This is a genomic window from Burkholderia sp. AU6039 (genome assembly GCF_002223365.1).
Lineage (GTDB): Bacteria > Pseudomonadota > Gammaproteobacteria > Burkholderiales > Burkholderiaceae > Burkholderia.
This window is the reverse complement of record NZ_NKFK01000005.1, coordinates 1,886,873-1,944,543: the sequence shown is the minus strand read 5'-3', so window position 1 is coordinate 1,944,543 and position 57,671 is coordinate 1,886,873. Positions and strand designations below refer to the sequence as shown.

Below are 57,671 nucleotides of genomic sequence, written 5' to 3'. Positions count from 1 at the left end.
AAGTAGGTGAGCGCCGTGATGCAGTACTGGCCGACGTAGATCGCCCACAGGTTCCGGTGGCGGAACAGTTGCGACACGTCGTGCCACGACACGCGTGGCTGTTGGCGCACGCGGTTCGCTTCGAGATCGACGAGCGCGCCGTGCGCGCGCAGGTAGTCGCGTTCCGCGTCGCTCACGCGCGGGTGGCCATGTGGCTCGCGATACCACGCGAACCACAGCGCGGCGAGCGCGATGCCGAGCAGCCCCATCCACAGGAACACGTGCTCCCAGCCGAGCGCATGCGTGAGCCACGCCATCGCGGGCGTGAACAGCACGACGGCCATGTACTGCGCGGAATTGAACAGGGCCGACGCGGTGCCGCGTTCGGCGGTCGGGAACCAGCACGCGACGATTCTCGAATTGGCCGGGAACGCCGGCGATTCGACGAGGCCGAGCATGAAGCGCATGACGAACAGCGCGAGCGTGGCGGATGCGCCTTGCACCGCGAGCCAGCCGACCGTGCCTTGCAGCATCGTGAAGACCGACCACAGCAGCAGGCTCAGGCCGTACACGCGCCGTGCGCCGAAGCGGTCGAGCAGCCAGCCGCCCGGAATCTGCCCGATCGCATAGGCCCACGCGAACGCGGAAAAGACGATGCCGAGCTGCACGGGCGTCAGCCCGAGGTCGTGCGCGACGCCGGTGCCGGCGATCGACATCGTCGCGCGATCCGCATAGTTGATGACGGTGACCGCGAAAATCAGCGCGAGGACCGCATAACGGACGCGGCCGACCGTGCGCGAGGCGGCGGGTGACGCGGCGAGGGCGGCGCCGCTGGATCGATTGGGCATGCGTGTCTCCTTCTCCTGGCCTCCGTCATGCGGAGGCATCCGGTGTTGTAACGAGGGGCAGCCGTGCTGTGGGCTGCGATCAGCGTGTGACGCTGGTCGGCGGGCGCTGGCCCGCGAAGCACGCGGCGAGGTTGGCCAGCACGATCCGGCCCATCTCTTCGCGGGTTTCGCGGGTCGCGCTCGCCCGGTGCGGTTGCACGACGACACGGTCGAGCTCGAGCAATTCGGCCGGCACGTGCGGCTCGTTCGCGAACACGTCGAGGCCGGCGCCGGCGATCGTGCCGTCGGCGAGTGCGCGAATCAGCGCGGCTTCGTCGACCAGCTTGCCGCGTGCGACATTGATCAGGAATCCTTGGGGGCCGAGCGCGGCGAGCACGTCGGCGGTCACGAGCACGTTGCCGTGATCGGCCGATGCCGCGATCGCGAGCACGTCGCTGTCGCGCGCGAGCGCGGCGAGGTCGGGCACGAAGCGATAGCCGCTGTCGCGATGCTCGCGCGGGCCGAAGTAGCTCACGGGCATCCGGAACGCCTGCGCGCGCTGCGCGATCGCGCGGCCGACGCGGCCGAGCCCGACGATGCCGAGCCGCTTGCCGGTCACCTGCGTCGCGAGCGGCTGGGCCGTCTTGCCCCAGCGGCCGGCGCGCACGATGCGCTCGCCGGCGCCGAGGTCGCGCAGCGTCATCAGGATCAGCCCCATCGCCATGTCGGCGACGTCGTCGGTCAGCACGTCGGGCGTCGTTGTCACGTGGATGCCGCGGGCCCGCGCGCGCTCGAGATCGACGGCGTCGGTGCCGATGCCGCTGATCGCGACGATCTCGAGCGCGGGCAGCCGGTCCATCAGCGCGGCGGCGAGGCCGTTCGCGCCGCCGGTCACGACACCGCGAATGCGTGCGGCCACGCGATCGAGCAGTGCGTCCGGCTGCTCGGCCGCATACAGCCGGTGCACGGCGTAACGGGTGGACAGTTCGGCGTCGATGGTGTCGGGGAGCGGCTGGGTGAGGAGGATGTCGATGGTCATGAAGGTCTCGGTCGTCGTGCGCGGCGCGGGCCGTGCCGTGCATCAGGTGCAACCGAGTATAGAAATCGCATCGATATGCGTCTAACATCAAAAGACTATCGATTGATTCAAGAATTGGATGATTGAACTGCACCAGCTTCGCTGTTTCGTCGCGGTCGCCGAGGAGCTGCATTTCGGTCGCGCGGCGCGGCGGCTCTTCATGACCCAGCCGCCGCTCAGCCGGCAGATCCAGCTGCTCGAGCATGCGCTCGGCATCGCGCTGCTCGAACGCAGCAGCCGGCAGGTCAGCCTGACCGCAGCCGGCGAGCGGTTTTTGCGCGACGCGCGGCACATCCTCGAATTCTCCGCGCGGGCCGAGCAGGCCGCGCAGCGCGTCGCACATGGCGGAGCGGGCCGCATCACGCTCGGCTTCACGGCGGTCAGCGCATACCGGATGATCCCGATGCTGCTGGCGCACGCCGCGCATGCGCTGCCGGACGTCGACATCGAATTGCGCGAGATGGTGTCGACCGTGCAGATCGATGCGCTGGCATCGCGGATGCTCGACGCGGGCTTCGTGCGCCAGCGCGCCGCGCGGCAGCCGCTCGAATACCGGCTCGTGCAGCGCGAGTCGATGCTGGTTGCGGTCGCGGAGGGCGCGGCGCTCGCCGCGTGCGAGCGCATCGGCCCCGACGATCTCGACCGGCAGCCGTTCATCGCGTATTCGCCGAACGAGGGGAAATACTTCCACGACCTGATCTCGGGCCTGTTCGCGAACGCGGGGCGGCTGCCGAACTACCTGCATTACGTCGGGCAGACGCATACGATCCTCGGCCTCGTGCGCGCGGGGCTCGGCGCCGCGCTCGTGCCGGCGTCGGCGCGCGAACTGCATGTGGACGGCGTGGTGTTCCGGCCGCTGGCGGGCGCCGACGTGGCGGCCGAGCTGTATCTCGCATGGCGCGCGGACAACGACAATCCGGCGCTGCCGGTGTTCAACGCGATGGTCGAGCGGTTTTTGACCGAGAGCGCCGACGAAGCGGGCGCCTAGACGAGCGGGGCGACGCGCGCGAGCGTGCTGCCCGTATGCCGGATTAAAAGTCTGTCGTCTGATGATTCGGGATGCCCGCTCCAATCATTTCCGGGGGCGTCCGGAATCAGCGGGAATCTCGTTTATTTGTAAAGAAATCGGCTGGAAATCAACGCCGCAGATCCCCCATTTTCACCTTTGTCACGGGAAAACCCCCATTCTTATCTCATCGGTCGTCGTATTACTGTATCGATACACTAAATCGATACAGTGCGTCGTGAGACGCCCTCGCAAAGGAGACGGCCCATGAATACCTACACCCGGCGGCGCTTTCTGCAGACGGTGTCCGCCGCCACGCTCGCGGCCGCGGGCGGCTTGCCGGCCGCCGTGCGCGCGCAGCCGGTCGTGACGCTGCGTTGCTCGTCGTCGATGCCGGCCGACCAGAACGCCGCGCACTACGTGTGGTACGAGCGTCTTGCCGCGAACCTGAAGGCGAGTGTCGGCGACGCGATCCGGGTCGACTACTTTCCGAACAGCCAGCTCGGCAAGGAAAGCGATGTCGTGCAGCAGGTCAAGATCGGCGCGATCGACATGATGATCGCGGGTTCGTCGATCTGGGCGACGGTGGCGCCGGAGCTCGGCATGCTCGATCTCGGCTATCTGTTCGACAGCTATGCGCATGTCGCGAAAGTGCTCGACGGCCCGGTCGGTGCCAGCCTGAACGCGCTGCTGCAAAAGCGCGCGGGCTGCTCGGTGCTGACCTGGGGCTCGCATTTCGGCGGGCGCTGCGTGTTCACGAAGCAGCCCGTGCTGGCGCTGCAGGGGCTGAAGGGCACGAAGCTGCGCGTGCTGCCGACGCCGGCGTTCATGGACACCTTCAAGGCGATGGGGGCGGTGCCGACACCGATTCCGTTCGGCGAGCTGTACATGGCCGTGCAGACGGGCGTCGTCGACGGGCTCGAGCACGATCCGGCCACGGTGCTCGCGAGCAAGTTCGACGAAGTGGTGAAGTCGTGCTGGCAATCGCAGCACGTGTTTGCCGCGATGACCGTCGTGATGGGGCGGCGTGCGCTCGACCGGATTCCGGCGAACCTGCGTCCCGCGTTCGATCGCGCGGTGGCCGACGCCACCGCGCAGCAGCGCGCGATTGCCGCGCAGAAGGCCGACCAGGCCGAGCAGGCGCTGAAGCAGCACGGCATGCGCTTCCATCCGATGGCGCCGGCCGAGCGCGCGGCGTTGCGGCAGACGATGCACGACCGGCTCTATACGGCGTTCGCCACGCAGTATCCGGCGACCGCGCCGCTGTTTCCGGCGATCGCCGCCGGGCGGGGCTGAACGATGGAGACCTGTTCCGTTTCGGGCGCCGCGGCGGCGCCTGGCGCCGGCCGCCCGGCACGCCGCGTCGCGCGCGTGCTGGACGCGATGCTGCGCGCGATCGAATACGTGTCCGCGGCGGTGCTGGCCGTCGATGTACTCGTCGTGTTCGTGTCGGTCGTGTGCCGTTATTTCCTGCACGACCCGCTCGACTGGACCGAGGAGGTCGCGAGTGCGCTGATGATCGTGCTGGTGTTTTTCGGTGCGGCGACGGTGCTCGGGCGCAGCCAGCACGTCGGCATCGACCTGTTTCGCGGCGCGTTCCCCGCGCGCTGGCAGGGCGCGCTCGTGCAGATCGGCCACTGGATCGTCGCGGCCGTCTCGCTGAACCTGCTGGTGTCGTCGTGCCAGTTGCTGGCCGATTCGTACGACCAGTTGACGCCGGGTGGGCTGCCGGGCTGGATCAACGTGTATCCGATGATGTTCGGCGCGCTGTTCATGACCGTGTTCGCGCTGGCGAACGCGCTCGACGCGCCGCGCCGCCGGGTAGTCGGCACGCTCGCGTGCTGCGTGGGGTTCGCGGCCGCGCTGTACGGATGGAATGTGCTGGCGCCGGCGCATGCGATCGCGCCGGGCCTGCTGCTGGCGGCCGGTTTCGTCGGCGGGCTCGTACTGGGCGTGCCGATCGGCTTCGTGCTCGCGTTCTCGGCGCTGCTGTATTTCCTCGCCGACCCGACGCTGCCGCTGCTCGTCTATTCGCAGCAGGTCATGGCCGGCGCCGATCACTTCGTGCTGCTCGCCGTGCCGTTCTTCGTGCTGGCCGGGCTGCTGATGGAATCGAACGGCATGTCCGCCCGGCTCGTCGAGCTGCTGCTGCGGATTTTCGGGCGCGTGCGCGGCGGGCTCGGCCTGATCGTGATTCTCGCGACGGCCTGCTTTTCCGGCGTGTCGGGCTCCAAGCTCGCCGACATCGCGGCAGTCGGCGGCGTCGTGATGCCGGCGGTGCGCCGTGCGCGCCAGGATCCCGACGAAACGGCCGCGCTGCTTGCGTGCAGCGCGGTGATGGCGGAGACCATCCCGCCCTGCGTGAACATGATCATCATGGGCTTCGTCGCGAACATCTCGATTGCCGGGCTGTTCGTCGCGGGCATCGTGCCGGCCGCGGTGCTGGCCGCGTCGCTCGCGGTGGTCACGGTGATCACCGGGCGCAGGATCGATGTCTCGGCGGTGTTCACGGAACGCCGCGCGTGGCTGCCGCTCGCGGGCGGCGCGCTGGTTGCGCTGGTGATGGTCGCGATGATCGGCAAGGGCGTGACGTCGGGGATCGCGACGTCGACCGAGGTGTCGGCGTTCGCGGTGGTCTATGCGCTCGTGGCCGGCTGGCTCGCGTTTCGCGAGCTGACCTGGCGGTCGGTCGGGCGCGTGTTCGTGCGTGCCGCGTCGATGGCCGGCGGCATCCTGTTCATCGTCGCCGCGGCGTCGAGCGTGTCGTTCGCGCTGTCGATCGAGCAAATTCCGGCGCTGGTCTCGGGCACAATGACCGCGTTCGCCCACCAGTACGGTGCGACGATGTTCCTGCTGCTCGCGGCGCTGGTCATGATCGTGTTCGGCGCGGTGCTCGAGGGGGCGCCGGCGCTGATCATCTTCGGGCCGCTGCTTGCGCCGATCGCGCTGCAGCTGGGCATCAACCCGCTGCATTTCGGCACGGTCGTGGTGGTGGCGATGGGGCTCGGCCTGTTCGCGCCGCCGGTCGGACTCGGTCTGTTCACGACCTGCGCGATCACGGGCACCGAAGTCCGGCACGTTGCGCGGCCGATGGTGAAATATCTGCTGGTGCTGGTCGCCGCCCTCGTGGCGCTGATTCTCGTGCCGGCGTTTTCGTTGTGGCTGCCGGCCCATTTCGGCCTGTAGCCGCCTTTTACAGCAAGACGACATGAGTACGATTCAGGACGTGGCCCGTCATGCGGCCGTTTCGGTCAGCACGGTTTCGAACGTGCTCAACGGCCGCACCGACCAGATGAAGCAGGAAACGCTCGAACGCGTGAAGGCCGCGATGGAAGTGCTGCAGTACCGGCCCAGCACGCTCGCGCGCCAGCTCAAGACGGGGCAGACGCCGCTCGTCGGGCTGCTGGTGCCGTCGATGGCGAACCCGATGTACGGCTACATCGCGCGCGAGGTCGAGGCCTGCGCGCAGGAACGGTACGGCCATCGCGTGCTGATCGGTAATACGTATCGTGATGCGAAGAAGGAAGCATCGTTCTTCGACGACCTGTTCGCGCATGGCGTGCGGCGCGTGATCGTGATCTCGTCGCTGGCCGACGAAAGCCACCTCGAGCGCGCGGCCGAGCGCGGGATGACGGTGGTGAGCTATGACCGGCGCGCGACGCCCGGCGAACGGTCGAAGGTCGAACACGTCACGGCCGACAACGAGGCCGCCGCGCGGCTCGCGACGCGTTGCCTGGTCGATGCGGGACACCGGCGGCTCGCGTTCGCGACGGTCGCCGGCATGACGGTGAGCCGCAGCGACAAGATCCGGGGCTTTCTCGAGACGGCGCGCGAGGCGGGCGTCGACGCACATGCGCGGGTGCTCGACGGCGGTCCGGCGAACGAGTACGGCGACGCCGTGATCGTCGACGTGGGGCGCGCGCTGGGCGTCGCGCTTGCGGCCGATCCGGCGCGGCCGACCGGCATCGTCGCGGTCAACGACCTGTTCGCGCTCGGCCTGATGGCCGGGTTGCGCGATGGCGGCCTGCGCGTGCCGGACGACGTGTCGGTCGTCGGGATGGACGGTCATTTCCTGTCGGCGATTTCCAATCCGGCGCTGACCACGGTGCAACTGCCGGTCACCGAGATGGCCGAGGACATGGTGCGGCGTGTGATGCGGCCGGACGGCGACAGGCCGCTGGCGCCCGAGCCGCACGTATTCTCCGGCGTGACGCTCATCGAGCGAGCCTCGGTCGCGCCGCCGCCGCCAGCGGACCACTCGCACGGAGGGGCCGCATGACGCGCGTCTTCGTCACGCATCCGTCGGGGATGCTCGACCGTTATTTCGGCGCGAAGGCCATGCGCGCGCTGCAGGCGATCGCGGACGTCACGTGCAATCCGCTCGATCGCGAGCTGGGCACGGACGAACTGATCGCGGCCGCGCAGGGTTGCGATGCGATGATCGCGTACCGGCAGACGCCCGCGCCGCGTGCGCTGTTCGCCGGGCTGCCCGCACTGGCGGCGTTCCTGCGGTGCGCGGTCGATATCCGCACCGTCGATGTCGACGCGGCGAGCGCGTTCGGCGTGCTTGTCACGCAGGCGAGCCCCGGCTTCGCGCCGGCGGTCGCTGAGTGGGTGATCGGCGCGATGATCGATCTCGCGCGCGGTATCGGCCGTTATGCGTCGGCCTACCACCAAGGGATGCCGCCCGTGCCGCAGATGGGACGCGAATTGCGCGGCAGCACGCTCGGCCTGATCGGTTACGGGCAGATCGCGCGCCACCTCGCGCCGGTCGCGACGGCGCTCGGGATGCGCGTGCTCGTCAGCGATCCGTACGTGCGCGTCGACGCGCCGAGGCTCGAACAGGTCGAATTCGCGGCGCTGTTGCAGGCGGCCGATTTCGTCGTGTGCCTCGCGCCGGCGACGCCGGCCACCGCGAACCTGATCGATGCGGGCGCGTTCGCGGCCATGAAGCCGGGCGCGTATTTCATCAATGCGTCGCGCGGCGAACTGGTCGACGAGCAGGCGCTGTCCGAGGCGCTCGACACCGGCCGGCTCGCGGGCTGTGCACTCGACGTCGGGCGCGCGCCAGACCAGATGCCGACGCCCGCGCTCGCGGCCCATCCACGCGTGATCGCGACGCCGCACGTCGGCGGCCTGACGCTGCCCGCGGTCGAGCACCAGGCGCTCGAGACGGTCGATCAGCTCGCCGCGCTGCTCGCCGGAGGCGTGCCGCGCGGTGCCGTCAACGCGGCGCACGCCTCGCGGCTGGCGCGCTGGCGCACGGCAGGGGCCGATACCGGGGCGGGCGCGCGATGAGACCCGACACACCCACCGGGCGGCCGGCCGACGCGTGCGATTGCCACATCCACATCTATGACGACGCGTATCCGCTCGCGCCGACGGCGACGTTCCGTCCGCCGCACGCGCCGGTGGATGCGTATCGCCGGGTGCAGCAGACGCTCGGCCTGGCCCGCGTAGTGATCGTGCAGCCGACCGGCTATGGTGTCGACAACCGTTGCCTGCTCGACGCGCTGGCTGCATTCGGCCACCAGGCGCGCGGCGTCGCGACGTTGCCGGTCGACGTGCCGGATGCCGAGCTGGCGCGGTTGCACGCGGCGGGCGTGCGCGGCGTCCGGTTCATGACGTTGGCGGGCGGCCTCGCGCGGTGGGACGAGCTGGAGCGGGTGGCCGCGCGGATCGCGCCGCTTGGCTGGCACGTCGACGTGCAGCTCGACGGCCGGACGCTGCCCGAGGTCCTGCCGTTGCTGTCCTCGCTACCGGCGCGTGTCGTGATCGATCACACGGGCAAGTTCCTGACACCGGTCGCGCCGGACGCGCCTGCGTTTCTCGCACTGCGGCGCCTGCTCGACCGCGGCCACGCCTGGGTGAAGCTGTCCGCGCCGTACGAGACGTCGCGCTCGGGCGCGCCCGGTTACGACGATGTCGCGCGTCTCGCCGCCGTGCTGGCGCGCGACCACTCGGCGCGTTGCGTATGGGGCAGCAACTGGCCGCACCCGAACGCGTCGCCGGTCCCCGACGACCTGCGCCTGCTCGGCTGGCTGGACGACTGCACGGCGGACGACGCGGTCAGCCGCGCGATTCTGATCGACAACCCGACCGTACTTTACGGATTCTGAGTCGGCTGCCAGGACAAAACCGAGCGTCACAATCTTTCAATCCGGAAGCTTGCACAAGCGATGCCAAGCAATCCTGACCGAGCACGACAGGTCGCAGTCCTGCGAATCCTTACCGTGCTGAAAGCGAGTTCGCTACCGGTGTTCCAACGGAGGAACGCGAGGCTTCGCTGCACTGCGACAACTGCTTGACGCTGCATGCCGGTCGGCGCAGGATACGTCCGTGCATGTGGAGCGGGACGCGCCGGCCGCGCGGTTCCTGCACCCGCGATACGCAGAAAAACAACGATGAGCCTTTACGCACTCGTACCGGAATACCGGCCCCGCGTTTCTCGGCCCGCCGGAACAATGCTTCTCCCGACGCCCGTCGCGTCACGTATCCGTCATCCCGTTTCGTACCGTGCATCGGTACACTTTCCCGTCCGCGCGCGAGCCGCGACGATGAACGGCGCCCGTCCGGCGCGCCGCATCGCAGCGTCGTCTGCCGCTTCTCACCACCGCATCCTGAACGGCGCCTACACCGGCGTCTCGTGACGTCCGTCGCGCCCATCCTTGCATTGCGCCGCCGGCCTGCCTGACTGCCCGGCGGCACCGGAGTCCGAAGCATTTCGATTGAGCTTGAAGAGGCAAACGCGAGCAGTTCGGTTCGAGGTTCAAGGAGAAAAACTCATGTCGCAGCTTTCGAATGAAGAAGCAAACGGCAGTTCGGGGAGTGGCAAGGTCAAGCTGATCAAGTGGGCGATCATCATCGCCGGCGTCGCGATCGCGGCACCGGCGGCGTTGTTCATCCTGAAGGGCGTGATCGCACTGGTCACGGCGGCCGTGATCGGCCTCGGCGCGATCTATTTCGCGCCGGTCGTCGCGATGAAGTTCGCGAACCAGAAGGTGAAGATGATCGTCCAGGAGGCGCAGGCGAATCCGATCGAGACGCTGATCAACCAGCTCGCGGAGAAGCGCCAGGCGGCCCAGAAGTTCGCGGACAGCATCACCGCGTTCCGCACCGAGGTGAAGAACTTCGAGAGCAAGACGGAGCTGTTCGAGAAGCAGTATCCGGATGACGCGCCACGCTTCCGGCAGCAGCTCGACACGATGAAGCAGCTGCTCTCGTTTCGCGAGGGGCGCTACAAGCAGGTGCAGGCCGAACTGAAGAACTTCGCATCGGCGATCGACCGTGCGAAGGCGATGTGGGACATGTCGCAGGCCGCGCAGCAGATGAACAAGCTCGCGGGCCGGCAGGCGTCCGACACGTTCGAGCAGATCAAGACCGACGTGGCCGTCGATTCGGTGATGCGCTCGGTCAACAAGGCGTTCTCCGAAATGGAGACGTCGCTGATGGATAACCCCGAGGTCAAGCAGGCACAGCAGCAGGCAGTGATGAACGCGCCGCACGCGCCCGGGCTCGACGCGACGACCCCCGCGCAACTGCCGTCGAAACAACAATAACTTCCTGCAGGCTCGCAACCATGAAAAAACTTCTTGGCGCCATCGCATTTCTGGTCGTGCTCGTCGGCGTATGGATCGTGCATCAGGGCGGCCTGTCGACGCTGATTCCCGCGCATGACGCGGCCCCGGCCTCGACGTCCGCGCAAGGTGGCGACAGCGGCCCGTCCACGCAGGCGTCGCCGTCAGCCAGCGTGCTGCCGGCCGGCTTCACGCCGCAGGCCAGCGCGCTGAAATCGATTGCAGAAAACGGTATCGTGCGGATCTCCGTGCAGAACCCGAGCGAACCGTTCTTCGGCGAGGACAAGGGCACGCCGCACGGCTTCAATGTCGAATTCGCGCGGCTGCTGTTCGCGGATCCGTCGTTCTCGCACGGCGGCAAGCCGGTCGTCGTCGATACGCGTCACGAGGTCGACACGTATCCGGGCGTGCCGAAGCAGCTGCTCGATACGGATGCGAAGGGGAACCACGTGGTCGACGTGGCGATGGACGGGCTGACGTTCCCGGACAACACGCCGTCGGGCATCGTCTATTCGGTGCCGTACGTCGACGATTTCGGCTATTCGCTGATCGTGCGGCGAGGCTCCGCGATCCGCTCGACCGACGATCTCGCGGGCAAGACGGTCGGCATCCTGAAGGGCGACCCGGACGTGCGTGCGTTCGTCACGCGCCAGTACCCGAACGTGAAGTTCGTCGAGGTCGACGATTCCGATCCGGCCTTCATCGCGAAGAGCATCGACGGCCATACGGTCGATGCGTTCATCTACGACTATCCGTTCGCGGTCAGCTCGATCAAGGACACCGACCTGAAGTTCGCGGTGACCAAGCTCGACGGCTCGAACATCGCGTACAAGATCGGCGTGCGCGCCGACGACCAGGATCTGCTGATCTACCTGAACGCCGCGATCGCGAAGCTCAAGCAGTCGCCGCAGTATCTCGACCTGCTGCGCAAGTACTTCGTCAGCGACCAGGCGGTGACGACCGCGGCCGCGTCGGGCGAGCATACGTACGTGGTGAAGGCGGGCGACACGCTGAACCTGATCGCCGCGAGCAAGCTCGGCAGCGGCCAGCGCTATCGCGAGATTCAACGCCGCAACAACCTCGCCAACCCGAACCTGATCCTGGCGGGCCAGCATCTGGTGATTCCGGTGCGGTAACGGCGGCGTGACGTGAACGAAGGAAGCTGAAGGGACGTGAAGGGACGTGAAGGGACGTGAAGGACGGCACGCGGCCCGGCGGAGGTGATCCGCCGGGCCGCGTGCTTTTCTGCGTCAGTGCGTGATCGACAGGAACAGGTAGGCAGCGAACAGCGACAGGTGCACGACGCCGTGCAGCACCGTCGTGCGCCCTTGGCTGAGCGTCAGCGTGCTGACCAGCAGGGTGAGCGCCAGCAGCACGGTTTCCATCGGGCCGATGCCGAGCGTGAGCGGCTGGCCGACCCAGATGAACACGGCCGCGACGGTCGGGATCGTCAGCCCGATACTCGCGAGCGCCGAACCGAGCGCGAGGTTCATGCTGGTCTGCAGGCGGTTCGCGCGTGCGGCGGTGACGGCCGCGAGCGCTTCCGGCAGCAGCACGAGCGCGGCGATCACGATACCGACCGCGGCCTCGGGCGCGCCGAGCTTCATCACCGCATGCTCGACGGCCGGCGACAGCAGCTTCGCGAGCAGCACGACCGCGACGAGACTCACGAACAGCAGCACCAGGCTGATCAGCGCAGTGCGGCCGCTCGGCGGCGCCGCATGTACCGATTCGTTCGCGCTGTCGTGCCCGGTGAGGAAGTAGTCGCGGTGGCGCACGGTCTGCACGAACACGAACGCGCCGTACAGCACGAGCGACGCCACGCCGGCGAATGCGAGCTGCGATTTCGAGAAGAACGGGCCCGGCGCGGCGCTCAGGTAGTTCGGCATCACGAGCGACAGTACCGACAGGGAAGCCAGCACCGCGAGCGCCTTGCTGGCGCCGCGCCCCTGGAAGTCCTGCTCGCCGTGCTTCCACGCGCCGACCAGCAGGCAGATGCCGACGATGCCGTTGCAGATGATCATCACGGCGGCGTACACGGTATCGCGGGCGAGGCCCGATTTCTCCGGGCCCGCGCCGAGCATCACCGACACGATCAGCGCGACTTCGATGACGGTCACGGCGATCGCGAGCACGAGCGTGCCGAACGGTTCGCCGACGCGGTGCGCGACGACTTCGGCATGGTGGACGGCGGCGAACACGGCGCCGGCGAGAGCGGCGGCGAACACCGCGATGACGAGGCCTTCGGCCGGTACGACGCGCGACAGCGCGAGGACCAGCCAGGCGGCAAGCGGGGCCACGAGGGTCCAGCGCGGGAGCTGGTTGGACGAGAGCGGCATGGAGGGTTTCCTTATGCGAGTGGCGGCGCGCGACGCGCCGTCACGGGTTGACGAAGCCCGGCCGTACTATCCGCCGAACGAGGATGATGAAACCGAAGGAGGGCGGCACGCAACGGTGCTGCCCGGGGTTCGCCGCCATGAGGCAGCGAGGGGCGCGGGCGGGCCGGAGCCCGTCGCGGGATGAAACGATTCGATGCGGCCGGCCGCGAACGACGAGGCGAGCACGTGTGACGACGCACGGGCCGGAGGCTCGGTTCCGACCCTGGAAGGGCGGCCGGCAATGGACGGCGGTGGCGACGTGACACGCGGTTTCCCCCTGAAATCCGGCGGTTTGTCGAATTTTATCAGGCGTTTGGGGGTCGCTATCTCATATTCGAATGCTTTCATAGACCTTTCGGTTTACAAAAAGTGCCCCGACCTTTCGATTTTTTTGTCTTTGCAGGTTTCGTAACGGTCTCTTGCACGACAAATTCGGGCTCGCCCTGACATAAATCTACCGACCGGTCGGTTTATAATCGCTCGCACCTCCACTTCATGACGGATCGCAAGCGATGGCTGTTTCTTCTGCACATTCGGTGAACTCGGGCGCGCTGGCGCCGTCGGCCGTCGTCGGCGTGATCGGCGCCGGCGCGATGGGCGCGGGCATCGCGCAGGTCGCGGCGGCGGCCGGCCATGCGGTGCTGCTGTACGACCTGAACGAAGCCGCTTGCGACAAGGCGCTGGCCGGCATCCGCGCGCAGTTCGCGCGCCTCGCGGAGAAGGGCCGGCTCGAACCGGCGCAGGCCGATGCGGCCGGCGCCCGGATTCGCGCGGTGCGTGCGCTGGCCGACTTCGCGGGCGCCGCGCTGATCGTCGAGGCGGCGGCCGAGCGGCTCGACGTGAAGCGCGAGATCTTCGCGACGCTCGAGCGCCATGTCGACGACGCGTGCCTGCTGGCCACCAATACGTCATCGATCTCGATCACGTCGATCGCGGCCGGGCTGCGTGTGCCGCAGCGCGTCGCCGGCCTGCATTTCTTCAACCCGGCGCCGCTGATGGCGCTCGTCGAGGTGGTCAGCGGGCTCGCGACCGCGCCGGAAGTCGCGCAGGTGCTGGTTGCGACCGCCGCCGCATGGGGCAAGCAGCCCGTGATGGCGAAATCGACGCCGTGCTTCATCGTGAACCGTGTCGCGCGCCCGTATTACGCGGAGGCGCTGCGCGTGCTGAACGAGCAGGGCGGCGCGCCGGCATCGATCGACGCGGTGATGCGCGAGGCCGGCGGCTTCCGGATGGGGCCGTTCGAGCTGATGGACCTGATCGGCCACGATGTGAACTTCGCGGTGACCGAATCGGTGTTCCGCGCGTATTTCAACGATCCGCGCTACACGCCGTCGCTGATCCAGCAGGAACTCGTGAACGCGGGCTTCCTCGGGCGCAAGTCGGGCCGCGGCTTCTATTCGTATGCGGACGGCGCGACGCCGCCTGCCCCCGATCTCGAAGCCCCGCGCGACGCGCCGGCCGACGTCGCGCTGTATGCGCAGGACGGACCGGCCGCCGCGCTGCATGCGCGCTTCGCCGAACGCATTCCGGGCGCCCGGCAGGCCGGCGCGCATGCCGACGACCTGCTCGCGACGGCCGGCCGCGCATCGATCGCGCTGACCGACGGCCGTACCGCGACCGAGCGCGCCGCGCAGACGGGCGCGGCCGATCTCGTGCTGGTCGACCTGGCGCGCGATTACGCGCAGGCCGGGCTCGTCGCGCTGACGCGCGCGCTCCAGTGCAGCGACGCGGCCTATGCGGACGCGGTCGGCCTGTTCCAGCAGGCGGGTTTTCGCGTCGTCGGCGTCGCGGACGTGCCGGGCATGGTCGCGATGCGCACCGTCGCGATGCTCGCGAACGAGGCGGCCGACACGGTGAACCAGGGCGTGTGCTCGCCCGCCGATCTCGATCTCGCGATGGAGAAGGGCGTGAACTACCCGTGCGGCCCGCTCGCGTGGGCCGATGCGATCGGCATCGGCCGCGTGCATCGCGTGCTGTCGAACCTGGCGGCGAGCTACGGCGAGGACCGCTATCGCGTGTCGCCGCGTATCGCCGCGCTGCATGCGGCCGGCCGCACGTTCCGGTCGTAGCCGTCGCCCCCGTTACTTCGAACACGATAACGACATCACTCCATTGGAGGAGCACCCCGATGACTCACCCGACGCATCCCGCCGCCGCCCTCGAGCCGATCGAGACCGCCAGCCGCGACGAACTGCAGGCGCTGCAGCTCGAGCGCCTCAAGTGGTCGCTGCGCCACGCGTACGACAACGTCCCGCACTATCGGCGTACGTTCGATGCGGCGGGCGTGCATCCGGACGACCTGAAGTCGCTCGCCGATCTCGAGAAATTCCCGTTCTCGACCAAGCACGATCTGCGTGACAACTATCCGTTCGGGCTGTTCGCGGTGCCGCGCGAGCAAGTCGTGCGCGTGCACGCGTCGAGCGGCACGACGGGCAAGCCGACGGTGGTCGGCTACACCGCGCGTGACATCGACACGTGGGCGAACGTGACCGCGCGCTCGATCCGCGCGGCCGGCGGCCGCCCGGGCGACACGCTGCACAACGCGTTCGGCTACGGGCTCTTCACCGGTGGCCTCGGGATTCACTACGGCGCGGAACGGCTCGGCTGCATGGTCGTGCCGATGTCGGGCGGGCAGACCGAGAAGCAGGTGCAGCTGATCCGCGATTTCGAGCCGAAGATCATCCTCGTCACGCCGTCATACATGCTGAACCTGATCGACGAGATGGTGCGGCAGGGGATGGACCCGGCCGAATCGTCGCTGAAGATCGGCATCTTCGGCGCCGAGCCGTGGACGCAGGCGCTGCGCGAGGAAGTCGAGACGCGCGTGGGCATCGACGCGCTCGACATCTACGGGCTGTCGGAGGTGATGGGCCCGGGCGTCGCGTGCGAATGCGTCGAGACGAAGGACGGCCCGGTGATCTGGGAAGACCATTTCTATCCGGAGATCATCGACCCGGTCACGGGCGAAGTGCTGCCCGACGGCAGCCAGGGCGAGCTGGTGTTCACGTCGCTGACGAAGGAGGCGATGCCGGTGATCCGCTACCGCACGCGCGACCTCACCGCGCTGCTGCCGCCGACCGCGCGCGCGATGCGCCGGCTCGCGAAGATCACGGGCCGCTCCGACGACATGCTGATCGTGCGCGGCGTGAACGTGTTCCCGAGCCAGATCGAGGAGATCGTCGTCGCGCTGCCGCAGCTGTCGGGCCAGTTCCAGATCACGCTGTCGCGCGACGGGCACATGGACCGCCTCGACCTCGCGGTCGAACTGCGCTCCGAAGCGGCCGCGTCCGTCAGCGAAAGCGATCGCGCGGCGCTCGCGCGCGAGCTGCAGCACCGGATCAAGACGATGGTCGGCGTGTCGTCCGGCGTGACGGTGCTGGCCGCGGGCGGCATTCCCGCCACCGCGACCGGCAAGGCCCGGCGCGTGATCGACCGCCGCCAGGCCGCCTGATTCCCCTGTTTGCCGTTCAACCCGAGGAAACCTGTTCGATGGATGGATTGAAGACCCTGGCCGTCACGGTCGATGCGCGCGGCATCGCAACCGTCGCGCTGCAGCGCGGCGACGTGCTCAACGCATTCGACGAGACGATGATCGCCGAACTGACCGATGCGTTCACCACGCTCGGCCGGCGTGACGACGTGCGCGCGATCGTGCTGCGTTCGGAGGGGCGCGCGTTCTGCGCGGGCGCCGACCTGCAGTGGATGCAGCGCGCGAGCGCGAACGACGCGGCCGCGAACCTGCGCGATGCGGAGCGGTTCGCCGCGATGATGCGCGCGATCCGGCAATGCCCGAAGCCGACGGTGGCGCGCGTGCAGGGCCATGCGTTCGGTGGCGGCGTCGGCCTGTGCGCGGCGTGCGACATCGTGATCGCGAGCGATCACGCGCGCTTCTCGGTCAGCGAGGCACGCTTCGGGATCCTGCCGGCCGTGATCGGCCCGTATCTGGTCGAGGCGGTCGGCCAGCGCCAGGCGCGCCGGCTCGCGCTGACGGCGACCCAGCTCGCCGCGGGCGAAGCGGTCGCGATCGGCCTGATCCACCAGGCCGTGCCGCTCGATGCGCTCGACGAAGCGCTCGACCGGACGCTCGCCGAACTCGGCCGCAACGGCCCGAACGCGCTGATGGAGATCAAGCGCTTCTTCGACGCGATCGGCGAGTATCCGCCGTCGGACGAGCGCGCGGCGTTCACCGCGCAGACGATCTCCCGCGTGCGGGCGACACAGGAAGCGAAGGAAGGCTTCGCCGCGTTCTTCGCGAAGCGGCCGCCAGCCTGGGAGGCGGGCACCGAGTAACGGGAAACTGAGGGGAAACCAGGGCGAAACGGCGGCGCTCGGCGGTGCAGCGGGCCCGGCCGAATTTTGCGGCTCGGGCGCGGGCGCTTGCTCTACAATGCGTGACCTCCGGCGCGCTGCCGGCCCAGCCCCGACCGATTCTTCATCCGATGATCGTCAACCGCCTTATCTCCGAGATCCTGTTCGGCTTCACCGGCCTGATCGGCATCATCAACCCGATCGGCATCGCGTTCCTGTTTCTCGAACGGACCGAGGCGCTCACCGAGCAAGAACGCGATCTGCTCGCGAGGAAGGTCGCGTTCAACGCGTTCGTCGTGCTGATGGTCGCGTTCTTCGCCGGCACGCCGGTGCTGCATTTCTTCGGGATCTCGATGGAAGCGCTGCGGATCGGCGGCGGCTTCGCGGTTGCGGTGGCCGGCTGGCAGATGCTGAACGAACCCGACGGGCCGGGCGGCGGCGACACGCCGGTCAAGCCGATCGACGCGAACGCGATCATGACGCGCGCATTCTTCCCGCTGACCATGCCGCTGACGGTCGGCCCCGGCTCGATCGCGACCGCGATCGCGCTGAACGCGAACCGCACGCACAAGCTGTCGGAGTTCGCGCTGTCGAGCATCGTGTCGATCGCTGTCTCGGTGCTGGTGGCGATCGTGATCTGGCAGGTCTACAGCCGCTCCGCGCTGCTGTCGCGCTACCTCGGCAGCGAAGGCACCAAGGTCGCGAAGCGCGTGTCGGCGTTCCTGCTGCTGTGCATCGGCGTGCAGATCATGCTGACCGGTTTTTCCGCGTTCCTGCAGCCGATCGCCGACCAGGCCAAGTAAGCAAGCGCCCCGCGCCGCTGCGCACGTGCTGCGCGGCCGGTGCTCGTACGACCTCGCGCTGACGACCACTCCCTTCGTACGATGCGGCGACGCCGCACGCATTTTTGCCGCCCGGGATACCATGCGACGGTCCGGCGGATGCGCGGCGCGCATCCGGCCGTCAGCTCAACTTCAATGGCGAGGCGCGCAATGGAATACGTGAAATTCGGATCGACGGGGCTGGAGGTGTCGAAGCTGGTGCTGGGTTGCATGACGTTCGGCGAACCGTTACGCGGCACGCATCCGTGGACGCTGCCGGAAGCGCAGAGCCGTCCGATCATCCAGCGGGCAGTCGAAGCCGGCATCAACTTCTTCGATACCGCGAACATGTATTCCGACGGCACGTCGGAGGAGATCGTCGGCCGCGCGCTGCGCGATTTCGCGAAACGCGACGACATCGTGATCGCGACCAAGGTGTTCTACCGGATGCGGCCCGGGCCGAACGGCGCGGGGCTGTCGCGCAAGGCGATCATGACCGACATCGACCAGAGCCTGAAGCGGCTCGGCACCGACTATGTCGATCTCTACCAGATTCACCGCTGGGACGACGGCACGCCGCTCGAGGAGACGCTCGAGGCGCTGCACGACGTCGTGAAGGCCGGCAAGGCGCGCTATATCGGCGCGTCGTCGATGTTCGCGTGGCAGTTCGCGAAGGCGCTGCACACGTCGAAGCAGCACGGCTGGACCCGCTTCGTCAGCATGCAGAACCACCTGAACCTGCTGTATCGGGAAGAGGAGCGGGAAATGCTGCCGCTGTGCGAAGACGAAGGGATCGCGGTGATTCCGTGGAGCCCGCTCGCGCGCGGCCGCCTCACGCGCAACTGGGACGAGTCGACCGAGCGGCAGCAGAGCGACGCGGTCGGCCAGCGGCTTTACGATGCGACGGCGGAGTCGGACAAGGCGGTCGTCGATGCCGTGGCGACGATCGCGGCCGCCCGCAACGTGCCGCGTGCGCAGGTCGCGCTTGCCTGGGTCGCGCAAAAGCGCGGGGTCACCGCGCCGATTGTCGGCATTTCGAAGCCGCAGCAGCTGGACGACGCACTGGCCGCGCTCGAACTGAAACTGACCGACGACGAGATCTCGACGCTCGAACGCCCGTACGTGCCGCACGCGGTCGCCGGGATCAACTGAGCGGCGGCGCCGCGCGGTCGTCAGCGCGCGGCGTCGAGCATCGGGTAGGTGAACAGGCCGAAGTGAACGACGTTCAACCCCGCATGCGCGAGCGCGGACGCGAGCAGCCCGCCGCGCCGCCAGGCGAGGCCGTAGCCGATGCCGGCCACCGTGCCGAGCACGATCCATTGCCAGCCGCCGGCGGCGTGCGCGGCGCCGAACAGCACCGCGCCGATCGCGAGCGCGGCCCACGGCCCCCATGCGAACGCGCGCAGCGCGCGCGTCAGCCCGCCCTGCACGTAGCCGCGGAACAGCGCTTCCTCGGCGAGCGTCACGATCAGCAGGTTGTTCACGAGCCACAGCCAGCCCGACGGCGGCCACTTGGGCGCCCAGCCGACCAGACCGATCGCGAGCGCGCCGGCCAGGCACGCGGCCGCCGTTGCGACGGCCGCCACCGCGCCGGTGCGCAGCGCGCGCGACAGCGGGATGTCGGGGGCGACCCACGGCAGCACCCACACCAGCCACAAGCCGACGAGCGGCTTGTCGAGATTCAGGTACATCGTGAACGGCACGGCATCCGGCGTGAAGCGCGTCGGGCCGATCACGCGCGGATTGTGGAAGCCGGGAATCAGGTGCAGGCTGAGCGCGATCGCGACGGCGGCAAAGACGACGTGCGCGGCGATGCGCACCGCGCGCGGGCGCTCGGGCATCACGCCCCAGGCGGCCGCGGCCAGCAACGCGAGCGGGGCCAGCGCGAGCGGCCCGAGCTTGCCGAACGCCAGCGCGCACGCATAGCCGAGCGCGGCGAGGCCGACGCTCAGGCCGTGCTGCGGGCGATGCCACGCGAACGCGGCGGCCGCGAACAGCGCGAGCCAGATCGTGGCGGACGGAAGGAGCGAAAGGGACATGACAGGAGCGGCATTCGTCGGACGAGACGCCGCGCATCATACAGCAGCCGGCTCGCGATGCCGGTGGAGAGCGGTCAACGGTCAGCGGCCGGCGGTTTCGGTGACGCTGTCGCGGCCCGGGACGTGGACGCTGTTGCGCTCGCGCATCCGCCGCCGGTACCAGAACGTCCACAGCAGCAGACAGCCGAACACGGTGTAGCCCATGATCGGCGACACGACCAGCACGCGTTCGACCGGCCAGGTCACGACCATCCAGAGGCGCAGCAGCATTTCCAGCGTCATGAAGGCGCCCCACACGAAGGTCATCCGCCGGAGCATCTGCCGCAGCCCCGGCTGGGCTTCCCAGACGGCTTCGAAATGCGCGGCGCCGCCATCCATCTCGCGGGCCACCGTGGCGCGGGCCAGGTAGAAGATCAGCGGGCGTTCGCGGAACAGCGACAGCAGGAACACGACGCCGATCGTGCCCGACGCGAGCGATTCGCGCATCAGCAGCGTGCGCGCGCTGCCGCCGAGCGCCATCCCGAGGATCGACAGCGCGATGCCCAGCAGCACGATGGCCGCCACCGCATCGACGCGGCGCGAGCGGATGAATTCGACGATCGACCAGATGATCGGCGGGACCGCCGACGCGTACAGTGCGCCGGTTTCGCCGAAAGACGGCTGCGCGGCCCGGTAGGCAATCCAGGGCAGCACGAGGTTGACGAAGAGTTCGAGGATCAGTCCGGCTCGCGGTTTCACGGTGAGCAATTCCACGCAGGGTGGGGCGAACCTGCAAAGGGCGTGGTGGCCCGCGGTTGCCCCGAAAAGGGTTCGATTGAGTATAGCGAAGAATCGGGTGGGGCTGCGGTGCCGTGTCGGCCGCTTGCCGCCGGCGGCGCCGGTGCCATCGTCATGGAAGTGCCGCGGCCGGCAGCGTGATCGTGACCGTGGTGCCCTGCAGCATGACGCTGTGCACGTGGATCGTGCCTTCGTGCCGCTCGACGACGGTCTTGACGAACGCCATGCCGAGCCCGACGCCACTGGTTTCCGGCTGGCCGGCGGTGCGGAAGCGCCGGTAACGCTCGAACAGCCGCGTCTGGTCCGCGCTGCTGATCCCGCACCCGTTGTCGCGGATCGTGCAGCGCACGGTCCTGCCGTCGGCGCCCGGCTCGACCCTGCATTCGACGCTCGTCAGCGACGCGCTGTACTTGATGGCATTGTCCAGCAGGTTGATCAGCGCGCGCGACAGCAGCGCCGGGTCGCCGAGCACGATCGTGTCGTCGCGCCGCGGCACGTCGTCGATCGACATGGATTTCCGGTGCGCGAGCGGCCACACCGCGTCGCGTGCCTCGTTCATCAGGTCGGCGAGGTTGACCGGCACGCGCTCGTAGTCGCTGGCCTCCGCACGCGAGAGCTGCGCGAAGCCGTCGGCCAGCGCCAGCGTGTGCCGCGCCAGCTTGCCGATTCTCGCGAACTGTTGCTTCATCTGCACGTCGCCCGATCGTCGCGCCTGCGTGTCGATCAGGATGATCAGCGAGGTCAGCGGGGCGCGCATGTCGTGCGAGAACAGCGTCAGCATGTCGTTGCGCTGGCGCTCGAGCATGTCGCGGCGGACGGTCGCGTGGCGCAAGGTTTCCAGCGCGTGGTGGATCTGCGTGATCTCGGGCCCTATGCCGCGCGGCATCGCGACGTGCGACGTATCGCCATCGCTGAGCGCGACGATCCGGCGGCCGAGCGCATCGAGCGGCTTCGACAGCAGTCGCTGCACGCCGCGCGCGAGCGAGGCCAGGATCGCGACGCACAGTGTCGTGGCGAAGGCCGACAACGCGACCTTGATCCGGGCGGTGTTCCGGCCGCCGATCGCACGATGCCGGGCCAGGTCGATCACGCGGTCGCGCAGCCGCTCGCTCGGCCGGAAATGCGGCACGATCGCGCGGGAAAAGTCGGCCGCACTCATCGCATAGACGCCGTTCTTGCCGCCGGCGACGGCCGCGTCGACGAGCGGCAGGATGTGCGCGTCGAAGGCCCCGTTGAGCTGCGCGTATTCGCGTGCCACGTCAGGGTCGTCGAGCTGCGCGCCGATCGAGCCGTCGATCAGCGCGCGCAATTGCTCGATGCGGCCGCGCATCCGCATGATGTCCGCGAACTGCGTGCGCTCGAGCGCCTGCCGCGCGAACATCGGCGCGATGAGCAGCGAGCCCGTGCGCCCCGCGTATTCGCGGAGATCGCCGAGAAGCCGCGCGAGCAGGATCGCCCCCGAGGTGCGCGGGTCGCCCATCGCGGTGTCGGTCATGGCGCCGTCGATCAGCAGCGACAGCGTGTCGACGATCCGGAACAGGCGCGCCTGCGCGTGCTGGATATCGTGAACGCCGCGTGTCGCGCGCGGCCGCATGCCGAGTGCATCGACTTCCGTGCGCGCATCGGCGAGCGTGATCCGGACCGAGTCGAGCGCATGCAGCAGGTTGCTGCGTTCGCGATCGTCGAGCACGGTCGCCTGCGCGATGCCGCCGCGAAAATGGTCGAGCGCCTGGTCGGAACGCACGCGCGCGGCGAGCAGTTGGCGGACCTCGGTGGCGCCGTCGTCCTGCGGGCGCACCAGCAGGTCGTTCGTCGGGCCGCGTTCGGCCGAGATCACGTTGGCGGCGCTCATCGCGCCGCGGACGAATTCGAAGCTCTGCAGGTCGGCATTCTCCTGCCGGTATTGCCTGACACTCCCCCAGATGATCGTGCCGCACAGCAAGGCCAGCAGCGAGGTGACGAGTGCGAAGCCGATATGGGTCTTCTGCTGGATCGTCAGCGATCGAATGGGATATGCGCGTTCCCGGCTAAACGAGAATGAATGATTCATGACACACCATGTTTGCAAGCTATCCCGGGTGGGCCCGTATTCTCGGCCTGTCGGCGCCGCGACACCGTAAGGTTTTGTGGGGGGCGGGGGCCGCCTTCAAGGGGGGCGGCAACGATCCCGGCCGGGAGGCCGGATCGTGCCTTGCACAGGATCACCTTGCGTCAGTGTCCTGTCGACATCGGACGAGTCGCGCTTGATCCGGAGAAACCCTGAGCGCGCATCGCACCGGTGGCGCATGACGACGGATGGTTCGGATTGCGAATGTTTCTGGTCGTCGGGTTCGAACGATGCGCGGCACGAAGTTCGCGACGGACGACGGCGGCAAGGAGGGCGTGCCGGAAGGAAACGACAGGCAGGTGCGCCGCCCGCGCACGGGCGACGCTCCAGGGTGACGCTTGCAGCCCGCGTGCCGCGGCGCGAATCGCTGCCGCGGCCGCGCGTGCGGTCAGGCGAGGGCGGGCTGGACGATGATCTTCACGTTCCGGTCCTTGTGGTTGACCAGTTCCTCGAAGCCATGCGAGACGATGTCGCCGAGCGCGATGCGTCCGGTGATGAGCGGCTGCACGTCGATGCGGCCGTCCGCGATGAAGCGGATCACGTCCGCGAATTCGCCGTTGTACGCGAGCGAGCCGATCACTTCCTTCTCGGTCGACACGATGTCGAAGAAGTTGAACGGCGCCGGCTCCTCGAAGATCCCGACCATCACCGACTTGCCGGCCTTGCGGATCACGTCGATCGCGAGCTTCGCGGTGGTGGTGTGGCCGATGCACTCGAACGACACGTCGGCGCCGTAGCCGCCGGTCAGCGCCTTGACTTCCGCGATCGCATCGGACGTCTTCGGATCGATGACGACGCTTGCGCCGACCTCCAGCGCCTTCTGCTTGCGCGCGGCCGACATTTCCAGCGCGATCACGCGCCCGGCGCCCGCGGCCTTCGCGCACATGATCGTGCACAGGCCGATCGTGCCCGCGCCGACCACGACGACGGTCTGCCCGACGATGTTGCCGGCCTTCTTCACCGCATGCAGCCCGACCGCGAGCGGTTCGATCAGCGCGCCGGCCTCGGTCGGGAAGTCGTCGGGCAGCTTGTACAGCAACTCGGCCGGCACGTTCACGTATTCGGCGAATGCGCCGTTGTTCATCAGCCCGGTGAACGCGAGGTTCTCGCAGATGTTGTACAGCCCATGCTTGCAATACCAGCAGGTGCCGCAATGCTGGCAGGCGTCGGCCGTCACGCGATCGCCGACCGCGTAGCCCGTCACGCCCGCGCCGAGCTCGGCGATCTCGCCGCTGAACTCGTGGCCGAGGATGCACTGGCCCTTCAGGCCCGTCAGCGGATGCGGCGCGTCGACCGGGATGAAGACCGGGCCCGCGACGTATTCGTGCAGGTCCGAGCCGCAGATCCCGCACCAGTGCACGCGAATCGTCACCCAGCCTGCCGGCGGGCGCTCGGGAACGGGAACCTGTTCGACGCGGATGTCGTGTCGGCCGTGCCAGACGGCGGCTTTCATGCTCGGGGCGGTGGTCGTTGCCGGTGTACTCACGTTGCTGTCTCCATCAGGTTGTCGTCGGGCGCGAGGCGTGGCTGCCGGTGCGCCCGTCGCGCGAGTGCGCGAACGACCGGTATGCAGGAACGGGGCCAGCTCGAGTGGGGGCGCCGGACGGCGATCGGACGGGATGGGAACGATGCGATGCACCATTTACCGGCTCTGTGACAGGAAATGATTTGACGGAAGCAGGGGGTGAAATTTGCTGCGGAAGCAAAAACTCCGGCCGGGTGAGACGCTGGGACGTTCGTCTCAGCGCAATGAGACGAATCGCGAGACGCACGCTACCACGCCGATCCATTGCCGCGATCGGCGGAACGGATCGTTGCGCACATTACCCCTTTACTTGAAGTTAACTTCAATTTGTATCATGTGCGCCAGTCCGATCCCGGACGCGTGATGCATCCCGTTGCACGCGGCCGTTTCAACGGAGGGGGAGATGACCGAATCGCCTGTCGCGGCCGATGCCGCCACGCTGCCGTCGCGCAGCTACCGGGCCGCCGTCGCGAACGTCGTGCTGGCGAGCATCGTGTCGGCGCTGCACGTCGGCAAGGCGACGATCGCGTTGCCGTCGCTCCAGCACGAATTCGGCGGCTCGCTTGCGTCGCTGAGCGGGATCATGTCGGTGTTTCCGTTCGTCGGCGTGTTCGGCGGCATCGCGGCCGGCCTGCTGGTGCGACGCTGGGGCGACCGGCTGCTGCTGATCGCGGGCCTCGTGATCCTCGGCCTGTCGAGTGTCGCCGGCGCATGGGCCGGCAGCTTCACGCTGTTGCTGGCCACGCGTTTCGTCGAAGGGCTCGGTTTCGTGATCGTGGTGGTTGCCGCGCCGGCCGTGCTGAATCGCGTGACGCCGCCCGAGCGGCGCAATCTCGTATTCGGCCTGTGGAGCACGTTCATGCCGGTCGGCATGGCGCTGTCGATGCTGGTCGGGCCGCTGCTCGGCGGCTGGCGCAACGGCTGGCTCGCGGCCGCGGCGCTGACGCTCGCCGCGGCGGCTGCGGTGCCCGTCACGACGTCGGCGGATGCGCCGTCGCGGCAGGCCGGCGCGCCGCGCATCGGGCCCGCGCTGCGCGACGTGCTCGCGTCGCGCTCGACCACGCTGCTGGCGCTGGGGTTCGCCACCTACAACGTGCAGTTCTTCGCGGCGATGACGTTCCTGCCGGTGTTCCTGATGCAGCGCCTCGGCGTCGCGGTCGGCGCCGCGGGGTTGATCAGCGCGGCGATCGTCGCCGCGTGCGTGATCGGCAACCTGACGGCCGGCTGGCTGTTGTCGCGCGGCGCACGGCCCGGGATCGTGATGGCCGCGACGTCGGTCGCGATCGGCGCGGCCGGCGCGGGGCTCTTCAGCGCGGCCACGCCGGCGCCGCTCGCGGTCGCGCTGGGTTTTGCGTTTTCGGCGATCGCGGGGATGTTGCCCGCGACGATCCTCGCGTGTGCGCCGGGCTCCGCGCCGACGCCGTCGCTGGCGCCGCTCAGCATCGGCTGGGTCGTGCAGGGCAACTATCTCGGGCAGGTGATCGGGCCGCTCGCGATCGGCTCGATCGTCGGCGCATTCGGCTGGTCGGGCGGCATCGGGCTGATGCTCGCGGCTGCCGTCACCGGCGCGGCGATCGGCCTGTCGCTGCTGCGCGAAACGATGGGCCGGCGCTGAGCGCGGCGCCGTTCAATCTGCACGGAAATCCGTCAAGCATGCTCAACACCATGGAAAGCCTGATTTGCGAAGCAGACCCGCCGTGCGATGCGCCGGCATGGGTCGAAGACGATGCGATGCCGCCACGTGGCGGCGTCGCGCATCCGCTCGGGACGATCGGCCGGGCGCCGGTTCCCGAGCACGCGGCGGCGGCCGTCTCGCCGTTGCGCCCGCAACTGTTCGTCACGGTGCTGGAGGCCGACGACCATGCGTTGCTGATCCGCTGGGTCGAGAGCGGCCGGTGCCATTACGGCGAGCAGCGCTGGCGCTTGCGCGTCGCGTTGCAGCCGGGCCGCTGCGCGATCTCGGGGCAGCCGATCGAGCCGGGCGAGCCGGTGTTCCGGCCGGTGCGGCGGCCCGTGCCGGCCAACGGCGACGAGATGATCTGCCCGGCGGCGGTGCCGGGTGCGGCCGGCCTGGCACGTGACGCCGCCCCGGAGGGCGACGACGCGCGCGAGCCGGCCGATGTTTCCGGTTGAACGCCGGCCGGCTGCGACACGCGGTCGTTACTTCTTCACGTCGTGCCGGTACTGGATGAAGCCGGCGTTGTTCGCGAGCTTGTCGTACAGCGCGCGTGCCGTCGTGTTGGTTTCGTGGGTGAGCCAGTACACACGGCTCGCGCCGGCTTCACGGGCATGTTCGTACACGGCCTCGATCAGCGCGCCGCCCGCGCCTTGCCCGCGTGCGTCGGGTGCGGTGTACAGGTCCTGCAAGTAGCAGTACGGCCCTTCGGTCCAGCACGAGCGGTGGTAGATCGAATGCACGATCCCGACCAGCGCACCCGATGCGTCGAATGCGCCGAGCACGAACATCGGCTCGGCGGGATCCATCAGGCGCGCCCACGTCGTCGCGAACACCGCCTCGCTCAGCGCGGTGTCGTAGAACTTCTGATAACCCTGCCACAGCGGGCGCCACGCGGCTTCGTCCGCGGCGACGAGCGGGCGCACCGTGACGCGCGTCGCGTCGTTCGCGCGGCTGGCCGCATCGCGCGCGCTTGCCTGCGCGTGGCGAATCGCGGTGAGCGACCGGCGCTGCTCGCCCTGCGCGTCGAAGTTTTCCGGGGCGAGCCACGCGTCGAACGCGGCGCGCACATCCGGCCATTCGCCGTCGATGATCGAGAACCACGCGGTGTCGCGATTGCGGCCGCGGTAGATGATCGCCTGCCGGAACGTGCCCTCGTAGCGGAAGCCGAGCCGGGCGGCGGCCTTGCGCGACGGGAGGTTCAGGTCGTCGCACTTCCATTCGTAACGCCGGTAGCCGAGCGTGTCGAACGCGTACTTCATCAGCAGGAACTGCGCTTCGGTGGAAACGGGCGTGCGCTTGAGCAGCGGCGAGAACGTGACGGAGCCAACCTCGATCACGCCGTTGGCCGGATCGATGCGCATCAGCGCGAGCGTGCCGACCGCGCGGCCGGTGGCGCGGTCGATCACCGTGTAGTGCAGCGGATCCGGGCTCGCCTGCGCGGTACGCGCGTACTCGCGGTAGCTCGCTTCGTCGGCGTACGGGCCGTGTGCGAGATAGGTCCAGTCGCTGCCGTCCGGCGCCTGCGAGTAGGCGGCGTGCAGGTCGGCCGCGTGGCGCTCGGCGTCGAGCGGTTCGAGCCGGCAGTAGCGGCCTTCGAGCACGATGCGCTCCGGGCGCGGGCGCGCGGACCAGTCGGGAACGGGGTGGCCGATGGGTTGCTGGAAAGCGTTGGTGAGCGTGGACAAGGTCGATCTCGCTTCGGTTGGCGGCCGGCGACATGCCGGCATGCAGACGATCGTAGTCGCGGCGAGGTACCATGAGAAGCGCCAGAGATCGGCAAATTTATGGTGCCACGAATATCGGGGGCCGAACCGCGAGCCGCCGTTCACCAGCCGTGCGCCACTTGCCGTCCACCACGTTCCGACATTTTCACGCTGCGATGTTCCGATGACGACTGTCCTTCCTTCCGGCGATGCGCCGTTGCTGCCGCTCGACGCGCCGCTGGCGCGCACGCCGGACGCGCCTTCGCTGCAGCGCCAGTTGCTGCGCCGCGTGCGCGACGCGATTCTCGGCGGCGCGATGCCGGCCGGCACGCGGCTGCCCGGCACGCGCGCGCTGGCCGAGACGCTCGGCGTGTCGCGCAACACGACGGCCGCCGTCTACGAGCAGCTCGTCGCCGAAGGCTTCCTGCAGTCCGACCGCCGCGGTACGCGCGTGGTCGGGCTGTCACGGCCGGCGCCGCCGCGCCGGCGTGCCGCGCCGCCGGCCGTCGCGCAGCGGCTCGGCCGGATTCGCCCGAGCCGCATCGGCACCGGCGAATCGGAGGGTTTCCGGCCGGGCGTGCCCGCGCTGACGCATTTCCCGGCGGACGCATGGCGCCACGCGATCGACCGCGCGCTGCGCCGCGCCGGCCGCGACCTGCTCGGCTATGGCGACCCGCTCGGCGAGCCCGCGCTGCGCGAATCGATCGCGCGCCACCTGGCCGTGACGCGCGGCGTGCGCTGCGATCCCGAGCAGATCGTGATCACGGAAGGCGCACAGGGCGCGATCGCGCTGTGCGCGCAGTTGCTGACGAACCCGGGCGATACGGTGTGGGTCGAGGAGCCCGGCTATCGCGGCGCGCGCACCGCGATGCAGGCGGCCGACCTCGACGTCGTGCCGATGCCGGTCGACGCGGAAGGGCTGCGCACCGACGAGGACGACTGGCGCGAGCGGACGCCGCGCCTCATCTATACGACGCCGTCGAACCAGTTCCCGACCGGCGCCGTGCTGTCGATCTCGCGCCGGCTCGCGCTGATCGATGCCGCGCGCCGGCATCGCGCGTGGATCATCGAGGACGACTACGACAGCGAATTCCGTCACACCGGCGAGCCGATTGGCGCGATGCACGGGCTCGCGCCCGATTCGCCCGTCGTCTATCTCGGCTCGTTCAGCAAGACGATGTTTCCGGCGCTGCGGATCGGTTTTCTCGTGCTGCCCGACGCGCTGCTGGCCGCGGTGCGGCCGGTGCTGCCGGAGATGCTGCGCGGGGGGACGCGCCACGTGCAGCTCGCGCTGGCCGATTTCATCGAGACGGGCGAGTACGGCCGCCATCTTGGCCGCATGCGCCGGTTGTACCGCGACCGGCGGCGCTTGCTGCTGGCCGCGCTCGACGGCAACCTGAGCGTGCCGCATCAGATCGAGGGCGGGCCGTGCGGGCTGCATCTCGCGTTGCGGCTGCCGGCGCGTTACCGCGATCGCGCGATCGTCGACGCCGCGCGTGCGCACGGCATCGGGCCGTTTCCGCTGTCGGGTTTTTCGATCGATGCGGGATCGGCGGGCAACGGGCTCGTGCTCGGTTTCGGCAATACGTCGGCCGACGCGTTCGAGCCGATGTTGCGGATGCTGTCGGCGATCGCGGAGCGGGTGGGTGGGGCGTGATGTGGGGGCGGCCGGGCGCGCGGGTGACGTCACCCGTCGCCGGTGATTTCCGCGTCCGTATCGATTTCGATTTCGCTTCGGGATCCCGACGGGAGAATCGAGTCATGAATGGACGAGCTGGATCGGTGATGACCGTCGTTCGTCTGGCTGCCTTCGCTACGGAAGCCGCGTGCGCTCGTGCGACGGATGACAATCGGACTTGTGCGGATTGACGAACCGCACACTTTGTTCGAAACGGCCACCGTCGCGGCTCCGCGCTTGCCGCGCCACCCGGCATTCGGGTTTCGATTCGTATGGTCGAACAGGCCGCGTGGACTATAAATGGATGGGTGTACCGGGCCTTGTCGAGCGCCTGCGCGTCTCGCGCATGTCGGCGCCGTGACTCCCGGGGGAGGTGCACCGTGGTTCGCCAGACGCTTGCTCGCGCCGTGCTTCGCACCGCGTTGATCGGGGGCGTGTTTGCCGGCTGTTTGCCGGCCCCGCCGGCCGTCCTTGCCGGAACCCTCTCGCCGCCCGTCATGCCGCATCCGATGAAGCAACGGCCGGCTGCCGCGCCTTACGCGATGCCGGTCGATTTTCCGGCGATCGTCGACCGCTACGGCCCGGCCGTCGTGACCGTCATGACCGTCGCACCCGACCAGCAGGCGAGCGGCCCGTCGTTCACGACCCTCGATCCCGACGATCCGCTCGCGGCGTTCTTCCGGCGTGACGCACCGCCGCCCGCGCAGGGCCCGCAGGCGCCAGGCCAGCAGGCGCAGGCGCCGGCACCCGACACCGCGCCGCGCGCGGTATCGGGCAGCGGCTCGGGTTTCATCGTCAGCGCCGACGGCCTGATCCTCACGTCCGCCCACGTGGTCGACGATGCCACCGACGTGACGGTGCGGCTCACCGACCGCCGCGAATTCAAGGCGACCGTGCTGGCCGTCGATCCGCAAAGCGATGTCGCCGTGCTGCGTGTCAACGCAACGAAGCTGCCGTTCGTGCGCGTCGGCGATTCGTCGAAGGTCCGCGCGGGCGAGCCGGTGATGACGATCGGCGCGCCGGACGGATCGGGCAACACGGTCACGGCCGGCATCGTCAGCGCGACGTCGCACCGGCTGCCGGACGGCAGCGCGTTTCCGTTCTTCGAAACCGACATTGCGCCGAACCCCGACAACTCCGGTGGCCCCGTCTTCAATCGGGCCGGCGACGTGATCGGCATCGCAGTGCAGGTCTACACGGGCACCGACCGCTACGCGAGCACGACGTTCGCGATCCCGATCGCGTTTGCCGCAAAGGTGCGTGCGCAACTGCAGAAGCAGATGCAGGCGCAGGCGCAGCAGGCCCAGGCGCCGGGCGAGTCGTCGTCCGGCAATGCGATCGGCGTCGACGTGCAGGATGTCGGCATCGGGCTGGCCGCGGCGTTCGGGCTGCCGCGCCCGGCGGGCGCGCTCGTCAACGGCGTCGCGCCCGGCTCGCCGGCCGCCGCGGCCGGCGTGAAGCCCGGCGACGTGATCGTGAAGCTGGGAGACAAGACGATCGGCCGATCGGCCGAGCTGAACGACCTGGCCGCGGCGCTGCCGCCGGGCCAGAAGACGCCGCTGCGGCTGATCCGCAACCGTGCGCCGGTGATGCTGACGATCACGGGCGCCGACGAGGCCGCCGGCACCGCCGGCCCTGCTGTCGCCATGGCCGTGCCGAAGGCGGCTGCACGACCGGCGGCGGGAGCAGCGGCTGCCGACGGCGGCGACCGCCTCGGGCTGACGATGCATGCGCTCAGCGACGACGAGCGCCGCTCGACGGGGCTCGCGGTCGGGATGATGGTGGACGCGGTGCACGGCCCGGCAGCCAAGGCCGGCATCCAGCCGGGCGATGTCGTGCTGGAGCTCAACGATACGCTGCTCGAGACGCCCGATGACATACCGACGCTCGAAGCGAACGGCAGCGTGATCGCGGTGCTGATCCAGCGCAACAACGCCCGGAAATTCGTGTCGGTGCGTGCGCGTTAGGGCGTTGACGCGGTCGCTATCGTCCGCCTACCATCGTTCGATCTCGCACGCAGTCAGCAAGGCATTCAGGAGCCATCCGGCATGAACGCAGCATTCATCATCGTAGTAGTCCACAGGCGCAGGGTCCGGTAGCGGCACCGCGCCGGCACCCATGCGCCCCCGACTCGTTCGGGGGCTTTTTTTTGCATTGCGCACGGCCGTGCGGCACGTGCGCGGAGGGCATCCGCTTGCAATCGAACCTGCCGATCGCTTCCGAACGGGCGTCGCCGAGACCCGCGACGCTGATCCTGCTGTGTGCGTGCTCGGTGCTGCCGCTGAGCCTGTTCCTGCCGTCGCTGCCCGCCATCGCGCGCGACCTGCGCGCCGACTATACGCTCGTCGCGCTGTCGCTCGGCGGTTACGCGGCGGTGGCCGCGTCGCTGGAGTTCGTGATGGGGCCGCTGTCGGACCGGTTCGGGCGGCGGCCGGTGGTGCTGGCGAGCGTCGGCGTGTTCGCGCTCGGCTCGCTCGGCCGCGCGATGGCGACCGATATTCGAGCGTTTCTGGCATGCCGGTTGATGCAGGCGGCGATCACGTCGGTCTATCCGGTGTCGATGGCGACGATCCGGGACACCGGCGGCGGTGCGCGCGCCGCGAGCCGGATCGGCTATGCGGCGATGGCGGCCGCGTTCGCGCCGATGCTCGGCCCGACGTTCGGCGGCGCGCTCGACCAGGCGTTGGGCTGGCGCGCGAGCTTCTGGCTGCTCGGCGCGGTGGGCATCGCGTTGTTCGTCTGGTGTGCGTTCGACCTCGTCGAAACCCATGCGAACCGGTCGTCGAGCCTCGGGCAGCAGCTTCGCGCGTATCCGGCGCTGCTCCGCGCGCGTCGTTTCTGGGCCTATGCGCTCTGCATGGCGTTTTCGACCGGCGCGTTCTACGCGTTCCTGGCCGGCGCGCCGCTCGCCGCGCAAACGGTGTTCGGCATCGCACCGGCGGAGATCGGTTTCTACATGGGGACCATCACGGGCGGTTTCGTGTTCGGCAGCTTCGTGGCCGCGCGATACGCACGCCGCTACGCGCTGGCCACGACGATCCTGTGCGGGCGGGTGGTCGCGTGCGCGGGGCCGTTGATCGGCCTCGCGCTGAGGTTCGGTGGGGCGACGCAGGCGATCGCGTGGTTCGGGCCGTGCGTGCTGGTCGGCATCGGCAACGGGCTGACGAATCCCGGTGCGCATGCCGGCGCGGTGTCGGTGCGCCCGGAACTGGCGGGCAGCGCATCGGGGCTGACCGGCGCGATGACGATCGCTGGCGGGGCCGCGCTTTCGTCGCTGACGGGGGCGGTGCTGACAGCCGGCAACGCGGGCTATGCGCCGCTCGCGATGATGCTGCTGTCGGCCGCGATCGCACTGGCGGCGGCCGTCTGCGTGCGGGTGTTCGATGCGCGGGACGCGGGGCGGTGAACGGAGACGCGCGGCATCGGACATGGGGGCTGGCACCGCTACCGTGCCGTGGACGATTGGCGGACAATCGATCGATTATCGGGAGACGACGAACCCGCCGCGCGCCGGGCATGCTCCGGCGCGGGAAGGGCGACTGGACGAGGATGCGATGAGCGACTTTTCTGATTTCCAGCGAGACATTGCCGACGCCGCGAGGGCGACATTCAGGGCGCTGCGGGCGCAACATCCGGACGAGCATTTCTATGCGTTCGCGCTGTATACCGACAGCGGCGCGATGACGGTGGTGCCGGCAGCCAATTCGGTCGAAGGGCTGCGCCGGATCCGTGAGCAGCAGGCCGTCCCGGACGACGACCCGTGGTATGCGTGGGGCTTCTCCGAATGGGCGTACGCGGCGGCGGAAGCGTCGCCGTTCAATGCGATCTGCGGGAAGCTCGCCGATGACGTGCTGAGCCCGCAGTTCGTCCGCTCGAGATTCCCGGAATTTTCGCGGCAACTGCATGCCGACATGATCGCGGCGTTGCGCCTGCTCGACCGCGAAGGCCTGTTCGGCACGGGCGACGACCGGGCGGCGATCACGCTGTTCGTGTCGATCAGCGACGACGACGCGGCCGAGGCGCTGGAAAACGAATCGGCGAAGGCGCTGAATCCGCCGGCCGTCGCCGACGCATTCCTGCGCCGCTACGACCGACCGAAAGCGGGATAGCGCACGGCGGCCCCGCGCAGGCGGCCGCCGTGCGTGCTGCGTGTCGGCTTATGGTTTACGGCTTCGCGCCCACGACGAATTCGAACGTCGCGACGCCGTCGACGCCGCCCGTGACGCGATCGCCCGGCTGCAGCGCGCCGACACCCGCCGGCGTGCCGGTGAAGATCAAATCGCCGGCCTTCAGCTCGACCGAGCGCGACACGTACGCGATGACGTCGGGCACGGCCCAGATCATGTCGGCCAGGTCGCCTTGCTGACGCGTGTCGCCGTTGACCGCGAGCCAGATGCGGCCCGTCGCCGGGTGGCCGGTGGCCGCTGCTGCGCGCAGCGGGGTCACGGGGCCTGATGCATCGAAGCCCTTCGCCCAGTCCCACGGACGGCTCAGCTTCTTCGCTTCGGCCTGCAGGTCGCGGCGCGTGAGGTCGACGCCGACGCCATAGCCCCACACGTGCGACAGTGCGTCGGCCGGGTCGATCGACCGGCCGTCCTTGCCGATCGCGACGACCAGCTCGATTTCGTGATGGAGGTCGTTCGTCAGCGGCGGATAGGCGACGGTGCCGCTGGCCGGGACGATCGCGTCGGCCGGCTTCGTGAAGAAGAACGGCGGTTCGCGGTCGGGATCGGCACCCATTTCGCGCGCGTGGTCGGCGTAGTTGCGGCCGACGCAGAAGACGCGGCGCACCGGAAAGCGCGCGGACGACTGGTCGACTTCGACGGAAGGACGCTCGGCAGCGTCGATGACATAAGCGGACATCGGATGGCCTCGTTCGGTGATAAGACGGATGCCGCGCCCGTGCGGCGCACGGGCCGGCATGCGTGCAACGATACCCGACAGCCGAGTGGCCGGATGCGACGCAACTGCGTTTTACCGGGACAAAACTACGCGTCGGCCGCTGCCGGGGAATCGTCGCCGTCCGGCCGCGCGGCGTTCGCGTCCCGGTACGCCTTCGGCGACACGCCGACCCGCGCACGGAAGCGCCGCGCGAAATACCCTTCGTCGCGGAAGCCGACCGAGCGTGCGATATCGGCGATGCGCCGGCTGGTATGGGCCAGCAGCGACTGCGCGAGCGCGATCCGGCGCTCGGTCACGAGATCGGTGAAGGTGCTGCCGGTTTCCTTGCGGACCAGGTGCGCGAGGTAGTTGGGCGACAGGAACGCGGCCTCGGCGGTCGCGGCGAGCGTCAGGTCCTCGCGGGTCAGGTTGGCGCGCACGTGGCGCAGCACGCGCGCGAGCGCGTCGCGCCGGCCCGCGCGCTGGGCGCCGCGCTGCGCGAGCTTGTCGAGCGCACCCGCGTACTGCGTGCAGACGAGCCCGATCAGCTGCAGCAGGTAGCCGCGCAGCAGCGTGGTCGAGCCGAACGTGCGCACGCGATCGGTGTCGAGCATGCACAGCGCGAGGCGGCGCGCTTCTTCGTAGGTGTCGCCGGTCAGGATGAAGTCGAGGTGTTCCTGGAAGCGGAACGGCGTCAGCTCGGGAAAGCGGTGCGCGGGCACGTCCTCGAGATCGAGCGGGTCGACGTCGAGATCGGCGCGCAGGAACGCCTGGCTGAAGTTGATGACGATGAAGTGCGCGCCTTCCGGATGCGGAATCAGGTGCTCGCGGTGCGGCAGCACGAACGCGAGCGCGCCGCGCGGAAACGGCCGCGTGACGCCGCCGATCCGCTGCTCGGTGTCGCCGCCGAGATTGAACTGGATCTGGAAATACGCGTGCCGGTGCGGCTCGGTGATCGCCTGGCGCGACGCCTGGTCGCGGATGTAGAAGTCGAGCCGGTCGCTGCGTTCGGGCATCCCGTACAGGCGCGGCGGGGCGGTGGAGGGCATGAAGGATTCTGCTGTTCGTGACGCGGTTGAGCCGCGATGGTACAGCGAACCGGGCGCGGCGGCGATCCGTGCGGCCGCACGGCTTCGCCCGGTGTCGCTCGCGGCGTGCCGCGCGGCGATCACTCGTCCGGATGGAAGCCGAGATAACTGGCGTGCGGGTTGGCGCTACCGGCACGCTGAGCTGCCGCGCCGACCGACACGAGCGCATCCAGCGTCGACGTACGGTTCGACACCAGCGTCCAGGCGATGGCGGTGTCGGCGCTGGCCGGGGCCGACTCCGCTGCTCGCTGCGCCGTCAAAGCCGTCAGCGCGGCGAGCAGCGCGGCAGCCGGCGGCGCGTGGACCGCGAACCCTTCGTTGGCCACCGCCGCCGTATCGATCCCCAGCATCACGCACAACCGCGCCCGCAGCGGTGTCTCGGCTTCGCTCGCCGCACGCGAGCGCGCGATGTTCTCGCGGGTGGCCGCATCGACGATCGTGCCGCCGCGGACGAACGGCGCCTGTTGCCACGCGTCGGGCGTGCATTGCTTGCCGTCCGGCACCAGCGGCACGAACGGATTCACTTCGGCCGGATAGATCCGGCACACGAGCGGCCGCGCGTCGTAGATCGCGCAGCGCATGTCATCGCCGAGGTTCGGGCATGGCCCGGCATGGGTCGCGGTGAGCATGACCGTGATGCGGACGGGCAGCGAGCCGCTGAGCGCGGCGCTCGAGCGCACGCGCTTGTACGCGGCGAACGCGTTGTCGGGCTCGGGCTCGACGAGCCACGGCATCGCATCGCACAGCAGCTCCACGTGGCCGCCGCGCTGCAGCCACGCAATGGCCTCGTCGATCGTCAGCGGAATGCGCAGGTCGCGGCAGCATCCGCCGCAGCCGTTGCAGGCAAAGTCGAGATCGGTGGGGGTGTCGTTCATGCTTGATTCGATACGGATAACGGGGATGTCGCGACGCGTCGCGACATGGCAGCGGTGTGCGTTTATCGGGCAACCAGCGGCGCGATTCGGCGCCGCAGTTCGGGCACGACCTCGGAGTCGAACCACGGGTGGTGCTTGAACCACGCCTGATTGCGCGGCGACGGATGCGGCAGCGGCAACACGTCCGGGCCATAGTCGCGCCACGCGTGTACGGTGTCGGTCAGCGTGGCCTTGCGCGACTCGCGCAGGAAATGCCGCTGCGCGTACTGGCCGATCAGTAGCGTGAGCCGGATCGACGGCAGCTCGGCGAGCAACCGGTCGATCCACAGCGGCGCGCATTCGGGGCGCGGCGGGTTGTCGCCGCTTGCGCCGCGGCCCGGGTAGCAGAAGCCCATCGGCACGATCGCGAAGCGCGTCTCGTCGTAGAACGTGTCGGTGTCGACGTCGAGCCAGGCGCGCAGCCGCTGGCCGCTCGCGTCGTCCCACGGGGTGCCGCTTGCATGCACGCGTGCCCCCGGCGCCTGCCCGACGATCAGGATGCGCGCGTCGCGATGGGCCCGCACGACGGGGCGCGGGCCGAGCGGCAGGTCGGCTTCGCAGGCACGGCACGCGCGGATTTCGGTGAGCAGCACGTCGAGCGGCGCGCGCGTGGGTTTCGGCATCGAATCGGATCGGGGACGGAGGGGGCATGCGGCGTCACCCGGGGCCGCGTGCCGGGCGCCGGCAGGCGGCCCGGACAGGCGTGGCGCGGGAGCGCGCGCCGCCTGCATCACGCGGTGCGCATCACGCCTGCGACAGGCCCGGTGCGCCGCTTTCGGCGACGGCAGCATCATACAACGCGGTTTGCGCGATTGCCCGGGCGATCCCCGCGTCGTCGTGCGCACCGTCGAGCATGCCCCAGCGCCGGTATTGGGACAGGAACCACTCGCCTTCGCGCGGATCGGGGCGGTTCACGGCGCCGCCGTCGTGGAAGCGGATCGGCAGCGGCGGCACGGCGAACGGGCCGGAGCCGTAGTCGCCGAGCAGGCGCGGCGCGATCAGCCGGGCCGGCACGCCGAGCGCATCGGGCGACGCGAGCCAGTCGGCCGCCTCGCGACGGTGCGCGGCGCTGTCGAGCCACGCGCACGCATCGACGAGCGTGCGGATCAGCGCGCGGGCCGTGGCCGGATACAGCGCGACGAAATCGCGCCGGGCCGCGAGCACCTTCTCCGGATGATCGGGCCAGATCTCGCTCGTGACGGCGACGGTCCGCCCCGCGCCGCAGGCCTCGGCCACCGCATGCCACGGCTCGCCGGCGCAGAAGCCGTCGAGCTCGCCGCCGGCGAGCGCGGCCACCATCTCCGGCGGCGGGATCACGACGCTGCGCACGTCGCGCAGCGGATCGACGTCGTGCGACGCGAGCCAGTGGTTCAGCCACATCGCGTGCGTGCCGGTCGGGAACGTCTGGGCGAGGAGCGGCTTGCGGCCGAGCGTCGCGAACGCGTCGCGCACGCTGCCGCTGGCGCGATACGCGTCGGCGAGGCCGCGCGACAACGAGATCGCCTGGCCGTTGCGGTTCAGCACCATCAGCGCGGCCATGTCGGCCTGCGGGCCGCCGATCCCGAGCTGCAATCCGCAGACGAGCCCGTACAGCGCATGCGCGGCGTCGAGCTCGCCGCTCAGCAGCTTGTCACGCACGGTGGCCCACGACGGCTGGCGGCTGAGCTCGAGCGTGAGGCCATGCCGTTCGCCGAGGTTCAGGCGCTGCGCGACGATCAGCGGGGCCGCGTCGCTCAGCGCGACGAACCCGAGGCGAAGATGTGCGCGTTCCGGCGCGGCGGGAGAGGAGGTATCCATGGCATTCATGACTGGGGTGACGCGTCGAGCAATTGCCGCGCGACGTCGACGATGCGCAGGCCCTGGTCCATCGCGCGCTTGCGCAGCGCCGCGTAGGCGTCGTGTTCGGACAGCTTGCGCTCATCCATCAGCTGGCGCTTCGCGCGGTCGATCAGCTTGCGCTCCGCGAGCTCGCGCTCGACGTCGGCCAGCCGGCGACGCAGCGCGTCGTCGTGCGAGAAGCGGGCGAGCGCGACTTCGAGAATCGGCGCGAGGCGCTCGGCCGACAGCCCTTCGACGAGATACGCGCTGACGCCCGCGCCGACCGCCGCGCGGATCAGCGACTGGTTGGCGTCGTGGCTGAACATCAGCACGGGGCGCGGCGCGGTGGCGTGCATCACGGCAAGCTGCTCGAGCGTGTCGCGCGATGGCGAATCGGTATCGATGATCACGACGTCGGGATGTTGCTCCTCGACGGCGGCCGGCAGGCGCGCGGGCGTCGCGACGTCGTTCAGCATCTCGTAGCCGAGGTGCGCGAGCGCATCGCCGAGCTCGCCGATCGGCTTGTCGGTGTCGGTGACGAGCAGCACGCGCAGGCGGGAGGAAGAAGCAGACGTACTCATGACGCGGACGGCGGCGGCGAAAGCGTGGCGCGATGGGCGGATCGGGGGCGGCGGCTCCGCGCGGACATCGGGTCGGTGCCGCGCGCGATGGCCCGGCGGCCGGTGCCGTTGTGTTCATGATCGGTGGGCGGCCGGTGCCGCGTGGCGTCGCGCATGCTACGCGGCCCGGGACAAGGCCGCTTCGATCGCGGCGCCCGCGTCCGGCACGTGCTGCACGGCGGCTTCGCCGATCGCGCCGCCGACGAGGATCACGGCCGGGCTGCCGAGCCGCGCTGCGTCGATGCCGCGCGCGAGACCGCCGAGCGTGCCGCTCCAGCGGCGTTCGTCGGGCGTGCCGGCCCATTGCACGGCTGCGGCCGGCGTTGAGGCTGACAGCACGGCCAGCAGGCCGGCGGCAATGCTGTCGACGCGGCTCATGCCCATGTAGATCGCGAGCGTGGTGCCGGTCGCCGCGAGACGCGCCCAGTCGGGTTCGCCGTGGTCCTGACGGTGCGCGGTGACGAACGTGACGCCGTGGCAATGCGCGCGGTGCGTGAGTGAGATGCCGAGGCTCGCGGCGGCCGCGAAGCCCGACGAGATGCCGTTGACGATCTCGACCGGAATCGCGGCGGCGCGCAGCGTCGCGAGTTCTTCGCCGGCGCGCCCGAACAGCAGCGCATCGCCGCCTTTCACGCGCACCACGTGGGCGCCGCGCAGCGCGTAGCGGCGCATCAGCTTCTCGATGAATGCCTGCGGCGTGGAGCGGCAGCCGCCGCGCTTGCCGACGCGGATCACGCGTGCCTGCGGCGCGAGTTCGACGATGCCGGGCGCGACGAGATCGTCGAGCAGCAGCACGTCGGCGGCGGCCAAGGCTTTGACGGCCTTCAGCGTGAGGAGATCGGGATCGCCGGGGCCGGCGCCCAGCAGCGTGACTTTGCCTGTCGTCATGTCGTGTTCCTGTGCCGCCTGCATGGGGCGGTCGATAGCGCATTGTCTTGCGCGGCGGCGGCGGGCGGTCGAAACGCACCGGCATCCGGCCGTGCCGCGCACGGAAGGACGCCGTTGTCCTGATCGGCCCGCCTGAATGACGGGCATGGTTTGCGGGGACTGCCCACCGGCGCCGTTGCCGGTGTCATGCGGCGGATTCAGCAATATCCGGGCCAACCGGCATGACGCGTCGCGCGGGGGCGGCGGCCACGGCGCGCATTGCGCCGCGCGATGGCCCCGAGCGTGAAGGCGGCCGCCGCGCGCGGGCAGCCGCAATGCCGCATCGGCGTGCATCGTGCCCCGTCAGCACGCACCGCGATGTCGCACGGCGATAGTGCTGCATCGCACCAGATCTGTGCCTCGCTGCCTCACGACGCATCGTGGGTGACGTGGCGCCGCGCGTCGCATGACGCCCGACGCGCCTTGCGTGGCGCGGCTGTGGGCCCGATTCGCGACGACATGGCACGGCGTTTGCGTTGGGAGATTCGGGCGGATCAATGGCGATTCGTCCGGCAGTACCGATTACCGACGCGCCCGGCAACGGGCTTCATGGGCAACGGCGTCCTACGCATCGGGTCTCGACGAGACCGGGTGCGCAGGACGCCGTTTTTCGTTTGGCGGATGACATGACCGACAAAGCTACCCGTATCGATCTCTTCAGCTTCCGCACCGCGCCGATGCGCGCGTTCCACCTGACGTGGATGGCGTTCTTCGTGTGTTTCTTCGCGTGGTTCGCGTGCGCGCCGCTGATGCCGCTGATCGCACGCGAATTCCATCTGACGGCCGCACAGGTCGCCAACATCAACATCGCGGCGGTGGCCGCGACGATCGCCGTGCGGCTGCTGGTCGGCCCGCTGTGCGACCGCTTCGGCCCGCGCCGCGTGTACGTCGGCCTGCTGCTGCTCGGCGCGATCCCCGTGTTCGCGGTGTCGTTCACGCATGACTACCTGTCGTTCCTGATCTGCCGGCTCGGCATCGGCGCGATCGGCGCGGGCTTCGTGATCACGCAGTACCACACGTCGGTGATGTTCGCGCCGAACGTCGTCGGCACCGCGAACGCGACGACGGCCGGCTGGGGCAACGCCGGCGCAGGCGCGACGCAGGCGCTGATGCCGCTGCTCGTCGCCGCCGGCCTGATGCTCGGCTTCGGCGAGGATTCGTCGTGGCGCATCGCGCTGGTCGTGCCGGGCGCCGCGATGCTCGTGATGGCCTGGGCGTACTGGCGCTTCACGCAGGATTGCCCGCAAGGCGACATCATCGCGCTGCGCCACGCAGGCGTGACGGTCGACAGCGGCAAGAAGGGCGGCTGGGCGAGCTTCTTCGCGGCGTGCGGCAACTATCGCGTGTGGATGCTGTTCGTCACGTACGGCGCGTGCTTCGGCGTCGAGGTGTTCATTCACAACATCGCCGCGCTGTACTACGTCGATCATTTCAGCCTGTCGCTGAAGGACGCCGGGTTCGCGGTCGGCCTGTTCGGGCTGCTCGCGCTGTTCGCCCGTGCGCTCGGCGGCTGGCTGTCCGACAGGATCGCCGCGCGCCGCAGCCTCGACGTGCGCGCGACGCTGCTGTGCGGGCTGATCATCGGCGAAGGGCTCGGGCTGATCTGGTTCTCGCATGCGCAAAGCGTCGGCGTCGCACTCGTCGCGATGCTTGCGTTCGGCCTCTTCACGCACATGGCCTGCGGCGCGACCTACGCGCTGGTGCCGTTCATCGACCGCAAGGCACTTGGCGGCGTGGCGGGAATCGTCGGCGCGGGCGGCAACGTCGGCGCGGTGGCCGCGAGCTTCCTGCTGAAGGGTGTCGGCGACGTGCAGCACACGCTGAGCCTGCTCGGCCTGGCCGTCACCGCGACCGCGCTGTGCGCGATGGCCGTGCGCTTCAGTGAAGAGCACAAGGCGCGCGAAGCCGAGCTGCGCGACCGCGCGCTGGCTGCCAGCGGCGTCGCGAACTGATCGACCGAAGGAAACGTCACCATGAAACTCATCGTCATCGGCCACGGCATGGTCGGCCACAAGCTCCTCGAATGCGTCGCGGCGGAAGCGGGCGCCGCGGGCGCGCTGCAGGTCACGGTGCTCGGCGAGGAACCGCGCCCGGCGTACGACCGCGTGCACCTGTCGGAATTCTTCGCGGGCAAGTCGGCGGACGACCTGTCGCTCGTCGAACCCGGCTTCTTCGAGCGTCATCCGCAATTCGACCTGCGGCTGAACGCGCAAGTCGCGTCGATCGACCGCGCCGCGCATACGGTCACGCTCGCGTCCGGCGAAACGCTCGCGTACGACAAGCTGGTGCTCGCGACGGGTTCGCGCCCGTTCGTGCCGCCGATGCCGGGGCACGATCGTGACGGCTGCTTCGTGTACCGGACGATCGAGGATCTCGAAGCGATGCAGGCGTGCGGCACGCATGCGAAAAGGGGCGTCGTGGTCGGCGGCGGCCTGCTCGGCCTCGAATGCGCGAAGGCGCTGCGCGACATGGGGCTCGACACGCACGTCGTCGAATTCGCGCCGCGGCTGATGGCCGTGCAGGTCGACGACGGTGGCGGCCGGATGCTGCGCGCGAAGATCGAGGCGCTCGGCGTGACCGTGCATACGGGCAAGAACACGCTGGAAATCGTCGATGGCGAGGCAGGTACGCACCGGATGGCGTTCGCCGACGGCTCGCACCTCGACGCCGACATGATCGTGTTCTCGGCCGGCATCCGTGCCCGCGACGAACTGGCCCGCGCATGCGGTCTGGACATCGGCCCGCGCGGCGGCGTCGCGATCGACGACGCATGCCGCACGAGCGACGCCGACATCTACGCGATCGGCGAATGCGCGGCCTGGAACGGCATGGTGTACGGCCTCGTCGCCCCGGGCTACGACATGGCGCGCGTGGTCGCGAAGCAGCTTTGCGGCGATGCGAACAGTGCGGCCGGGGCCGCCTTCGCCGGTGCGGACATGAGCACGAAGCTGAAGCTGATGGGCGTGGACGTCGCGAGCATCGGCGACGCGCACGGCACGACGGCCGGCAGCCGCACCTACCAGTACGCGGACGAGCGCCGCCAGGTCTACAAGAAGCTCGTGGTGTCCGACTGCGGCAAGTTCCTGCACGGCGCGGTGATGGTCGGCGATGCGGCCGAGTACGGCACGCTGCTGCAGATGATGCTGAACCGCATCGAGCTGCCGGAATCGCCGGAATTCCTGATCCTGCCGTCGTCGGACGGCGTCGCGAAGCCGGCGATCGGCGTCGAGGCGCTGCCCGCGGCCGCGCAGATCTGCTCGTGCAACAACGTGTCGAAATCGCAGATCTGCACGGCGGTCGCCGACGGCGCGACGAGCCTCGGCGCGCTGAAGACGTGCACGGGCGCCGGCACGTCGTGCGGCGGCTGCGTGCCGCTCGTCACGCAGATCATGAAGGCCGAGATGAAGAAGCAGGGCCTCGCGGTCAACAACCATCTGTGCGAGCACTTCCCGCATTCGCGCCAGGAGCTGTTCCACCTGATCCGCGTCGAGCGCATCACGACCTTCGACGAACTGCTCGCGAAGCACGGCCACGGCCTCGGTTGCGACGTGTGCAAGCCGGCGGTGGCGGGCATTCTCGCGTCGTGCTTCAACGAATTCGTGCTGAAGAAGGAGCACGCGGGGCTGCAGGATTCGAACGACTACTACCTCGCGAACATCCAGCGCGACGGCACGTACTCGGTCGTGCCGCGCATGCCGGGGGGCGAAGTCACGCCGGAAGGGCTGATCGCGGTGGGCCAGGTCGCGAAAAAGTATGGCCTGTACACGAAGATCACCGGCGGCCAGCGCGTCGACCTGTTCGGCGCGCGCGTCGAGCAGCTGCCGTCGATCTGGGAAGAACTGATTGCCGCCGGCTTCGAATCGGGCCACGCGTACGGCAAGGCGCTGCGCACCGTGAAATCGTGCGTCGGCTCGACGTGGTGCCGCTACGGCGTCGACGATTCGGTCGGCCTCGCGATCGACCTGGAGAACCGCTACAAGGGGCTGCGCGCACCGCACAAGATCAAGTTCGGCGTGTCCGGCTGCACGCGCGAGTGCGCGGAAGCACAGGGCAAGGACGTCGGCATCATCGCGACCGAGAAGGGCTGGAACCTGTACGTGTGCGGCAACGGCGGGATGAAGCCGCGCCACGCGGAACTGCTCGCGTCCGATCTCGACCGCGCCACGCTGATCCGCTACATCGACCGTCTCCTGATGTTCTACGTGCGCACCGCTGACCGGCTGCAACGCACCAGCGTGTGGCGCGACAACCTCGAAGGCGGCCTCGACTACCTGGTCGACGTCGTCGTGCACGACCGGCTCGGGCTCGGCGCCGAACTCGAAGCCGACATGCAGCACGTGGTGGACACCTACGAGTGCGAATGGAAGAAGGCCGTGACCGATCCGGAAACGCGCAAGCGCTTCCGCCACTTCGTGAACAGCGACGCGCCGGACACGACCATCGAGTTCGTCGAGACGCGCGGCCAGATCCGGCCCGCGACGCCCGGCGAACGCGCGGGCGGCAAGCGCGTGTCGATTCCCGTCGTGGCCGAAGGCGTGACGCAAGCCGCCACCGAACCCGCCACCGTTTGACCCTGACCGACACCCGCGTCTTTTCCAAGGAGCCCATCATGAACGATCGTCTTCCGCTGTCCTGGACCCGTGTGTGCCCGCTCGACGACATCGTGCCCAACACCGGCGTGTGTGCGCTCGTCAACGGCGAGCAGGTTGCGGTTTTTCACGTCGCGCATGCCGAAGTCGGCGGCGTGTTCGCGATCGACAACGTCGATCCGGTCTCGCAGGCGGCCGTGATGTCGCGCGGGCTGATCGGCAGCCTTGGCGAGCGCGTGGTCGTCGCGTCGCCGCTGTACAAGCAGCACTTCGATCTGCGCACCGGCGAATGTCTCGAGGCGCCCGAGCAGTCGGTGAGCGCGTATCCGTCGCGGGTCGAGGACGGTTTCGTGTGGATCGCAGCCTGACCGCCCCGGAGCGCGCATGACCGCCACCCCCGTCAAGAGCGTGTGTCCGTACTGCGGCGTCGGCTGCGGGATGGTGCTGCACGTCGAGGAAGGCGAAGTTGTCAAGGTGTCCGGCGACGCCGACCATCCGACCAACTTCGGGCGGCTGTGCACGAAGGGCGCGTCGGCGCACGTCGCGCTGCGCCGCTCGGGGCGGCTCGACCGCGCGTTCGTGCGCCGGGCGCGCGAGGAGGACCTGGTGCCGCTGCCGGCCCGCGACGCGATCGCCGACACCGCGCGCCGCCTGCGCGCGGTGCTCGACGCGCACGGGCCCGACGCGCTGTCGTTCTACGTTTCGGGGCAGATGTCGATCGAGGCGCAATACCTCGTCAACAAGCTCGCGAAGGGCTTCGTCGGCACCCACAACATCGAGTCGAATTCGCGCCTGTGCATGGCGAGCGCAAGTACCGGCTACAAGCAGTCGCTCGGCGCGGACGGCCCGCCCGGGTCGTACCAGGATTTCGATCGCGCGAACCTGTTCTTCGTGATCGGCGCGAACATGGCCGACTGTCATCCGATCCTGTTCCTGCGGATGATGGATCGCGTGAAGGCCGGCGCGAAGCTGATCGTCGTCGATCCGCGCCGCACCGGCACGGCCGACAAGGCCGACCTGTTCCTGCAGATCCGGCCGGGCACCGATCTCGCGCTGACCAACGGGCTGCTGCATCTGCTGCACGCGAACGGCCGCACCGATGCAGCGTTCATCGAAGCGTTCACCGAAGGCTGGGACGCGATGCCCGCGTTCCTCGCCGACTACACGCCCGAGCGTGTCGCCGACATCACCGGGCTCGCGGAAGCCGACCTGCGCACGGCCGCGCAATGGATCGGCGATGCGCCGGAGTGGATGAGCTGCTGGACGATGGGGCTCAACCAGAGCACGCACGGCGTGTGGAACACCAATACGATCTGCAATCTGCATCTCGCGACGGGCAAGCTCTGCCGCGCCGGCAGCGGCCCGTTCTCGCTGACCGGCCAGCCGAACGCGATGGGCGGGCGCGAGATGGGCTACATGGGCCCCGGGCTGCCGGGCCAGCGCTCGGTGGCGTCCGACGACGATCGCCGCTTCGTCGAGAGCCTGTGGCGCGTGCCGGCCGGCACGCTGCGCAAGGAGGCGGGGCAAGGCACGGTGGACCTGTTCTCGCGGATGGCGGCCGGCGACATCAAGGCGTGCTGGATCATCTGCACGAACCCGGTCGCGACGGTGCCGAACCGGCAGAACGTGATCGCCGGGTTGCAGGCCGCCGAGCTCGTGATCGCGCAGGATGCATTCCTCGACACCGAGACCAACCGCTATGCGGACATCCTGCTGCCCGGCGCGCTGTGGGCCGAGGGTGACGGCGTGATGGTCAACTCCGAGCGCAACATGACGCTGATGCGCGCGGCGGTCGCGCCGCCCGGTGACGCGCTGCCCGACTGGCGCATCGTCGCGGAAGTCGCGCGTGCGATGGGCTTCGGCGAAGCGTTCGACTATGCGTCGGCGGCCGACGTGTTCGACGAGATCGTGCGCTTCTCGAATCCGGCGACCGGCTACGACCTGCGCGGCGCGAGCCATGCGGCGCTGCGCGACGGGCCCGTGCAGTGGCCGGTCGCGCCGGGCACCGCGCGCGAGCGGCACCCGATCCGCTACCTGAACGACGGCGTGAGCCAGACGCTGCGCGCGGCGGGCAACGGTGACGCGACCGACGCGCCGCGCCTCGCGTTCCCGACGCCGTCGGGCAAGGCGCGCTTCTTCGCGCGGCCGCATGTCGATCCGGCCGAGCTGCCGGACGACACGTTCCCGATCGTGCTGAACACCGGGCGGCTGCAGCATCAGTGGCACACGATGACGAAGACGGGCAAGGTCGCGATGCTGAACAAGCTCAACCCGCGCCCGTTCGTCGAACTGCACCCGGACGATGCGAGCGCGCTCGGCATCGCCGCGAAGGACAGCGTCGAGATCCGCTCGGCGCGCGGCCGCGCGGTGTTGCCGGCCGTCGTGACCGAGCGCGTGCGGCGCGGCAACTGCTTCGCGCCGATGCACTGGAACGACGTGTACGGCGACGACCTGTGCATCAACGCCGTGACGAACGACGCGATCGATCCGGAATCGCAGCAACCCGAACTGAAATACTGCGCGGTCGCGCTGCGGCGCGTCGAGACGGATGCGTTCACGTCCGTCGTTGAAGCGACCGCGCAAGCCGATGCACGCGCCGACGACACGCTGCCCGCGCCCGCACCGACGCTTGCTTCACAGGAATCCGACATGGCAGACATCGACACTTTCGCGGCCGCGCTCGGCGTGGCCGACCTCGCGCCGCCGCCGTTGACGGACACCGAACGGCTGTACGTGGCCGGCCTCGTCAGCGGGCTGAAGGCGAGCGCGGGCCGGCGCGAGGGCGGCGTGCCCGTGCTGCCGGCCGGCGCGCCGCTCACGCCGCCGGTGCGGTTCTGGCTCGACGGCATGCTGGCCGGGCTGTTCAGCCGCACGCTGCCGGCGAGCGTGCCGGGTGCAGCGGCGCCTGCGCCGACGGCCGACGCCACTGCGTCCGGCGGCGTGCGGATCGTGCGCACGCGGCCGAAGGTCGTGCTGCTGTGGGCGTCGCAGACCGGCAACATCGAATCGTTGACCGAGGATTACGCGACGCACCTGATGAACGCGGGCTTCGAGATCCGCACCGCGTGCATGTCGGACTATCCGGCGGCGTCGCTCGCCGGCGCGCAATACGTGCTGCTGATGACGAGCACGTTCGGCGACGGCGATGCGCCCGACAACGGCAGCGAATTCTGGGACGCGCTGCGGGCCGGCAGCGCCGCGCGCCTCGACGGCGTGCACTTCGCGGTGCTCGCGTTCGGCGATCGCAACTACGACCAGTTCTGCGGCCACGGCCGCCGGCTCGACGCGCGGCTCGCGGAGCTGGGCGCGGCGCGCCTCTGCGCGCGCGTCGATTGCGACGTCGAATTCCAGCGCGACGCCGACCAGTGGCTCGAACGCGTCGTCGCGCGGATCAAGGAGGCCGATGCCGCGCTGCATGCGGTGCCGACTGGCGGGATGAGCCCGTCGGGGCTGCTGCCGACCAAGGCGCATCCGGCGCCGTCGAAGCTCGTCGCGAACCTGCGGCTGAACCGCCCGGGCGCGGCGAAGGACACGCGCTACGTGTCGCTGTCGACCGAAGGCGCGAACCTCGAATACGAAACCGGCGACGCGCTCGGCGTGTGGCCGACCAACTGCCCGGAGCTGGTCGACGAGCTGCTGTCGGTCACCGCGCTGAAGGCCGATGCGCCCGTGTCGGTGGCGGGCGTCGGCGACGTGCGCCTCGGCGATGCACTCGCGCGTCACTTCGACATCACGCGCCCGCATCCGGACACGCTCGCTTTCATCGCGTCGCGCAGCACGAACGGCGCGCTGAAGTCGCTGCTCGGCGACGACCGCAAGGGCGACCTGAAGCAATGGCTGTGGGGGCAACAACTCGCGGACGTGCTGCACGAGTTTCCAGTCGAGCTGTCGGGCACGGAGCTGGTCGGGATGCTCAAGCGCATGCAGCCGCGCCTCTATTCGATCGCGTCGAGCCCGAGCGCGCACCAGGGCGAGATCCACCTGACCGTGTCGGCCGTGCGCTATCACAATGGCCGGCGCGCGCGCAAAGGCGTGGCGTCGACGTTCCTCGCCGATCGCGCGGACGACGGCCGCGTGCCGGTGTTCGTGCAGAAGTCCGCGCATTTCCGGCCGCCGGTGAACGGTGACGTGCCGATCGTGATGGTCGGCCCGGGCACCGGTGTCGCGCCGTTCCGCGGCTTCCTGCACGAGCGGCAGGCGCGCGGCGCGCGCGGGCGCAACTGGCTGTTCTTCGGCGAGCAGCATGCGCAGACCGACTTCTACTACGGCGACGAGCTGGGCGCGATGCACGACAGCGGGTTCCTGACGCGGCTCGACCTCGCGTTCTCGCGCGACCAGGCCGACAAGATCTACGTGCAGGACCGGATGCGCGAGCAGGGTGCCGAGCTGTTCGCGTGGCTGGAGGAAGGCGCGCACTTCTACGTGTGCGGCGATGCCGCGCGGATGGCGAAGGATGTCGACACGGCGCTGAAGGCGGTGGTCGCCGAGCACGGCGGGATGTCGGATGAAGCCGCGAACGATTATGTCGCGCGGCTTTCGAAGGCGCGGCGCTACATGCGGGACGTGTACTGAATGCCGGCGCCGCGGGCCCGGTGGGTTACGCGTGATCGTCCGGTTGCGGCCGGTTGAACCACTGCCGGCTCGAGCGCGACAGCAACAGCAAGGTCGCCAGCGTGAACAGGCAGTAGACGGCGCTCAGGAAATCGACCGGCCGATGGGCGACCGTAAAGGCCATCAATGCGAGCGTGGCGATGACCAGCCCGATCATCGTGATGCGCGCCCAGTTCTTCCGGCGCGCGATCTGCACGACGAGCAGCGCGAGGACGATGGCGATCGCGATGAAGGCCGCCGCGAGTATCTGGACGAACCTGACGCGTAACGCGTCGCCCGAGACGCGGTCGAGCAGGGCCGGAACGATGGCCGACTCGAAAATGGCGATCCGGTACGCGAAGATGCACCACGCACCTGCCAGCAACGTGACGGCCACCCGGACCGTTTCCGGCGTATCTCCGCCGAAAATCGGCATATTCTTCAGCGAAGTCATTTTCATTCCGATGGGTTCCTTCGCGGCGGCGGGCATGCCGCTTGCGCTCGGCTGGCGGCGTCGCGGCCGCAGGCGGGAATCGATCGTCGCAGCGTAGCACAGGCGTCGGCGCCGGCAACGGCCGGTTCGTTTCGCGGCCGGCGCGCACCTTCCTTCACGATCGACCGGAGCAAACATGAAGACGAGATTCGTCACGGCGACGGCCCGGGCCGCGACCGTCGGCATCCTGATGGCGGCAGCGGCATGGAACCTGCCCGCCGCCGCGCAGGGCGCGTCGTCGCCGGTCGGGTCGGCCGCCGCGACCCCCGACAACGCGGTACTGCTCACGGTATTCCTGAAACACGACCAGTCGCGCCCGCTGGCCGAGCTGAATGCGCAGCTTGCGAAGCAGGGGTTTTACAAGGCGTTTCCGCCGCCGGGTGTCGAAGTGGTGAGCTGGACCGTGACGATGGGGATCGGGCAGATCGTCGTGTTGCGGTTGCCGGCGTCGCGGCTGCGGGAGGTCAATCGCGTGCTCGAGGATACGGCGTGGGGCGCGTACCGGACGGAGTTCTATCCGACTTACGACTACAAGGCGATCGGGTTGGGGGAGCATGAGCGGGCGAAGTGACGGCAAACGGGTGCTTGCCCGAGATCGGCGCCTCCCGTCCCGGAAAGCCGCGCGGCGTTGCGTATTTGTCCCTGCCCGCGCGGGCGCTCCCGGCGATTTTTTCCCAAATGCATCACAAGTCATTCATCAGATGAAAAAACCATCCCGGTTCCCGGTATGATGCGCACCTTGCGTCGCAGGACGCCTTGTTTCTTTATGCGTTTTTGATGGTCGAGATACCACAAATCCGCACAAAGCCGACGTGAAAGATTCTGTAATATAAATTCCGTATACTCGTAAGTTCTGACCCAGGCGTCTCCGAGCCCGTCTTCGGCCGGCCGCCCACGCAGAACAACCACAGATACGTCGCCGCCCGGCCAACCCGCGCCGCGACACGCTATGCACCACCACTGAACAACTTATGTCTTCCCGCCACTCTGGTTCGCCTGGTCGTGCCGCGGCGGTGATCGCCCGTGCCCGGGCGCTGATCCGCAACGAGCGCGTGCTGTCGCCGCTGCTCGCGCTCGGCATCGGCCTGCTGCTGATCGTGGTTTTCCAGCACCTGTCGGAATCCGTCGACTACCGGTCGGTGATCCGCCAGCTGCGTCACATGTCCGCCGGCGAGTGGGGCGCGTCGCTGGCCGCGACGGCCCTCAGCTATCTCGCGCTCGTCGCCCGCGACGCGGTCGGCCTGCGCTACGTCGCCGCGAAGGTGCCGCGCGTCGCGCTGTGGATCGGCGCGATCGCCGGGTCCGCGCTCGGTAACGCGACCGGCTTCGGCGCGCTGACGGGCGGCGCGGTGCGCGCACGCGTGTACGGCGTGTCGGGCGTCACGCCCGCGCAGATCGGCCGGATGACGGTGTTCACGAGCGGCACGCTGGCGCTCGCGATGGTGTTGATGACGGCAGTCGGCATGGTGTGCATGCCGGAGGCGCTCGCCGCGATGCTGCACGTCGCGCCCGGCGTGCTGACCTGGACCGGGGCGGCGCTGCTGGTGGTGCTGGCCGCGATGGTCGTGATGTGCGGCCACACCGCGCGCCCGGTCGTCACGCGCTTCAAGTGGCTGTCGTTCGACGTGCCGGCACGGCGCGATCTCGTTGCGCAGGTCGTCTATGCGGTGCTCGACGTCGTCGCGGCGGGCCTGACGCTGTGGGTGCTGCTGCCGGCCGCGCCGGTCGGCTTCCCGACCTTCATTACTGTTTACGCCGCCGCGTTGCTGCTCGGGATGATCGGCCATACGCCGGGCGGGATCGGTGTGTTCGAAGCCGCGATGGTCTTCACGCTGGGCCGCGAAGTGCCGCCGCACGCGATGGTCGCCGCGCTGATCGCGTATCGCGCGATCTATTTCGGCGTGCCGCTCGTGCTGTCGGCCGGCCTGCTGGCCGGTTTCGAGGGCCGCGCGCTGCGGCGCCGGCTCGTGACGCGGCAGGCCGTGCGCGTGTCGCAGCTCGCACCGGTGTTCCTGAGCCTCGTGACGTTCGCGGTCGGCGGGATGCTGGTGATCTCGAGCGCGACGCCTGCATTCTGGCACCGGATCGCGATCCTGCGCCACCTCGTGCCGCTGTGGGTGCTCGAAGGCTCGCAGGTGATCTGCAGCGTGCTCGGCGTGGCGCTGCTGTTCGTCGCGCGCGGGCTGCTGCGCCGCCTCGACGGTGCCTGGTGGATGACCTTCGCGCTGACGCTCGCCAGCCTCGCGCTGTCGCTGGCGAAGGGCCTCGCGTTCGTCGAGGCCGGCGTGCTCGGCACGCTGCTGGTGCTGCTGCTCGTCAGCCGTCGCCGCTTCAACCGCCATTCGTCGCTGCTGGCGGAGCGCTTCACGGTGAGCTGGTTCGTGTCGGTGGCGATGGTGCTGATGCTGGCCGTGTGGGTGCTGTTCTTCGCGTTCCGCGACGTGCCGTACACGCGCGAGCTGTGGTCGCATTTCTCGTTCGACGCGCGCGCGCCGCGGGCGCTGCGCGCGACGCTCGCGTCCGGCGTGTTCGTCGCGCTGTTCGCGTTGTGGCAACTGCTGCGCCCGGCGCCGGGGCGCTTCGTGAAGCCTGCGGAGCAGGACCTGTCGGATGCTGAACGAATCATCCGCGCGCAGGAATGCAGCGATGCGGGCCTCGCGCTGATGGGCGACAAGTCGTTCCTGTTCTCGGAGTCCCGCCGGGCCTTCCTGATGTATGCGAAGAACGGCCGCACGTGGGCCGCGCTGCACGATCCGGTCGGGCCGCGCGAGGAATGGCCGGCGCTGATCAGCAAGTTCATCGCGCTCGCCCACGCGCATAGCGGCCGTGCGGCGTTCTACCAGGTGCGCGCGAACGCGCTGCCGCTGTATCTCGACGCGGGGCTCACGCTGATGAAGCTCGGCGAGGAAGCGCATATCGCGCTCGACCGGTTCGACCTGAAGGGTTCGAACCGCTCGCACCTGCGCTACGCGCTGCGCCGCGGCGACAAGGACGCGCTGACGGTCGAGGTGATCGCGCCGAGCGACGTGCCGGCCGCGCTGCCGGCGCTGCGCGACATCTCGGACGGCTGGCTCGACAGCCGCGACGCGCGCGAGAAGAGCTTCTCGGTCGCCGCGTTCCACGACGGCTATCTGGCGACGCAGTCGGTGATGCTCGTGCGGCAGGCCGACAAGCCGATCGCGTTCGTCACGTTCATGACGACCGACCTCAACACCGAGGCGACGGTCGGCGTGATGCGCCATCTGCCGGACGCGTCGCCGTACGCGATGGAATATCTGTTTACGCAGCTCGCGCTGCATCTGAAGGAAGCGGGTTTCCGCAAGCTGAGCCTGGGCATCGCGCCGTTCTCGGGGATGGGGGCGGCGAAGATGCCGTCGCCGTTGCACCGCATCGGCCTGATGGTCTGGCGCTTCGGCGGCCGCTTCTACAACTTCCGCGGCTTGCGCGCATTCAAGAGCAAGTTCGAACCGCACTGGGAGCCGCGTTACCTCGCGGCCTCGGGCACGGTCGGCGTGTTCGTCACGCTGGCGGATCTGTCATTGCTGGCTGGAGGTCGGCGTTCATGATGTTGAAGAAGGGAATCGCGCGGGCGGCAGCCGCCTGCGCGGGAATGATGCTGGCCGGCGCCGCGTGCGCCACGCAACCAGCCGCAATGAAGGCCGAAACCGTATCGGGCGGCCGCTACGGGCCCGTGACCGTGACCAAACCCAGCGGGCCGCTGCGCGGCTTCGTCGTGCTGTTCTCGCGCGAGGCCGGCTGGAATGCGGCCGACCAGCAGGCCGCCGAGGCGCTCGCGAAGGCCGGTGCGATGACGGTCGGCGTCGATTCCGAGCGGTATGCGATGAATCTCGCCGCGAAACAGGAGACCTGCCATCACCTCGACGGCGACGCCGAAGCGGTCAGTCACCAGCTCGAGCGCCTTGCACAGTCGTCGCGCTACTTCACGCCGATCGTCGCGGGCGTCGGCCAGGGCGGCACGATCGCGAAGCAGATCCTGTCGATGGCGCCGGAGAACACGATCGCCGGTGTCGTATCGGTCGATCCGGCCGCCAGGCTCGATCCGCGCTTCAAGCCGTGCCCGCCCGATCCGACGATCGTGCGCCGCGCGATGCCGGGCTTCGTCGACACGGCGGCCACGGGCGATTCCGCGAAGCTCGTGTCGCTCGTCACGTCGCATCTGCTGGACACCACCCGCGGCGACGAACTCGACGTGTCGGACCTGCCGCTCGTCGAGCTGCCGGCCAAGGGTGGCAACGGCCAGCTCGCGATCGTGATCTCGGGTGACGGCGGCTGGCGCGATCTCGACAAGACGATCGCCGAGGCGCTGCAGCGCGACGGCGTGTCGGTGGTCGGCATCGACAGCCTGCGCTATTTCTGGAGCGAGAAGCCGCCGGCACAGGTGAGCCGCGATCTCGCGCGCGTGATGCGCACCTACATGGCGCGCTGGCATGCGAATCGGGTGGCGCTGGTCGGCTATTCGTTCGGTGCCGACGTGATGCCGTTCGCGTACAACCGGCTGCCGGCCGACCTGCGCGACAAGGTCGCCGTGATGTCGCTGCTCGGCTTCGCGCCGGCCGCCGATTTCCAGATCCGCGTGACGGGCTGGCTCGGCATGCCCGCAAGCGACAAGGCGCTGAAGGTCGCGCCGGAAATCGCGAAGGTGCCGCCGCAGCTCGTGCAGTGCTTCTATGGCGCGGAAGAGAAGGACACGATGTGTCCGGCACTCGTGAACACGGGCGCCGACGTGATCAAGACGCAGGGCGATCACCACTTCGGCCGCGACTACATCGCGCTCGAGAAGAAGATTCTCGGCGCGTTCGGCAAGCCGGTCGCGGCGCGCTGAACGCCGGCGCCCGCTTCGCGGCGGGCGCCGGCCGATAGCTTCCGGTTCAGCGTACGGGCGGCCTGCGGGCCGCCCGTTTCATTTTGCGGCGGGCGTTGCCGTTCGCGCATCGTGCTGGTAGAAGCCGGTGAACCGGTCGAGCTGACGCCGTGCGGCCGTGATGTCCGTGCCGTCGCCAAGCACCGCGCTCGAAAACCCCGTGCGCTCCATCAACAGCAACTGGTCTACCAGCACCTCGCCGGTCGCGCGCAGGTCGCCGGCGAAGCCGTAGCGCTTGCGCAGCAGGTACGCCTGGCTGTATGCACGGCCGTCGGTGAACGACGGGAACGCCAGGTCGATACGCGCGGCTTGCGCGATTTGCCCGGCGAGCGGCGGCAGTTCCTCGTCGTTGCCGATCGTCAGCGTCGCGTCGTCGTGCTGCAGCGTGTCGCCGGCGTGTTCGGCCGGCGTCAGCAGCCGGATGCGTGTGGTCGAACTCTCTCCGTGCGTCATGCGGGCTCCACCTGATGGCGCGCGTCGTTCGCGGCGGCCTTGAAGGGTTCCGTGCCGATGCGGCGGACGGTGTCGATGAATCGCTCGCTGCGGCCGTCGTCGTCGATGCGCGCGTCGAGATACGCGTTGACGATCGCATCGACGACATCGACGATCTCGTCCGCCGAAAACGACGGGCCGATCACCTTGCCCGGCCGCGCGGGGCCGCTCGCGCTCGAGCCGTCCGAGCCGCCGAGCGTGACCTGGTACCACTCGGCGCCGTCCTTGTCGACGCCGAGGATGCCGAGGTGGCCGCTGTGATGATGGCCGCACGAGTTGATGCAGCCGCTGATGTGCAGGTCGATGTCGCCGACGTCGTGCAGCATGTCGAGATCCTGGAAGCGCTCGGCGATCGCATCGGCGATCGGGATCGAGCGTGCATTCGCGAGCGCGCAGAAGTCGCCGCCCGGGCACGCGATCATGTCCGTCAGGAGTCCGACGTTCGCGCTGGCGAGCCCGATCGCACGCGCGTTTTCCCACAGCAGGAACAGGTCGTCGACATGCACCCATGGCAGCACGACGTTCTGCGTGTGCGTGACGCGCGCCTCGCCGGCCGAGAACTGGTCGGCGAGATCGGCGAGCGCGTCGAGCTGGTCCGGCGACGCGTCGCCCGGTGCCTGCAGGCGTCGCTTGAACGACAGCGTGACGATGCGCAGCGCCGGATCGCGGTGGTCGGCCACATTGCGTGCGAGCCAGCGCGCGAAGGCCGGATGGCGGGCCGCCTGGGCCGACAGGCGCAGGTTCGCGTCGCGCAGGCTGACCGTGCGCGGCTTGAGCCGCGGCGGGACGAACGATGCGGCGACGCGGTCGAACTCGACCTGTGGAATCGTGTGCAGCCCGCCGTCGTGATCGACGATCTGGCGGAACTCTTCCTCGACGTCGTCGATATAGCGCTGTCCCTCGGTCTTCACGAGGATCTTGATGCGCGCCTTGTACTTGTTGTCGCGCCGTCCGTATCGGTTGTACACGCGGACGATCGCCTCGATGTAGTTCATCACGTGCTGCCATGGCAGGAACGCGCGCAGCAGCGTCGCGATCATCGGCGTGCGGCCCATCCCGCCGCCGACGCTCACCCGAAAGCCGAGCGCACCCGCGTCGTTGCGCACGAGCTTCAGCCCGACGTCGTGCCAGTCGGTGGCGGCGCGGTCTTCGGTCGCGCCGGTGATCGCGATCTTGAACTTGCGCGGCAGGAACGCGAACTCGGGGTGCAGCGTGGTCCACTGACGCATCACTTCGGCGAACGGGCGCGGATCGGCGATCTCGTCCGGCGCGACGCCGGCGCGCTCGTCGCACGAGATATTGCGGATGCAGTTGCCGCTCGTCTGGATGCCGTGCATGTCGACGGTCGCGAGCAGGTCCATCACGTCGGCGGCCTTGTCGAGCGGAATCCAGTTGAACTGCACGTTGGTGCGCGTCGTGAAGTGCGCGCTGCGGGTCGGCAGGCGCAGCGTGCCGAGCACGGCCTGCGCGTCGGATGCGGCGCGGTAGGTGGCGTCGTCCGGCACGTCGTAGTCGCGCGCGATCCGCGCGAGCACGCGCAGCTGCGCGCTCGACAGTTCGCCGTACGGGACGGCCACGCGCAGCATCGGCGCGTGGCGCTGCACGTACCAGCCGTTCTGCAGGCGCAGCGGCCGGAAGGCGTCTTCGCTCAGCGTGCCGTGCTGCCAGCGTTCGAGCTGGTCGCGAAACTGGGCGGCGCGGCTGTGCACGAGCGCCCGGTCGAAAACGGTATATCGATACATGACGTGATACGCGAGAGGAGCCGTGGCGCGGAGCGCGCGGCTCGGGACAGACGTTGCGACGGGTGTCAGGCAACCGGGGACAGCGTAGGGAACGCGGTGCGGCGGGACAAGCAGCAGATGGGGACGAAAAGGGCGCAGCAGATGGCCGGCGTGAGCCCGACGTGGGCCGGGCATGCGTGCGGGCATGCCCGTGGCGGGCGTTTATGCGGCGGCGTCGACGACGAGCGCCGGATCGAGCGCGCGGATGCGCTGGTCGATGAAGTAGCCGCCGCCTTCCTGATAGCGCAGGAACAGGCGGCCGCACGAGCGGCAGCGGTTGACGGTGCAGCGGTTGTACGGGAAATGGCGCAGCGCGATCGGCGCGTCGTCCGACGCGTAGCGCGTGCCAGCCGGGTGATATTCGGCGTAGGTCGGCTCCGTCTCGTCGGGCGGCGCGAGCGTGGCGACTTCGGTCAGTTGCGCGTCCTGCAGCGACAGCGGCAGGGTCGTCCATCCGGCGAGCGGCGTTTTCGTGCAGATGCACGACTGCGTGATGTGCGCGGCTTCAGCGGTCAGTTTCAACAGCGCGTCGTGATCGAGGTAGGGCAGTTGACTCATCGGAAATCATGAAGGGCGGCGGGAACAGCACTGTAACCCGCGTGCGGATTGCGCGCATCACCGTGACGCACGCGGGGCGCACCGGGTGAGATTCAGCCGCCCTTGCGGACCGACGGCTGCGCGACGAGCTCGCCGAGCACACGGATCGCACGCTCGATGTCGCGGCTCCACGGATGGCCGAAGTTCACGCGCACGCAACGCTCGAAGCCGTGCGCGGCCGAAAACAGCGGCCCCGGCGCGAAGCTGATCCCGCATGCGATCGCCTGGCGATGCAGCTCCATCGCGTCGATCGCGTCGGGAAACGCAAGCCACAGAAAATAGCCGCCTTCCGGCCGCACCCATTCGACGCCGGCCGGCAGCCAGCGCCGCAGCGCGTCGTCCATCCGGTCGAGCTGCGCGTGCAGCGCGCCGCGCAGCTTGCGCAAATGCCGGTCGTAGCCGCCGTGCTCGAGATAGTTCGCGATGCCGACCTGCGCGGGAATGCTGGCCGACAGCGTCGTCATCAGCTTGAGCCGCTGCACCTTCTCCGCGAACCGTCCGGCGGCGGTCCAGCCGAT

46 protein-coding genes (2 of these 46 running past the window's edge) are annotated in these 57,671 nt (G+C 69.3%); 26 read left to right on the top strand and 20 right to left on the bottom strand.

Features of this window, described 5'->3' with window-relative positions; all coding sequences use genetic code 11:
* Both CFB39_RS26440 and CFB39_RS26435 read right to left on the bottom strand, forming a co-directional pair.
* Positions 1 to 827, bottom strand: the 5' portion of a protein-coding gene (locus CFB39_RS26440; protein ID WP_089475053.1) for an MFS transporter. The gene continues 538 nt to the left of window position 1, outside the view; 827 of the gene's 1,365 nt are visible here — the first part of the coding sequence; its start codon is at positions 825 to 827; its stop codon lies beyond the left edge, outside the window.
* Positions 828 to 906: 79 nt separating this feature from the next.
* Entirely contained in the window at positions 907 to 1,845 is a 939-nt protein-coding gene (locus tag CFB39_RS26435) for a 2-hydroxyacid dehydrogenase (protein WP_089475052.1), read from the bottom strand.
* 118 nt (positions 1,846 to 1,963) lie between these two features.
* Between CFB39_RS26435 and CFB39_RS26430 the strand changes: the two genes are divergently transcribed.
* The 8 genes from CFB39_RS26430 to CFB39_RS26395 all read left to right on the top strand — a co-directional run bounded on the left by CFB39_RS26430 (position 1,964) and on the right by CFB39_RS26395 (position 11,603).
* A complete protein-coding gene (locus CFB39_RS26430) occupies positions 1,964 to 2,872 on the top strand; it encodes a LysR substrate-binding domain-containing protein (RefSeq protein WP_089475051.1) in 909 nt (302 codons plus the stop codon).
* 285 nt (positions 2,873 to 3,157) lie between these two features.
* On the top strand, positions 3,158 to 4,186 hold the full coding sequence (locus CFB39_RS26425; protein WP_089475050.1) for a TRAP transporter substrate-binding protein: 1,029 nt from the start codon (positions 3,158 to 3,160) through the stop codon (positions 4,184 to 4,186).
* A gap of 3 nt (positions 4,187 to 4,189) precedes the next feature.
* Positions 4,190 to 6,076: a TRAP transporter large permease subunit gene (locus CFB39_RS26420; protein ID WP_089475049.1), complete on the top strand. Its 1,887-nt coding sequence runs from the start codon at positions 4,190 to 4,192 to the stop codon at positions 6,074 to 6,076.
* 22 nt (positions 6,077 to 6,098) lie between these two features.
* Positions 6,099 to 7,169 carry a LacI family DNA-binding transcriptional regulator gene (locus tag CFB39_RS26415; RefSeq protein ID WP_089475048.1) on the top strand — a complete coding sequence of 357 codons (1,071 nt, stop codon included), beginning with the start codon at positions 6,099 to 6,101 and terminating at the stop codon, positions 7,167 to 7,169.
* On the top strand, positions 7,166 to 8,188 hold the full coding sequence (locus CFB39_RS26410; protein WP_089475047.1) for a hydroxyacid dehydrogenase: 1,023 nt from the start codon (positions 7,166 to 7,168) through the stop codon (positions 8,186 to 8,188). The genes CFB39_RS26415 and CFB39_RS26410 overlap by 4 nt, the downstream gene beginning before the upstream one ends.
* Positions 8,185 to 9,009, top strand: coding sequence for an amidohydrolase (locus CFB39_RS26405; RefSeq protein ID WP_089475046.1), 825 nt, complete (start codon positions 8,185 to 8,187; stop codon positions 9,007 to 9,009). The genes CFB39_RS26410 and CFB39_RS26405 overlap by 4 nt, the downstream gene beginning before the upstream one ends.
* A 666-nt stretch (positions 9,010 to 9,675) precedes the next feature.
* On the top strand, positions 9,676 to 10,449 hold the full coding sequence (locus tag CFB39_RS26400) for a hypothetical protein (protein WP_089475045.1): 774 nt from the start codon (positions 9,676 to 9,678) through the stop codon (positions 10,447 to 10,449).
* A gap of 20 nt (positions 10,450 to 10,469) precedes the next feature.
* Positions 10,470 to 11,603, top strand: a complete 1,134-nt coding sequence (locus tag CFB39_RS26395; protein ID WP_089475044.1) for a LysM peptidoglycan-binding domain-containing protein — start codon at positions 10,470 to 10,472, stop codon at positions 11,601 to 11,603.
* A 114-nt stretch (positions 11,604 to 11,717) separates the two neighbouring features.
* Here CFB39_RS26395 and CFB39_RS26390 read toward each other — a convergent pair whose 3' ends face one another.
* Complete coding sequence (locus CFB39_RS26390) at positions 11,718 to 12,806, bottom strand: calcium:proton antiporter (RefSeq protein ID WP_089427295.1); 1,089 nt, start codon at positions 12,804 to 12,806, stop codon at positions 11,718 to 11,720.
* Positions 12,807 to 13,357: 551 nt separating this feature from the next.
* Between CFB39_RS26390 and CFB39_RS26380 the strand changes: the two genes are divergently transcribed.
* The 5 genes from CFB39_RS26380 (at position 13,358) to CFB39_RS26360 (ending at position 19,126) form a co-directional block, all read left to right on the top strand.
* Entirely contained in the window at positions 13,358 to 14,914 is a 1,557-nt protein-coding gene (locus tag CFB39_RS26380; protein WP_089475043.1) for a 3-hydroxyacyl-CoA dehydrogenase, read from the top strand.
* A gap of 59 nt (positions 14,915 to 14,973) precedes the next feature.
* Positions 14,974 to 16,296, top strand: a complete 1,323-nt coding sequence (paaK, locus tag CFB39_RS26375) for a phenylacetate--CoA ligase PaaK (RefSeq protein ID WP_089475042.1) — start codon at positions 14,974 to 14,976, stop codon at positions 16,294 to 16,296.
* A 38-nt stretch (positions 16,297 to 16,334) separates the two neighbouring features.
* The gene (locus CFB39_RS26370; RefSeq protein ID WP_089475041.1) at positions 16,335 to 17,135 is read left to right on the top strand and encodes an enoyl-CoA hydratase-related protein; all 801 of its coding nucleotides are present in this window, start codon (positions 16,335 to 16,337) and stop codon (positions 17,133 to 17,135) included.
* A 149-nt stretch (positions 17,136 to 17,284) separates the two neighbouring features.
* Positions 17,285 to 17,956, top strand: a complete 672-nt coding sequence (locus CFB39_RS26365) for a MarC family protein (RefSeq protein WP_046548012.1) — start codon at positions 17,285 to 17,287, stop codon at positions 17,954 to 17,956.
* Between the two features lie 189 nt (positions 17,957 to 18,145).
* A complete protein-coding gene (locus tag CFB39_RS26360) occupies positions 18,146 to 19,126 on the top strand; it encodes an aldo/keto reductase (RefSeq protein ID WP_089475040.1) in 981 nt (326 codons plus the stop codon).
* Positions 19,127 to 19,146: 20 nt separating this feature from the next.
* Here the strand turns inward: CFB39_RS26360 and CFB39_RS26355 are convergent, their stop codons facing one another.
* The 4 genes from CFB39_RS26355 to CFB39_RS26335 form a co-directional block, all read right to left on the bottom strand.
* Entirely contained in the window at positions 19,147 to 20,013 is an 867-nt protein-coding gene (locus CFB39_RS26355) for a CPBP family intramembrane glutamic endopeptidase (protein ID WP_089475039.1), read from the bottom strand.
* 81 nt (positions 20,014 to 20,094) lie between these two features.
* Entirely contained in the window at positions 20,095 to 20,751 is a 657-nt protein-coding gene (locus CFB39_RS26350; protein ID WP_089475678.1) for a VC0807 family protein, read from the bottom strand.
* A gap of 151 nt (positions 20,752 to 20,902) precedes the next feature.
* On the bottom strand, positions 20,903 to 22,840 hold the full coding sequence (locus CFB39_RS26345) for a HAMP domain-containing sensor histidine kinase (RefSeq protein ID WP_089475038.1): 1,938 nt from the start codon (positions 22,838 to 22,840) through the stop codon (positions 20,903 to 20,905).
* A gap of 445 nt (positions 22,841 to 23,285) precedes the next feature.
* Positions 23,286 to 24,350, bottom strand: a complete 1,065-nt coding sequence (locus tag CFB39_RS26335; RefSeq protein ID WP_089475036.1) for a 2,3-butanediol dehydrogenase — start codon at positions 24,348 to 24,350, stop codon at positions 23,286 to 23,288.
* A gap of 475 nt (positions 24,351 to 24,825) precedes the next feature.
* Here CFB39_RS26335 and CFB39_RS26330 point away from each other — a divergent pair, with 475 nt between their 5' ends.
* Both CFB39_RS26330 and CFB39_RS26325 read left to right on the top strand, forming a co-directional pair.
* Positions 24,826 to 26,037: a CynX/NimT family MFS transporter gene (locus CFB39_RS26330; RefSeq protein ID WP_089475035.1), complete on the top strand. Its 1,212-nt coding sequence runs from the start codon at positions 24,826 to 24,828 to the stop codon at positions 26,035 to 26,037.
* 38 nt (positions 26,038 to 26,075) lie between these two features.
* Positions 26,076 to 26,555 (top strand): DUF3331 domain-containing protein, encoded by a 480-nt coding sequence (locus CFB39_RS26325; RefSeq protein WP_089442296.1) that lies wholly within the window; start codon positions 26,076 to 26,078, stop codon positions 26,553 to 26,555.
* Between the two features lie 27 nt (positions 26,556 to 26,582).
* Here the strand turns inward: CFB39_RS26325 and CFB39_RS26320 are convergent, their stop codons facing one another.
* Complete coding sequence (locus tag CFB39_RS26320) at positions 26,583 to 27,785, bottom strand: GNAT family N-acetyltransferase (protein ID WP_089475034.1); 1,203 nt, start codon at positions 27,783 to 27,785, stop codon at positions 26,583 to 26,585.
* Positions 27,786 to 27,987: 202 nt separating this feature from the next.
* On the opposite strand from CFB39_RS26320, the gene CFB39_RS26315 reads away from it, so the two are divergent.
* The 4 genes from CFB39_RS26315 (at position 27,988) to CFB39_RS26300 (ending at position 33,590) form a co-directional block, all read left to right on the top strand.
* Positions 27,988 to 29,460, top strand: a complete 1,473-nt coding sequence (locus CFB39_RS26315; RefSeq protein ID WP_089475033.1) for a PLP-dependent aminotransferase family protein — start codon at positions 27,988 to 27,990, stop codon at positions 29,458 to 29,460.
* Positions 29,461 to 29,861: 401 nt separating this feature from the next.
* The gene (locus CFB39_RS26310) at positions 29,862 to 31,448 is read left to right on the top strand and encodes a trypsin-like peptidase domain-containing protein (RefSeq protein ID WP_089475032.1); all 1,587 of its coding nucleotides are present in this window, start codon (positions 29,862 to 29,864) and stop codon (positions 31,446 to 31,448) included.
* Positions 31,449 to 31,675: 227 nt separating this feature from the next.
* Positions 31,676 to 32,887, top strand: coding sequence for an MFS transporter (locus CFB39_RS26305; RefSeq protein WP_089475031.1), 1,212 nt, complete (start codon positions 31,676 to 31,678; stop codon positions 32,885 to 32,887).
* A gap of 148 nt (positions 32,888 to 33,035) precedes the next feature.
* A complete protein-coding gene (locus tag CFB39_RS26300) occupies positions 33,036 to 33,590 on the top strand; it encodes a DUF4303 domain-containing protein (protein WP_089475030.1) in 555 nt (184 codons plus the stop codon).
* A 55-nt stretch (positions 33,591 to 33,645) separates the two neighbouring features.
* Here CFB39_RS26300 and CFB39_RS26295 read toward each other — a convergent pair whose 3' ends face one another.
* The 7 genes from CFB39_RS26295 to cobA all read right to left on the bottom strand — a co-directional run bounded on the left by CFB39_RS26295 (position 33,646) and on the right by cobA (position 39,690).
* Positions 33,646 to 34,344, bottom strand: coding sequence for a fumarylacetoacetate hydrolase family protein (locus tag CFB39_RS26295; protein WP_089427313.1), 699 nt, complete (start codon positions 34,342 to 34,344; stop codon positions 33,646 to 33,648).
* 125 nt (positions 34,345 to 34,469) lie between these two features.
* Complete coding sequence (locus tag CFB39_RS26290; protein WP_089429077.1) at positions 34,470 to 35,411, bottom strand: helix-turn-helix transcriptional regulator; 942 nt, start codon at positions 35,409 to 35,411, stop codon at positions 34,470 to 34,472.
* A gap of 119 nt (positions 35,412 to 35,530) precedes the next feature.
* Positions 35,531 to 36,325, bottom strand: coding sequence for a YkgJ family cysteine cluster protein (locus CFB39_RS26285; protein ID WP_089475029.1), 795 nt, complete (start codon positions 36,323 to 36,325; stop codon positions 35,531 to 35,533).
* A gap of 62 nt (positions 36,326 to 36,387) precedes the next feature.
* On the bottom strand, positions 36,388 to 36,987 hold the full coding sequence (locus tag CFB39_RS26280) for a uracil-DNA glycosylase family protein (protein WP_089475028.1): 600 nt from the start codon (positions 36,985 to 36,987) through the stop codon (positions 36,388 to 36,390).
* A gap of 121 nt (positions 36,988 to 37,108) precedes the next feature.
* Positions 37,109 to 38,161, bottom strand: coding sequence for a CmpA/NrtA family ABC transporter substrate-binding protein (locus tag CFB39_RS26275; protein ID WP_089475027.1), 1,053 nt, complete (start codon positions 38,159 to 38,161; stop codon positions 37,109 to 37,111).
* Positions 38,162 to 38,166: 5 nt separating this feature from the next.
* On the bottom strand, positions 38,167 to 38,763 hold the full coding sequence (locus CFB39_RS26270) for an ANTAR domain-containing response regulator (protein WP_089475026.1): 597 nt from the start codon (positions 38,761 to 38,763) through the stop codon (positions 38,167 to 38,169).
* 156 nt (positions 38,764 to 38,919) lie between these two features.
* A complete protein-coding gene (gene cobA, locus CFB39_RS26265; RefSeq protein WP_089475677.1) occupies positions 38,920 to 39,690 on the bottom strand; it encodes a uroporphyrinogen-III C-methyltransferase in 771 nt (256 codons plus the stop codon).
* Positions 39,691 to 40,355: 665 nt separating this feature from the next.
* On the opposite strand from cobA, the gene CFB39_RS26255 reads away from it, so the two are divergent.
* From CFB39_RS26255 to CFB39_RS26240, 4 genes are read left to right on the top strand one after another with little or no spacing between them, the layout of a single operon-like run.
* Positions 40,356 to 41,681, top strand: coding sequence for an MFS transporter (locus CFB39_RS26255; protein WP_089475025.1), 1,326 nt, complete (start codon positions 40,356 to 40,358; stop codon positions 41,679 to 41,681).
* A gap of 21 nt (positions 41,682 to 41,702) precedes the next feature.
* Positions 41,703 to 44,300 (top strand): nitrite reductase large subunit NirB, encoded by a 2,598-nt coding sequence (nirB, locus tag CFB39_RS26250; RefSeq protein ID WP_089475024.1) that lies wholly within the window; start codon positions 41,703 to 41,705, stop codon positions 44,298 to 44,300.
* A 38-nt stretch (positions 44,301 to 44,338) separates the two neighbouring features.
* Positions 44,339 to 44,686 (top strand): nitrite reductase small subunit NirD, encoded by a 348-nt coding sequence (nirD, locus tag CFB39_RS26245; protein WP_069251750.1) that lies wholly within the window; start codon positions 44,339 to 44,341, stop codon positions 44,684 to 44,686.
* A gap of 16 nt (positions 44,687 to 44,702) precedes the next feature.
* Entirely contained in the window at positions 44,703 to 48,890 is a 4,188-nt protein-coding gene (locus CFB39_RS26240) for a bifunctional nitrate reductase/sulfite reductase flavoprotein subunit alpha (RefSeq protein ID WP_089475023.1), read from the top strand.
* Positions 48,891 to 48,915: 25 nt separating this feature from the next.
* On the opposite strand, the gene CFB39_RS26235 is transcribed toward CFB39_RS26240, so the two are convergent.
* Positions 48,916 to 49,398 (bottom strand): hypothetical protein, encoded by a 483-nt coding sequence (locus tag CFB39_RS26235; protein ID WP_144030320.1) that lies wholly within the window; start codon positions 49,396 to 49,398, stop codon positions 48,916 to 48,918.
* Between the two features lie 193 nt (positions 49,399 to 49,591).
* Here CFB39_RS26235 and CFB39_RS26230 point away from each other — a divergent pair, with 193 nt between their 5' ends.
* The 3 genes from CFB39_RS26230 to CFB39_RS26220 all read left to right on the top strand — a co-directional run bounded on the left by CFB39_RS26230 (position 49,592) and on the right by CFB39_RS26220 (position 54,244).
* On the top strand, positions 49,592 to 49,972 hold the full coding sequence (locus CFB39_RS26230; protein WP_089475676.1) for a hypothetical protein: 381 nt from the start codon (positions 49,592 to 49,594) through the stop codon (positions 49,970 to 49,972).
* A gap of 400 nt (positions 49,973 to 50,372) precedes the next feature.
* Positions 50,373 to 52,967 carry a bifunctional lysylphosphatidylglycerol flippase/synthetase MprF gene (gene mprF / locus CFB39_RS26225; RefSeq protein WP_089475021.1) on the top strand — a complete coding sequence of 865 codons (2,595 nt, stop codon included), beginning with the start codon at positions 50,373 to 50,375 and terminating at the stop codon, positions 52,965 to 52,967.
* Entirely contained in the window at positions 52,964 to 54,244 is a 1,281-nt protein-coding gene (locus CFB39_RS26220) for a virulence factor family protein (RefSeq protein WP_089475020.1), read from the top strand. Before mprF ends, CFB39_RS26220 begins: the two co-directional genes overlap by 4 nt.
* A 78-nt stretch (positions 54,245 to 54,322) precedes the next feature.
* Here CFB39_RS26220 and CFB39_RS26215 read toward each other — a convergent pair whose 3' ends face one another.
* The 4 genes from CFB39_RS26215 to CFB39_RS26200 form a co-directional block, all read right to left on the bottom strand.
* On the bottom strand, positions 54,323 to 54,736 hold the full coding sequence (locus tag CFB39_RS26215; protein WP_089475019.1) for a DUF934 domain-containing protein: 414 nt from the start codon (positions 54,734 to 54,736) through the stop codon (positions 54,323 to 54,325).
* Entirely contained in the window at positions 54,733 to 56,517 is a 1,785-nt protein-coding gene (locus CFB39_RS26210) for a nitrite/sulfite reductase (RefSeq protein WP_089475018.1), read from the bottom strand. Before CFB39_RS26210 ends, CFB39_RS26215 begins: the two co-directional genes overlap by 4 nt.
* A 201-nt stretch (positions 56,518 to 56,718) precedes the next feature.
* Entirely contained in the window at positions 56,719 to 57,114 is a 396-nt protein-coding gene (locus CFB39_RS26205) for a hypothetical protein (protein ID WP_089475017.1), read from the bottom strand.
* 92 nt (positions 57,115 to 57,206) lie between these two features.
* A protein-coding gene (locus CFB39_RS26200) for a PLP-dependent aminotransferase family protein (RefSeq protein ID WP_089475016.1) crosses the window boundary here: on the bottom strand, positions 57,207 to 57,671 show its end. It continues 969 nt past the right edge of the window; the window shows 465 of its 1,434 coding nt (coding positions 970-1,434); the start codon falls outside the window, past its right edge; the stop codon is at positions 57,207 to 57,209.

What these genes read in the sequence shown, in the direction of transcription:
- CFB39_RS26435 (WP_089475052.1), bottom strand. Translation starts at nt 1,845, where the DNA reads ATGACCATCGACATCCTCCTCACCCAGCCGCTCCCCGACACCATCGAC.
- CFB39_RS26430 (WP_089475051.1), top strand. Translation starts at nt 1,964, where the DNA reads ATGATTGAACTGCACCAGCTTCGCTGTTTCGTCGCGGTCGCCGAGGAG.
- CFB39_RS26425 (WP_089475050.1), top strand. Translation starts at nt 3,158, where the DNA reads ATGAATACCTACACCCGGCGGCGCTTTCTGCAGACGGTGTCCGCCGCC.
- CFB39_RS26420 (WP_089475049.1), top strand. Translation starts at nt 4,190, where the DNA reads ATGGAGACCTGTTCCGTTTCGGGCGCCGCGGCGGCGCCTGGCGCCGGC.
- CFB39_RS26415 (WP_089475048.1), top strand. Translation starts at nt 6,099, where the DNA reads ATGAGTACGATTCAGGACGTGGCCCGTCATGCGGCCGTTTCGGTCAGC.
- CFB39_RS26410 (WP_089475047.1), top strand. Translation starts at nt 7,166, where the DNA reads ATGACGCGCGTCTTCGTCACGCATCCGTCGGGGATGCTCGACCGTTAT.
- CFB39_RS26405 (WP_089475046.1), top strand. Translation starts at nt 8,185, where the DNA reads ATGAGACCCGACACACCCACCGGGCGGCCGGCCGACGCGTGCGATTGC.
- CFB39_RS26400 (WP_089475045.1), top strand. Translation starts at nt 9,676, where the DNA reads ATGTCGCAGCTTTCGAATGAAGAAGCAAACGGCAGTTCGGGGAGTGGC.
- CFB39_RS26395 (WP_089475044.1), top strand. Translation starts at nt 10,470, where the DNA reads ATGAAAAAACTTCTTGGCGCCATCGCATTTCTGGTCGTGCTCGTCGGC.
- CFB39_RS26390 (WP_089427295.1), bottom strand. Translation starts at nt 12,806, where the DNA reads ATGCCGCTCTCGTCCAACCAGCTCCCGCGCTGGACCCTCGTGGCCCCG.
- CFB39_RS26380 (WP_089475043.1), top strand. Translation starts at nt 13,358, where the DNA reads ATGGCTGTTTCTTCTGCACATTCGGTGAACTCGGGCGCGCTGGCGCCG.
- paaK (WP_089475042.1), top strand. Translation starts at nt 14,974, where the DNA reads ATGACTCACCCGACGCATCCCGCCGCCGCCCTCGAGCCGATCGAGACC.
- CFB39_RS26370 (WP_089475041.1), top strand. Translation starts at nt 16,335, where the DNA reads ATGGATGGATTGAAGACCCTGGCCGTCACGGTCGATGCGCGCGGCATC.
- CFB39_RS26365 (WP_046548012.1), top strand. Translation starts at nt 17,285, where the DNA reads ATGATCGTCAACCGCCTTATCTCCGAGATCCTGTTCGGCTTCACCGGC.
- CFB39_RS26360 (WP_089475040.1), top strand. Translation starts at nt 18,146, where the DNA reads ATGGAATACGTGAAATTCGGATCGACGGGGCTGGAGGTGTCGAAGCTG.
- CFB39_RS26355 (WP_089475039.1), bottom strand. Translation starts at nt 20,013, where the DNA reads ATGTCCCTTTCGCTCCTTCCGTCCGCCACGATCTGGCTCGCGCTGTTC.
- CFB39_RS26345 (WP_089475038.1), bottom strand. Translation starts at nt 22,840, where the DNA reads ATGAATCATTCATTCTCGTTTAGCCGGGAACGCGCATATCCCATTCGA.
- CFB39_RS26335 (WP_089475036.1), bottom strand. Translation starts at nt 24,350, where the DNA reads ATGAAAGCCGCCGTCTGGCACGGCCGACACGACATCCGCGTCGAACAG.
- CFB39_RS26330 (WP_089475035.1), top strand. Translation starts at nt 24,826, where the DNA reads ATGACCGAATCGCCTGTCGCGGCCGATGCCGCCACGCTGCCGTCGCGC.
- CFB39_RS26325 (WP_089442296.1), top strand. Translation starts at nt 26,076, where the DNA reads ATGCTCAACACCATGGAAAGCCTGATTTGCGAAGCAGACCCGCCGTGC.
- CFB39_RS26315 (WP_089475033.1), top strand. Translation starts at nt 27,988, where the DNA reads ATGACGACTGTCCTTCCTTCCGGCGATGCGCCGTTGCTGCCGCTCGAC.
- CFB39_RS26300 (WP_089475030.1), top strand. Translation starts at nt 33,036, where the DNA reads ATGAGCGACTTTTCTGATTTCCAGCGAGACATTGCCGACGCCGCGAGG.
- CFB39_RS26295 (WP_089427313.1), bottom strand. Translation starts at nt 34,344, where the DNA reads ATGTCCGCTTATGTCATCGACGCTGCCGAGCGTCCTTCCGTCGAAGTC.
- CFB39_RS26290 (WP_089429077.1), bottom strand. Translation starts at nt 35,411, where the DNA reads ATGCCCTCCACCGCCCCGCCGCGCCTGTACGGGATGCCCGAACGCAGC.
- CFB39_RS26285 (WP_089475029.1), bottom strand. Translation starts at nt 36,325, where the DNA reads ATGAACGACACCCCCACCGATCTCGACTTTGCCTGCAACGGCTGCGGC.
- CFB39_RS26280 (WP_089475028.1), bottom strand. Translation starts at nt 36,987, where the DNA reads ATGCCGAAACCCACGCGCGCGCCGCTCGACGTGCTGCTCACCGAAATC.
- CFB39_RS26275 (WP_089475027.1), bottom strand. Translation starts at nt 38,161, where the DNA reads ATGGATACCTCCTCTCCCGCCGCGCCGGAACGCGCACATCTTCGCCTC.
- CFB39_RS26270 (WP_089475026.1), bottom strand. Translation starts at nt 38,763, where the DNA reads ATGAGTACGTCTGCTTCTTCCTCCCGCCTGCGCGTGCTGCTCGTCACC.
- cobA (WP_089475677.1), bottom strand. Translation starts at nt 39,690, where the DNA reads ATGACGACAGGCAAAGTCACGCTGCTGGGCGCCGGCCCCGGCGATCCC.
- CFB39_RS26255 (WP_089475025.1), top strand. Translation starts at nt 40,356, where the DNA reads ATGACCGACAAAGCTACCCGTATCGATCTCTTCAGCTTCCGCACCGCG.
- nirB (WP_089475024.1), top strand. Translation starts at nt 41,703, where the DNA reads ATGAAACTCATCGTCATCGGCCACGGCATGGTCGGCCACAAGCTCCTC.
- nirD (WP_069251750.1), top strand. Translation starts at nt 44,339, where the DNA reads ATGAACGATCGTCTTCCGCTGTCCTGGACCCGTGTGTGCCCGCTCGAC.
- CFB39_RS26240 (WP_089475023.1), top strand. Translation starts at nt 44,703, where the DNA reads ATGACCGCCACCCCCGTCAAGAGCGTGTGTCCGTACTGCGGCGTCGGC.
- CFB39_RS26235 (WP_144030320.1), bottom strand. Translation starts at nt 49,398, where the DNA reads ATGCCCGCCGCCGCGAAGGAACCCATCGGAATGAAAATGACTTCGCTG.
- CFB39_RS26230 (WP_089475676.1), top strand. Translation starts at nt 49,592, where the DNA reads ATGGCGGCAGCGGCATGGAACCTGCCCGCCGCCGCGCAGGGCGCGTCG.
- mprF (WP_089475021.1), top strand. Translation starts at nt 50,373, where the DNA reads ATGTCTTCCCGCCACTCTGGTTCGCCTGGTCGTGCCGCGGCGGTGATC.
- CFB39_RS26220 (WP_089475020.1), top strand. Translation starts at nt 52,964, where the DNA reads ATGATGTTGAAGAAGGGAATCGCGCGGGCGGCAGCCGCCTGCGCGGGA.
- CFB39_RS26215 (WP_089475019.1), bottom strand. Translation starts at nt 54,736, where the DNA reads ATGACGCACGGAGAGAGTTCGACCACACGCATCCGGCTGCTGACGCCG.
- CFB39_RS26210 (WP_089475018.1), bottom strand. Translation starts at nt 56,517, where the DNA reads ATGTATCGATATACCGTTTTCGACCGGGCGCTCGTGCACAGCCGCGCC.
- CFB39_RS26205 (WP_089475017.1), bottom strand. Translation starts at nt 57,114, where the DNA reads ATGAGTCAACTGCCCTACCTCGATCACGACGCGCTGTTGAAACTGACC.